The organism is Paraburkholderia sediminicola, from assembly GCF_046027355.1.
Lineage (GTDB): Bacteria > Pseudomonadota > Gammaproteobacteria > Burkholderiales > Burkholderiaceae > Paraburkholderia > Paraburkholderia sediminicola_B.
In genome coordinates this window covers 228401-286071 of record NZ_JAQQEK010000010.1, presented here as the reverse complement: position 1 = coordinate 286071, position 57671 = coordinate 228401, and the positions used below count along the sequence as shown (strand labels likewise).

Below are 57671 nucleotides of genomic sequence, written 5' to 3'. Positions count from 1 at the left end.
ATGCGGTAGTACGTGCCCACGAGCGGCAAGAACCAGGGTTTGCCGGTATGGCCGGGAATCGCGGGCCACTCCGACTCGCGCCACGGATTCCGGTCTTCATGGCCGTCCATCACGTCGGCCATCACCTGGCCCATGTGCGTCGACATCTGCGTGCCGTGGCCGCTGTAGCCCATCGAGAAATAGATGCCGTCGTGCTGCCCGGCATGCGGCAAACGGTCGGCGCTCATGTCCACCAGACCGCCCCAGCAATAGTCGATGCGCGCGCTCGCGAGCATCGGGAACATCGCGGCGAGGCCTTCCTGCAGGATGCGTCCGCTCTTCGCATCGGACGGCCGCTCGGACGCCGTGAAGCGCGCCCGGCCGCCGAACAGCAAACGCGAATCGGGCGTCACGCGGAAGTAGTTGTGCATCAAACGCGTGGTCGTGTACGCGCGCCGGTTCGGAAACACGTGCGCCAGCAACTCGGGCGCCACGGGCTCCGTCACGACGATGAACGAACCGACCGGCGCGAGACGCCGCCGATACCAGCCAAACGGACCATGCCGCGACGGGCCGGTCGCGATCAGCACCTGCTTCGCGCGCACTTCGCCGCGCGCCGTGGTGACCCTGAAACCGCCGCCCTCTTTCACGATGGCGGTGACCGCCGCGTTCTCGTACAGCTTGGCGCCGCGGCGTACCGCGGCCTCGGCGAGCCCGACTGTGAACTTGCCCATATGCATCTGGCCGCCGTGCCGTTGCAGCAATCCGCCATAAAAACTGTCGGATTGAATTTCGCTGCGGATACGGCTGCGGTCGATCAGTTCGATATCCGTATCGACTTCACGGCGAATCGCTTCCGCCGTCTTCTCCAGATGCGCGAGATGATGCGGTTTCGACGCCAGCTTCAGCTTGCCGGTCGCGATGTAATTGCAGTCGATGTTTTCCTCGCGGATCAGACGCTCGACCGTGTCGACCGCATCCGAAAACGCGCGGTAGCAGGCGCTCGCGCGCTCCACACCGAGTTGCGCGACCAGCGCGACGAAGTCCTGCGCGACGCCGGTATTGACCTGCCCGCCGTTGCGCCCGGACGCGCCGCCGCCGATGCGGCCCGCGTCAAGTACGGTCACCGCGGCGCCGCGCTTGCCCAAGGCCTGCGCCGCCGACAGTCCGGTGAAGCCGCCGCCGATCACCACCACATCGGTCTGGCCGTCGACCGGACCCTCGCACGCCGACAGCAGTGGCGGCGCGGTGTCGAGCCAGTAGGAATCGAGCTTCATCCGGTCTGTCCTTGAGATGGGCAACGAGCGTGAAAAAACCGGCGCTTACAGACCGAGTTCCGAAGCCAGATGCGGAATGTCGTTGACCTCGTAGTACTGGTAGTAAGGCGTCGACGGTTCGTGGCCGCGCTTGACGAAGACCTTGTGCTTGATGCCCAGGTCGTGCGCGGTCATCAGGTCGTAGCGCAGGCTCGACGACACGTGCAGCACGTCTTCCGGATTGCAGTTGAGCTGGTCGAACATGTATTCGAAGCCTTGCATGCGCGGCTTGTACGACTGCGCCTGCTCCGCCGTGAAGACCTTGTGGAACGGTGCGCCGAGCTTGTCGACGTTGCTCTGGATCTGGTTGTTCGAAGCGTTCGAGAGAATCACCAGCTTGTACTTCTTCGCCAGACGCGAGACGCCTTCCGGCACGTCCGGATGCGGACCCCAGGTCGGCACGGCTTCATAGATGCTTTGGGCGCCCGCTTCGTTGAATTCGACGTTCATGCGCTTGCAGGCGCGGCGCAGCGCATTGACCACCACATCGCGGTACGGCTTCCACGCACCGAGCACTTCGTCGCGACGATAGCCCGAGTAAAACGCGACGAGCTTTTCCAGGTCTTCGCCGTTCAGCAAGTGGCCGTACTGCTCGCGCGTCATGTCGGCCATGTGGAATTTCGTCAGCGTGCCGTAGCAGTCGAAGGTGATGTATTTCGGTTCGAATTCGATCATGGTGCAGTCCTATCGTGATGGTGAACTCGCTGTCGGAGCTCATTGGCGAAAACCGTGAATGCTTATTCCTGTTAAAGATTTAATCAGCGCAAAAACATAGATGTTCCTGATTAGGGCGCTGCTGGTGACACAAACCATGCGTTTTGAGGCCGCGGACAGCACAGAATGCGGCGATCGGGCTGAAAGCCTTGCCCATGCTGGGTTTGCGGTCGGCATGCCAGACGGATGGCAGACGTTCAGGCACGCAGGTCGATCAATACGCTTTTGAAACGCAGGTTGGCCTCATAGGCCTGGCGCCCCAGGTCCTTGCCGATGCCGGAACGCTTGAAGCCGCCCGTGGGGATCATGAAGTCCGAGGTGCGCCCATAGCGGTTGACCCACACCGTGCCCGCTTCGAGCCCGCGAACGAAACGCAGCGCCCGGCCCAGGTCGGCGGTATGCACACCGGCCGCGAGGCCGTACTCGGGATGCTGCGCGAGCGCGAGCGCTTCTTCTTCGGTATCGAAGGTTTGCAGCGTCAGCACCGGACCGAAGACTTCTTCACGCACCGCTTCGGAGTGAGCCGTGACGTCAGTGAGCAAGGTCGGGGCGTAGAACGCGCCGTCAGCGCCGCCGTCCGCCCTGACGCCGCCGTAACGCAGCGTCGCGCCGGCTTCCAGCGTGCGTCCCACGATGCCTTCGATGCGCGCCGCCTGCGGCGCCGAGATGATCGGCGAGAGCGTGGTGCCGGCGGCCCATGTCGCGCCGGGCTTCAACTCGGCGAAGATCTTGCCGATGCGCTCGGCCAGCGGCTCGGCGAGACTTCGCTCGACCAGCAGACGCGACCCCGCCACGCACACTTGCCCCGCGTTGCCTGTGATCGCGCCGGCGATGCGGCGCGCCACGTCGTCCAGACGCGGCGCGTCGGCGAATACGATTTGCGGGCTCTTGCCGCCCAGTTCGAGCGTGACCGGCTTGGTGCCGCTGTTGGCGCACGCGGCCATGATCGACGCACCGGTGCGCGTGGAGCCCGTGAAGGTGACCTTGCTGATCTTCGGATGACGCACCAGTTCGTCGCCGGTCACTCTGCCATCGCCCTGGATCACGTTGAAGATGCCCGCGGGCACGCCAGCCTGCACGGCCAGCTCGGCGAGCCGCAAGACCGAGAACGGCGTCATCTCCGAAGGTTTGAGCACCACCGCATTGCCCGCCGCCAGCGCGGGGGCGATCTTCCACGAGGCCATGACCAGTGGGAAATTCCACGGCGCGATCGCGCCGATCACGCCATACGGCTCGGCGATCGTCATGCCCAGATGATCGTGATCCGTGGCCGCGACGTCGCCGCCCAGCTTGTCGGCGAACTCGGCATAAAAGCGGATGCCCTCGGCGGTGAACGGCACGTCCCAGCCGATCGCCTGCGCGATCGGACGCGTCGAGCCGAGCGCTTCCAGCCGGCCGAGCGTTGGCGCATCGGCTTCGACCAGCTCGGCGAAACGGCGCAGGATCTTCGCGCGCTCACGCGGCGCCATGCGCGCCCAGCCACTGTGTTTGAAAGCCTGCCAGGCGTTCTCGACCGCGCGGTCCACCATGCCGGCATCGGCGAGCGGCACCGACGCGTACACCACGCCGTCCGATGGACGCGCCACCTCGATACGGCGCTCGCCCGCCTCGACATATTCACCGCCGATGTAATGTCCGCTGCGAATCGCGACGTCGTCCGGATTGAAGCTGTCCATGAGAAAAGTTTCCTTGTGACTGGCTGGTGGTTCCGTGCGGTGCGTTTCGTGAACGCCGCCGCCATGACAAAATCGTAGAGCCGCGGGCCTGGCATATGTCGCCGACAAAAATCGCCACGCAGCAGAACTCACCTGTAATGCCCGCCCATACCTGGCGTTTTGCATCGAATTTCAATGCGGCCCTTTCCAGGGCTCGCGATAAAAAGATCGTCCTAGTCACACCGCGCACCGGATGACACAGTGACGGCGTAAGCCTTCAGTCAATCAGGGAGTACGGCGTGTCCGATTCGATTACCTATAGACGCTTCACCCTCGACGACATCGCCGCCGCGCACGCGTTGACGGTCGAACTCAAATGGCCGCATCGCGCGGACGACTGGAGATTCGTCGCGCAGCTGGGCGTGGGTTTCGTCGCGGAAGACGCGAGCGGCGTGATCGGCACCGCCCTGTGCTGGAAATACGGCGCCGAATGCGCGTCGCTCGGCATGGTGATCGTGTCGCCGGCGCAACAAGGGCGCGGCATCGGCAGAAAGCTGATGGAACTGGTGCTCGAAGAACTGGGCGGCCGCGTCACGTTCCTGCACGCCACCACCGCGGGCCAGCCACTGTATGAAAAGCTCGGCTTTCGCGCGACCGGCACGCTCGACCAGCATCAGGGCGCGGCGTTCCAGCCACCTCTCGTGTCGCTGCCGCCGGGCGAGCGTTTGCGCCCGCTCGGTTCGAGCGACACCGCGCGGCTGGTCGAACTGGCCTCGGCGGCCAGCGGTCTGGATCGCGGCGAAGTCTTGCCCGCGCTGCTGGGCACCGCCGACGGCATCGCGCTCGACCGCGACGGCGAACTGATCGGCTTCGCATTGTTTCGCCGCTTCGGACGTGGCTTTGCGATCGGTCCGGTCGTCACGCCCGCCTCGGAGGATTCGAGCCGCGCCAAGGCGCTCATCAGCCACTGGCTGGCGCTGAATGAAGGCGTGTTCGTGCGTATCGACACCCCCGGCGAAAGCGGTCTGACCGAGTGGCTGGAGCAGTTGGGCTTGCCGCGCGTGGATACGGTCGTCAAAATGGTCCGCCCCGCCACGCCGGGCGAGCCCGCGAGCGGCGGACAGGATGCGCATTACCTGCAATACGGCATCATCAACCAGGCAATCTGCTGACCATCATGGCCTTCCTCTATAAAGCCGACCCGGCGCGCGGCGCCCAGTGGGCGAAACTCTTCGCGCAGAAAGCGCCGGATCTGCCGTTTCATATCTGGCCCGATCTCGGCGACCCGGCCGCGATCCGCTATCTCGCCGCCTGGCAGCCGCCGGAAGATCCGACGCGCACCTTCCCTAATCTGGAAGTCGTGTTCTCGGTCGGGGCGGGCATCGATCAGTTCGATCTGTCGGGCGTACCGGAGCATGTGCCCGTCGTGCGCATGATCGAGCCGGGGATCGTCGAAGGCATGGTCGAATACGTCACGCAGGCCGTGCTGACGATTCATCGCGATCTGTTCGACTATGGTCTTCAGCAACAGCAGCAGGTCTGGCGCGAGTTGCCGCTCAAGCCGGCCAGCCAGCGTCGCGTCGGTGTGCTCGGGCTCGGCGTGTTGGGCACGGCCGTGCTGGAAAGACTGCGGTTGTTCGGCTTCGACTGTGCGGGATGGAGCCGTTCGGGTCGCGAGATCGAAGGCGTGGCGTGTTATGCGGGTGAAACCGCACTGGATGCGTTTCTCGCGCGTACCGATATCCTGATCTGCCTGCTGCCGCTCACGCCGGCCACGCGCGGGCTGCTCGACGCGGCGTTGTTCGCGAAGCTGCCGCGCGGCGCGTCGCTGATTCAAACGGGTCGTGGTCCGCATCTGAATCAGCAGGACTTGCTGGCGGCGCTCGAGAGCGGCCAGTTGCAGAACGCCATTCTCGATGTCACCGATCCCGAGCCGTTGCCCGCCGGTCATGCGTTGTGGACGCATCCACGCGTGCGCATCACGCCGCATATCGCCAGCGCGACGCGGCCGGAAACCGCCGTCGACGTGGTGCTGGAGAATCTGCGCCGTCATCGCGAAGGCTTGCCCATGGTTGGCCAGATCGACCGCGCGCAAGGCTATTGAGGGCGGCACCGGATGAAACGCCCGCGTGGCGCGGCTTTTCAGCGTCCGCAGCAGAAAATGCCAAGACCGTGCATCAAAACGCGTCGCGCGCGCTTTTCGGGCAATTGTTTAGGTGAGCAGGCGATCGTCGCTGATCAGTAGTATGGAACGGTCAATAGCCCCTTCCCGCGACGAGAAACCATCATGCCGATTCAATCGCTCATCGAAGCCGACCGCAAGCATCTGATTCACCCGGTCATCAACTACCGCGCGCACGAAGCACGCGGCGTCACCATCCTCGAGTCCGCCAGCGGCGCGTTTCTGCGCGACGCGGCCGGCAACGAACTGCTCGACGCGTTTTCCGGACTCTGGTGCGTGAATGTCGGCTACGGCCAGCAGAGCATTGTCGACGCCGCCACCGCGCAGATGCAGAAGCTGCCCTACGCGACCGGCTATTTCCATTTCGGCTCCGAGCCGGCCATTGAACTCGCGCAAAAGCTGGTCGAGGTGTCGCCCGCTTCGCTGCAGCATGTGTACTTCACGCTCGGCGGGTCGGATGCGGTGGACTCGGCACTGCGTTTCATCACGCACTACTTCAACGCCACGGGGCTTGCGTCGAAGAAGCACATCATCGCGCTGCAACGCGGCTACCACGGCTCGTCGACGACCGGCGCCGGCCTCACCGCCCTGCCCGCGTTCCACCGCAACTTCGACTTGCCGCTGCCGAACCAGCATCATCTGCCGTCGCCGTACGCGTACCGCAACGATTTCGCCGACGACGCCGCGCTGATCGCCGCCTCGGTGGCCTCGCTCGAAGCGAAGGTGGCCGAGCTCGGTGCCGACAACGTCGCCGCGTTCTTCTGCGAACCGATTCAGGGCTCGGGCGGCGTGATCGTGCCGCCGGTCGGCTGGCTCAAGGCCATGCGTGAAAGTTGCCGCAAGCTGGGCATCCTGTTCGTCGCCGATGAGGTCATCACGGGATTCGGCCGCACGGGTCCGCTGTTCGCCTGCCAGGGCGAAAACGTCGAGCCGGATCTGATGACGGTGGCCAAAGGCCTGACCGCGGGCTATGCGCCGATGGGCGCCGTGCTGATGTCGGACGAAATCTATCAGGGCATTGCAAACGGCGACGCCGAAGCGGTCGTCGGCCATGGCCATACGTATTCGGCGCATCCGGTGAGCGCGGCCATTGGCCTCGAAGTACTGCGTCTGTATCACGAAGGCGGCCTGCTCGCGAACGGCGTGGCGCGCGCGCCGCGTTTCGCGCAAGGCCTCGACGCGCTGCTCGCGCATCCGCTGGTGGGCGACTCGCGCCATCGTGGCCTGCTCGGCGCGCTCGAACTCGTCGCCGACAAGGACAGCAAGGCGGGCTTCGATCCGGCGTTGAAACTGTCCGAACGGATCGCCGCCGCCGCGTACGAAAACCGCCTGATTTTCCGTGCCTTCGGCGACAACATTCTCGGCTTCGCACCGGCGCTCTCGTACACCGAGGCCGAGTTCGATCTGATGTTCGAGCGGCTTGAAAAGACCCTCGACGACGTTCTCGCACAAGCCGACGTGCGCGCCGCGTTGAAGGTCAAAACTCATGCCACCGCATGCTAGAGTAGAGGGCCACCTCAGCCCCACACACCCATCGCCGGAGCGATAACGTTACGATGAGCAGCGACTGCAAGCTAGACCGGATTGACCTGCGCATACTTTCCCAATTGCAGAAGAAAGGCCGCATAACCAACGTCGAGCTTGCCGACGCGGTCGGCCTGTCGCCCAGTCCTTGCCTGATCCGGGTCAAGCGTCTGGAGAAAGCCGGCTACATCATCGGCTACGGTGCGCAGATCCAGCTCGAAAAGCTCGGCGACGTGCAGATCGTGTTCACCGAAGTCACGCTCGCCGATCATCGGCGGGAAGACTTCATCAAGTTCGTGAATGCGATTCGCGACGTCGACGAGATTGTCGAGTGCCATCTGGCGAGCGGCGGTTATGACTACCTGCTGAAGTTCGTCACGCGCAGTGTGAGCCATTACCAGAGCATCGTGGAAGGGCTGCTCGAACGCGATATCGGGATCGAGAAGTACTTCAGCTACGTCATCATCAAGTCGCCGTTCGTGAAGAGCCATTACCCGCTCGAAACGCTGTTCTCGCAGAATCATCACTAGGCGTTGCTTTGTCTTTGATCCGCCGGATCTTGCCACTCAGGGTTCGGCGGTCAACGTTCAGCCATGTCCACGCCGGCCGCACCGTCGGCCGGCGGACTCCATTGCGCGAATTCCTCGCTCAGAAAGTCCACGCAGACCCGCACCTTCGCCGACTGCGCGAGCCGCGCCGGATACACCGCCCACAGATTCGCCGGTTGCGTGACCTCGGGCAGCACCTGCTGCAACTGGCCGCTTTCGAGCAGCGGGCGCACATCCCACATGGAACGCAGTACGATGCCGCGTCCCGCCAGCGCCCATTCCACCGCCACTTCGCCGTGATTGGTCGACAACGGTCCCGTGACCTTGATCGAGACCGTCTCACCGCGCACCGTCAAACGCCACAGACCAAACGGATGGTCGCGCTCCTTGATCGCCAGACACGCATGCGAGGACAGCTCGGCAAGCTGGCGCGGCGCGCCATGCCGCGCGAGGTAACCAGGCGACGCGCACAGCACGCGATAATTCGACGCCAGCCGCCGTGCGATCAGATGCGGCGCGATCTCGTCGCCGATGCGCACGTCCAGATCGAAGCCTTCGCCGCCGACATCGACGAGACGGTCGAACAGATCGAGCCGCACGCTCAACTGCGGATAGCGCTCGGAAAAGCGCGCGAGCGCGGGCGCGACGAAGCGCCGGCCGAAGCCGAAGCTGCTGGAAATGCGCAGCTTGCCGCCGGGAATGCGGCGCGTGGTGGAGACGTCCTCCACGAGTTGATCGACATCGTCGAGAATCTTTTCGGCCCACGTGTAGACGCGCTCACCCGCTTCCGTGATCGCGACGCGGCGCGTGGACCGGTGCAATAAACGCGTACCGAGCGTAGTCTCGAGCACGTTGATGCGTTTGCTGACATACGCCGCGGACACCGACAAGGCTTCCGCCGCCGCGCTGAAACTGGATTTGCGCGCCACTTCGCAAAACACGCGCAAATCGCCGAGATCGGGTGAGGGGACGGCGCTCATAGGTCGATGGATGGCAGCGGAGTTTGTACACGAATCGTGCACAGTGGCTTAACTAAAGCGACCATTTTAGTCTCAAACAGCAGGAATAAAATAGCCGTTATCGAATCGTCCAGAAGCCCCAACGGAGGAGCACAACATGTCGAAGAAATATCGGATCGCAGTCATTCCCGGCGACGGCATCGGCGTCGAAGTCATGCCGGAAGCCATTCGCGTGCTGGAGGCGGTGAAAACGCGCTTCGGCATCGAGCTGGAGTATCAGCACATTGAATGGGCGAGCTGCGAGTACTACGCGAAGCACGGCAAGATGATGCCGGACGACTGGAAAGCGCAACTGCAATCGGCCGACGCGATCCTGTTCGGCGCGGTGGGCTGGCCCGACACGGTGCCCGACCATATTTCCCTGTGGGGATCGCTGCTGAAGTTCCGCCGCGAATTCGACCAGTACATCAACCTGCGCCCGGCGCGCCTCTTTGCCGGCGTGCCTTCGCCGCTCGCTGGCCGCAAAGCGGGCGACATCGATTTCTGGATCGTGCGTGAAAACACCGAGGGCGAATATTCGTCGGTGGGCGGCGTGATGTTCGAAGGCACGGAACGCGAATTCGTGCTGCAGGAATCCGTCTTCACGCGGCACGGCAGCGAACGCGTGCTGAAGTTCGCGTTCGATCTCGCGCAACGGCGCGAGCGCAAGAAGATCACGGTGGCCACCAAGAGCAACGGCATCGCGATCAGCATGCCGTGGTGGGACAAAGTCGCGGCCGGCATCGCCGCGCAGTATCCGGACGTGACGTGGGACAAGCAGCACATCGACATTCTCTGCGCGCGCTTCGTGCTGAACCCGGATCGCTTCGACGTGGTGGTGGCCACAAATCTGTTCGGCGACATCCTGTCCGATCTTGGCCCTGCCTGCACGGGCACGATCGGTCTCGCGCCGTCGGGCAATCTGAACCCGGACCGCAAGTTTCCCTCGCTGTTCGAACCGGTGCACGGCTCGGCGCCGGACATCGCCGGCAAGAACATCGCCAATCCGATCGCGATGATCTGGTCGGCCGCGATGATGCTCGACTTCCTCGGCAATCACGCAGGCAAGGAACGCGAGGCGCACGACGCGATTCTCGCCGCGATCGAAGCGACGCTGGTGGAAGGCCCGCATACCGGCGACCTCGGCGGCAAGGCGAACACCACCGAAGTCGGCCAGGCGATCGCGGCAAAACTCGCCTGAGCCTTTCGCTCACTCTCTGCCAGGACAACTCGCATGAGCATGGAAGCCTACCCCATCGAAGTCGAATTTCCCGATATTTCGGGTCACGAACAATCTGCGTCCGGCATCGCCTACGTTCATACGTTCGACTCGGGCGCGCCGGGCCCGCACGTAATGATCAACGCGCTCACGCACGGCAACGAAGTGTGCGGCGCGATCGTTGTCGACGAATTGCTGCGGCGCGGGTTGCGGCCGCGGCGCGGGCGCCTCACGCTGGCGTTCGCGAACGTCGCTGCGTATCAGCGTTTCGATCCCGCCGAGCCCGATGCGGCCCGCTTCGTCGATCAGGATTTCAATCGCGTGTGGACCGCCGCGGTGCTCGACGACGCGGCGCGCACGTCCAGCGAACTCGAACGTGCGCGCGCAATGCGGCCGGTGATCGACAGCGTCGACGCCCTGCTCGATCTGCATTCCATGCACGAGAAGAGCAAGCCGCTGATCGTGGCGGGACCGCTGCAAAAAGGCATCGACCTCGCCGTGCGGCTCGGCACGCCGGCCACCGTGATCTGCGACGAAGGCCATCCGGAAGGCCGCCGCATGCGCGACTACGAAGGTTTCGGCGACCCCGCCAGCCCGAAGAACGCGCTGCTGATCGAATGCGGACAGCATTGGGAACAGAGCGCCGTTGCGGTCGCGCGCGACACCACCGCGCGTTTCCTGTTGCTCGCCGGCGTGGTCGATGAAGCGGATCTGCCGGCCGGCTGGCTCGCGCCGTTGCCGCCGGCGCAGCACATCGTCCGCGTGACGCAGCCGGTGGTGGCCACCAGCATGGATTTTCGATTCGCGGCGCCCTACACGGGCCTGGAGATCTTCACCGAGGCCGGCGCCGTGATCGGCTGGTCCAACGGCGAGGCGGTCACCACGCCCTACGACAACTGCATGCTCGTCATGCCGTCGCTGCGGCAACTGCGTCCCGGCGTGACCGTCGTACGGCTGGGCAAGATCGAGCAGACCGTGACGAACAACCAAACCAGCGGCCAATGACACGGCCTATGCACACTCAAAAGGTAACGAGAAGATGAAGGTACAGCAGCTCAAGCAAAGCGTGAATCTGCAGAATCTGGAGGACTGGGGCAAGGCCGGGCTGCCCGGCACGACGCCGATTCAGGTGTCGGGCGTGCAACGCATCATCAAGGGCAGCGAATCCGTCGATACCGGGATTTTCGAATGCACCGCCGGCACTTACCGCCGCTCGGTCAAGCAGGCCGAAGTGATGCACTTCATCGCGGGGCGCGGCCGCTTCACGCCCGATAACGAGGAGACCATTCACTTCGAGAGCGGCGACACACTCTTCTTCGAAGCCAACACCGAAGGGCTGTGGGAAGTCGACGAAACGATGCGCAAGGTCTACGTCATTTTCTGAACGCCACGTCGCGCATCGCACCGAGCGCCGCATCGCATCGCACCATGCTGTGCCTTTGACGTCGGCGCTTATCCCTCTTACCCATCCCCGCCTCATCCCGGCGCGCCGGCGCGCGCCGCGGCCTCTATGATCCTTCGCGCTGTCCAGCGCCTTTTTCCAACCGATGTGCATCCGCAACAAAGTCGGGTAATCCCGCGTTGACCCCTGCTTGTCATATTACTTACAGTTCAGCCCTGTTCGCACAAAGAATCACCGTTCTATATACGAACAAATAGACATAAGAATTTGATGACGACCGGGTCGCCGGGACTGCCGTCGCAGTCGAGGCAGGTCGAATTGGAGAACACCTCATGAATCGCAATATCACGATGACCCGGCTCGCCTGCGCGATCGCCGCTCTGGCCAGCGCACCGGTTTTCGCGCAAAGCAGCGTCACGCTGTACGGTATCGTGGACACGGGTATCGGCTATCAAAGCAGCCAGGCCCCCTCGCTCGGCTCGACGTCCGGTGGCAAGTCCAAAGTGAATATGATCAACGGCGTGTGGGCCGGCAGCCGCTTCGGCCTGAAGGGCGCGGAAGATCTCGGCGCCGGCACCAAGGCCATCTTCCAGCTGGAGTCGGGTTTCAACTCCACCACCGGCGCGCAGCAATACACGAACGCGATGTTCGGCCGCCAGGCATGGGTCGGCGTGACGAACCCGACCTACGGCACGCTGCAGGCCGGCCGCCAGTACACCGCGTACTACTCGCTGCTGTCGCCGTATAGCCCGACCACGTGGCTCACCGGCTTCTACGGCGCGCACCCGGGCGACGTCGACGCGCTCGACACGATTTACCGCGCGAACAACTCGCTGGTCTATACCTCGCCGAAACTGTACGGCTTTACGTTCAGCGGCTCGTACTCGCTCGGCGGCGTGCCGGGCAGCCTGAACCGCGGCTCGACCTGGAGCGGCGCGGTGCAGTACATCAACGGTCCGGTCGGCGTCGCGGTCGGCTTCATGCGCATCAACAACTCGACGCTCGGCGGCGGCGCCTACGGCGCGGATTCGACCGTGTCGAACAACGGCGCGCAGCCGGGCGTGTCGGCGGTGACCAACGGCTATCAGACGGCGCAGGCGCAGCAGCGCTTTGCCGTGACCGGCGGCTATAACTTCGGCAATGGCTGGGACGTGTCCGCGGCCTACTCGAATGTGCAGTACATTCCGGGTGTCGGCTCGAGCTTCCGCGATACGGCGATTTTCAACACGGGCGGCGTCGTGCTGCACTGGAAGCCGACCGTTTCGTGGGACTTCGCGACCGGCTACAGCTACACGCGCGCCACCAAGGCGAACGGCATCACGAGTTCGGCGCAGTATCAGCAGGTCAACCTGTCCGAGTACTATTCGTTGTCGAAGCGCACCGGCCTCTACGCGTTGCAGGCATTCCAGCGCACCAACGGCAATACGCTGGGCACCGCCGGTTCGGGTCACATCATCAGCGCGACGGCAACCATCGGCGACGGCTTCCAGAGCGCGCCGTCGTCGTCGCGCAGCCAGTTCGCGGCCGGCGTGGGCATCGTGCACCGCTTCTAAAACGGCGCCCGATCGTATAAAAAGAAAAGGCTCGTTCTCACGAGCCTTTCCGTATTCAGCAGTGAGGAGACCATCATGAACCGCAGCACCGCTGTGAACGTTCAGACCTTCATCAACGAACATCCGTTTTCGCCGTTTCAGTGGCTGGTGTTCTTCATGTGTTTCATCATCGTCCTGCTGGACGGTTTTGACACGGCCGCGATCGGCTTCATTGCGCCTTCGCTGATCGCCGAGTGGGGCATCACCCGGCCGGCGCTCGCGCCTGTGCTGAGCGCGGCGCTGTTCGGCCTCGCCTGCGGCGCGCTCGGCTCGGGACCGCTGTCGGACCGGCTCGGGCGACGCTCGCTGCTGCTCGGCTCGGTGCTGCTGTTCGGTGTCGCGTGCCTCGGCTCGGCCTTCTCGAGCAGCATCGAACAACTGACGACGCTGCGCTTCATCACCGGCGTCGGTCTCGGCGCGGCCATGCCGAACGCCGTGACGATGATGGGCGAATACTGCCCGGATCGCCGCCGTGCGACGGTGATCAACCTGATGTTTTGCGGCTTCCCGCTCGGCGCCGCGTTCGGCGGATTCCTCGCCGCGTGGATGATTCCGCATTTCGGCTGGCGCAGCGTGCTGCTGCTCGGCGGCATCACGCCACTTCTGCTCCTGATCGTGCTGGTGATCAAGATGCCGGAGTCGGTGCGCTACATGGTGGCCAATAGCAAGCCGGTCGAACGGATTCGCGCGGCGCTCGCGCGCATTTCGAGCGAAGCGGCGCAAGCGGGCAGCTTCATGATGACCGAAACCGCGCCGCAAACCGGCGGCAAGGGCATGGCGGTGGTGTTGTCGCGCTCGTACATCATCGGTTCGGTGATGCTGTGGGTCGCCTATTTCATGGGCCTCGTGATCTTCTACGCGTCGATCAACTGGATGCCGATCCTGCTGAAGGACGCCGGACTCACGCCGCAGCGCGCGACGCTGATTTCCGCGCTGTTCCCGCTCGGCGGCGTGGGCGCGGTGCTGTGCGGCGTGCTGATGGACCGCTTCAACGCGAACCGCATCATCGCGGCCTGCTATGCGTTGACGGCCGTGAGCGTGTATTTCATCGGCCAGGCGGTGGGCAACGTGGGCGCGCTGGTGTTCATCGTGTTCGTCGCCGGCGTGTTGATGAATACCGCGCAATCGTCGATGCCGGCGCTCGCCGCCGCGTTCTACCCGACCGAAGGCCGCGGCACGGGCGTGGCGTGGATGCTCGGCATCGGGCGCTTCGGCGGGATCGCGGGTTCGTTCCTCGTGGCCGAACTGACGCGCCGCCACTTCACGTTCGCGGGCATCTTCGCGATGGTCGCGGTGGCGGGTCTGATTTCGTGCGTGGCTTTGCTGATCAAGCAGGCGGCTCGGCCGCATGTGTCGAACGTGGGCGCGCCGAAGGCGGAGTCGTTCGGGCATTGAACTGCCGGATGATCTGATGGTTTTTCAAGCCGCCCTTCGAGGCGGCTTTTTTCATTGCGGCGTCGAGTGAAAAAACGCCGTGCGCCACTTCCCGATAAACTACGCGGTTGTTGACCCGTTCGGTTGCCGCGGTGGTGGATGCCAGCGCTTTCGCACCGTAGCTCATCCAACCACAGGATTCAGGGAATGAAACGCGTAGTCGTATCCGCGCTGCTTGCGGTGTGCCTCGCGCAAGCGGCCGTTCAGGCCGTCGCGCAAACCGTCAGCGATCAATGCTTTGCGATCGGCGACATCGCCGGGCAGGTCGCCTCGTGGCGCGCGCACAAAAAGACCAAGGCGCAAGCACTCGATCAGGCGGCCAAGTACTACAAGGATGCGGCTGACCGGCAAGCGGTCAGCGCCATCATCGAGAAGATCTACAGCCCGGACACGCCGCGCATGACCCCGGACCAGGCCAGCATGGCGTTCACGTCGGAGTGCGCGAATCATAAGGCGCAGGCGACCTCGCAATAGCGCCTGCCCTCACCGCTATCGGTTAGCAGCTAGCGTTTTCGAAACGCGTCCAGCGACGTCAGCGCGTTACCGTGGAAATCGAACAACGTGTTGTTGTCCCACTGATCGCCGGCGCCGACCTTCCATCCGACATTCGGCGTCGGAATCCATTCGGGTTCCCACCAGAACACGCCTTTGCCGTGGCCGTCCGGTATCGCCTTGACGATATCCGTCAGCGCGCCGAGAAACTGCGCCTGTCCTGCCGGCGTCTGCGGGTAAGTCGCCGTCCCCACGTTGGTCATCGCGTTCGGTTCGGAATCGCCGTCGCTGGTGGTCCACGGGTACGCCGTCTCGACCACCATCACGTCCTTGTCGTAGCGCGTCGCGAGATCGTTCGCGTTGTTCTGCAGGTCGCTCAGCGAGCCTTGCCACTGCGGGTAATAGGACAGGCCGATCACATCGAAGGTGACGCCGCGCTGGGTCGCGCTGTCGAACCACCAGCGGCTCGTCGCGTTGTTGCCGCCGCTGTCGATATGCAGCATGACCTTGATGCGTTCATCGACGGATTTGACCGCATCGTGCCCCGCCTTCAGCAATTGCGCGAGGTTGTCCCACTGATCGTACTTGCCGAGCGGCCACAGCATGCCGCCTGTGATCTCGTTGCCCACTTGCACCCACTCCGGATGCACGCCGTCGCGCTTGAGCATCTTCAGCACGCTCGACGTGTACTCCGACAGCAACGCGCAGGTCTGCACGATATCCTTGCCGGCCCAGGCGTGCGGCGGATACTGTTTGCCCGGATCGGCCCACCAGTCGCTGTAGTGGAAATCGATCAGCACGCGCATGCCGAGCGCGGTGGCGCGACGCGCGAGCAGGCGCACATGTTCGGCATTGTTGTAGCCGGCCGCGGGACTTTGATCGGCGGGAAAAAAGTTCGGATTGCCAGGATCGTTCCAGACCTTGATACGAATCGAATCGACGCCGTGGCTCCTCAGCAGCAGCAGACAGTCGTGCGGCACGCCGTGCTCATAGAACTTCGCACCGTTCGCCTCCAGTTCGAGCAGCGTCGATACGTCCGCGCCTTTCGCAAAGCGGCTGTCACGGCCTGAGGCTTGCAGTTCGGCGGCGAGCGCCGGCGCGCCGAGCGTTTCACCGACGCCGGCTGCCGCCGCCGTCGACGCGAGCCAGCCGAGCATTTGTCTTCTGTTCATCTGTCATCCTCCATCTATTGATGGGCGGCTATTCCGAAGGCCGCCTGGTCCCAGGTTGAAGCGCTTGAGTTTCACCCTCCGACAACACACTCTTTTCCGATTCGATTCCGTCTAACAGCCACCAGGTTCAGGCGCCCTTCCACGCACAAACGTCGCCCGTTTTCAACAGCGCGTTGCCGAGCACGAACGTCGCATCGGCCGGCGCCGGGGCGTGTACGGACTCCGCGCCGAAATTGAACGCAAAGGTCAGATCGCCGCGTCGCCGGATGCGCAATCCATCGGCCAATAGCTGCGTGTCGATCCCGGCGTCGCGCGCCGCCTGTTGCAATACCGTGCGATGCAACGCATGCGACAGCCAACCCGCCACATAGCGGACCTTGCCGTGCGAGAGAATTGCCGGCCACGTGTCGTCGAATTGCGCGTCGATCCGCGTGTCGCCGTTGGCCCGCACGTGCTCGCGCCAATGCATCGCCGCACCATCCGCGCCGCCGATCGACACTGCGGGCGCCAGCGTGGGCCGCAGCGTTTCGACTTCGAGCACCTGCATCGGCAGAACGCGTTGCAAGGCGCCGGGCGGCAGCGTGGAGGGAATCGCGAAGCTGTCGGTTTTCGAGCCGCTGCGCGGGCCGAAGACCCATTGCGCTGCGCTCCGCTCGATCTGATGCACGAGCGCGTCGTCGATCACGGCGATGCTCGGCACGACCACCATCCCGTATGCCGAAAGATCCGCGCGGCTCGACACGATATCCACGTCGAGCCCGAGTTCGCGCAACGACTCGTAGTAGTCGAACGCCAGCGTCTGATAGTCGAAGGTCTTGCCATGACGCTGAATCTCGAACATCCATTGCGTTTCGTAGTCGAATACGAGCGCGACAGCCGCACGCGCCGGCGCTTTGAGTTCCGACAGCGCGGCGCAAGCGGCAATCTCGCGCGCCGCCTGCTGCACTTCGAGGCCGCCCGGCGACAATTCGTTGTTCGGCAGATTGAGCCCGGAATGCATCTGCTCCTGCGCATACGGACACTGACGCCAGCGGAAATACGACACGAGTTCCGCGCCGTGCGCGAACGCCTCGTAAGCCCACAGGCGAACCATGCCTTTCGCCGGCACCGGGTTCCACGGCGCCCAGTTGACCGGCCCGGCCTGTTGTTCCATCACCCAGAAGCGTCCGCTGCCAATCGCCCGATAGCGATCGTGATCGAACGCGGAAACGTCGGGATGCGCCGTGCGCGCGTAACGCGCCTTCTGCTCGTCGGGCAGCGCGATCGATTCGGTGCGCGCGATCGGATAGCTGTCCCACGCGGCGACATCGAGCGCATTGTCGTTGGCGAAACGGTAGTGATCGAAGGTCGTGAAAAAACCCATGAAGTTGTGCAGCAAATCCGCCGTGGGCGCATGCTCGCGCAACACATCGATCTGCTCGCGATGAAAACTCGCCACTTCGTCCGACATGAAGCGGCGGAAGTCGAGCAGATGAATCGGATTGGCGTCGGTGGGCGTGAGATTCGGCAAGCCGATCGCCTCGACCGACGGATACTCCATGCTCCAGAACACGTTGCCCCACGCGTCGTTGAGCGCCTCGACGGTTTCGTAGCGCCGCCGCAGCCAGCTTTGAAAGCGCGCGAGTGCGGCCGGCGAATAGCTCGGCACGGTATCGTGACAGCCGAGTTCGTTATCGGTCTGCCACGCGACGATGGAAGGATGCTGTCCATAGCGCTGCGCCATCGCCGAGACGATACGCACGCACTCGCGCCGATAGGTTTCGCTGGATATATCGTAGTGACGGCGCGAGCCGAAATTCCAGCGCGTGCCATCGGCACGCACGGGCAGCACGTCCGGATATGCGTCGATCAGCCACTTCGGCGGCGAGGCGGTCGGCGTGCCGAGCACGAGCTTCAACCCGGCGGCCGCCAACGTGGCGACGGCTTCGTCGAGCCATTCCCACACGAATTCGCCGGCGCGCGGCTCCATCCGGCTCCACGCGAATTCGGCAATCCGCACGTGCGTGATGCCGAGTTCGACCATACGCTTCGCATCGTCGGCCCACATCGTGCGAGGCCATTGTTCCGGGTAATAACAGACACCAAGTTGCATGAGAAAGTCTCGTTGTTAGATGACGTCGAACAGGCGCTCAGCCCTTGCTTGCACCGAAGGTCAGACCGGCGACGAAATGCTTTTGCATCGCGAAGAACATGAGCACGGAAGGCAATGCGGCCAGCACCGAACCCGCGGCGACCAGATTCCACGCGGTCGTCCATTGACCCTTGAGCGCCGCGACGCCCACCGTGATCGGCGCGGCGTCGTCGCCTTGCGTGAGACACAGCGCCCAGAAGTAGTCGTTCCACACGAACGTGAACACCAGAATGCCGAGCGCGGCGAGCGCGGGCCGGATCAGCGGCAGCACGATGCGCAGGTAGATGGTCCATTCGCTCGCGCCTTCCACGCGCGCGGCCTCGATCATTTCGAACGGCAACTGCTTGATGAAATTGCGCAGAAACAGCGTGCAAAAGCCGGTCTGAAACGACACGTGGAAAATCACCAGCGCCCACACGCTGTTGAAGAGTCCGACCTTCAACGCCATGTCGCGCACTGGAATCATCAGGATCTGGATCGGCACGAAATTGCCCGCGACGAACGCGAACAACACCGCCGTATTGCCCGGAAACCGGTAGGTCGCCAAAGCAAAGCCCGCCATCGACGCCAGCACGATCGCGCCGATCACCGAAGGCACCGTGATCAGCACGCTATTGGTGAAGTAGTGCAGCATCGGCGTTTGCGTGAGCGCGGCGCCGTAGTTTTCGATCAGCGCGAAGTGTTTCGGCCAACCCCAGTAATCGCCTTGCGAAAGCTCGTCCGAAGAACGGATCGACGTGACGAGCACGGCCAGCATCGGCAGCAGCCATATCAGCAGCGCGATGGGCAGCGACGCTTTGTAGAGCGTGCGATTGAGCGGTTTCCAGCGTTCGACGGGAAGCGGATACATGACGCGTAACTCCTGGAGATCAGCGTTCTTCGCGCAACATGCGGCGCAAATGGAACACGATGTAGACGAGCATGATGGCGAACAGCACGACGGCAATCGCCGCGGAATAGCCTTCGCGGTAGTACTTGATGGCCTGGTCGTACATGTAATAGGCCAGCACGGTGGAGCTGTCGAACGGACCGCCGCCACTCATCACCGCAATCAGGTCGAAGCTGCGCAGCGCGCCGATCACCGTCAGCACGACGGCCATGAATGTTGCGGGCCGCAGTTGCGGCAGAATCACGTGCCACAGCAGCTTCATGCCCTTGGCGCCTTCCATGCGCGCCGCCTCGACCACTTCCGGATTGATGCCCGTCAGGCCTGTGAGATACAGCACCATGCAGAACGGCGTTTGCGGCCACAGCGCGGCAAAGACGATGCCGAACGTCACCGTGTGCGGATCACCGAGCACCGGAATGCCGTGGCCGACGATCAAACGCAGCAAGCCGAAGCCCGGGTCGTAAAACCAGCTGAACACGAGACCGACCACCACGCCCGAGAGCACGAACGGCGCGAAAAACAGCGACTTCACGACGCGCATGCCACGGATATGCTGGTTCAGATACAACGCGAACAGCAGGCCGAGCGGCGGCGCGAGCAGGAACAGCGCGAGCCAGATGAGGTTGTTCTTCAGGGCCGTATAAAACGTGTCGGCGTGAAACAGCTCGATGTAGTTGTCGAAACCCGCGAAGGTCTTCGGCGTCATGCCATCCCAGTGATAAAAGCTGAGCGAAATGCTGCTGATGATCGGATACACCACGCACAGGCAAAGCAACGCACAGCCCGGTAACAGGAAGAAAAACGCGGCGCGGTGCTGGTGACGGCGCGTCGTCGAGACGTGACGGTGCGAAGCCGCGGGTAAGCGGCGCGCTGCGGAATGAGACATGGATCGGGCCTCGTCAGTAAGTCGAAGGCGAATCGAAGACGAGCGCCGGCCGTTGTTACACCACCGGCGCTCCGGGACTTACTTCTGGTAGATGCGCTTGCGGGTCGCTTCGAGGCGCACGAGCACGGCGTCGAGTTGCGACGGATCGCTATAGAACTGCTGCATCGCTTTCATGCCTTCGTCGGCCATTTCCTTCTGCATGTCGCGATCGTAGAACTGGGCGATGCCGCCCTTCGTGTTGGCGAGCGTCTGGAAGCCGACCTTGGAAATTGCGTCCTCAGGTTCGGCCGACTGGCTGTTCGACGGCAGTTGGCCCCAGCCCTTCGCGAGATCGGCGTTGATCTGCGGCTGTTCCATGAAGGCGAGCAGTTTGCGCGCATCGGCCTTGTTTTTCGCTTTCGCGGGAATCAGCAGCACGTTGACCGGACCGTCCTCGGCCATCGGCACATTGACGTCGATCACCGGGAAGCGGAAGAAGCCGGTTTGCGGTTTGAGGTTCGCCGGGATGCTCGCGGAGAAGAACGTGCCCATCAGCATCATCGACGCCTTGCCGTTCACGAGAAACGGCGCGATCGAATCGAGGTCGTAAGAGAGCGCGTTGTCGATGAAGTAGTGATCGTCGATCAGCGTTTTCCACGCGGCGTACACCTTCTTGACGCGCGCATCGGTGTACGGAATTTCGCCCGCCATCAATTGCTGATGGAATGCATTGCCGTTGATGCGCAGATCGAGGTAGTCGAACCAGGCTGCGAGCGTCCAGCTATCGCGCGCGGCCACGGCAATCGGCGCCACGCCGCTGGCCTTCAGCTTCTTGCAGGCGTCGAGGAATTCGTCCCAGGTTTTCGGTTCGCTCTTGATGCCTGCTTTCTCGAACAAATCCTTGCGATAGAAGAAACCGTAGGCGTCGTAGCCGAGCGGCGCCGCGTACTGCTTGCCCTTATAGGTCGATGCTTCTTTCACCGACGCGTACTGCTGCGACCAACCATTCTTGCTCCAGTCGGAAGAAAGGTCTTCGAGCAGGCCGCGTTGCGCGTAATACGCCATGCGCTCGCCGTCGTGCCACGAGACGACGTCGGGCGGATCGGTGGCGAGCCAGCCACTCATCTGCACCTTGTACGCTTCTTCGGTGATGTAGGTCACCTTGAGATCGACATCGGGATTGGCTTTCTTGAACTTGTCGAACGCGTCCTGCCACGTCGAGCGCTGATTACCGCGCGCCGATACGTTGACGTTGAGCGTGGCGGCGTCGACGGCGGCACAGCAGAACGAGCCGGCAACCAGCGCGGCTGCGATCGACACGTGTGCAAGACGGCGAAGGCGAAGAGCAATCATCTTGTGTCTCCTTGATACCTTGTTGGCCGGCAGCGAACGGCTGCCGGCGATGTAACCCGCTCTGTGGCGGAATTCGGCTTTGATGAATCAGGTGCTGCTTCCAGCAATCGCAAACGAAAACTCAAGCGGCGGCCCGTTCTGGCTCGAACGTGCTTCGCCGCAATGCAATCCCATCCGCGTCGAACAGATGACACGCGGAAGGCGGAACGTGAATGGCGATGCGTTCGCCGGAACCGATCGGCGTATCGCCCGCGGCCTTGGCGATGAGCGTGCCTGCCGCATGATCCGCGTGAATGTAGCTGTGCTCGCCGAGCCGTTCCGATAGCACTGTCGTGCACTGAACGAATTGCCCGTCGCCGTCGAGACGCAAATGTTCCGGCCGCACGCCGAGCGTGACCGGCTGGCCGCGCTGCAGACGTTGACCATCGACCTGTGCGATCAGACGCTCGCCGCTTTGGATCAGCGTGACCGTTACGCTGCCAGGTTCGATCGAATCGACCGCGGCGTCGATGAAATTCATGCGCGGCGACCCGATAAAGCCCGCCACGAAGCGCGACTTCGGATGGTGATACAACTCGAGCGGCGCGCCGCTCTGCGCGATGCTGCCGTAGCGCTCCGCGTCCGCGCCGGCGTGCAGCAGTACGATCCGATCGGCGAGCGTCATGGCTTCGACTTGATCGTGGGTCACGTAGACCACACTCGCGTTGGCGAAGCGCTGATGCAGGCGCGCGATTTCGACTCGCGTCTGGCCACGCAGCGCAGCGTCGAGATTCGACAGCGGCTCGTCGAACAGGAACACGCCCGGCTCGCGCACAATCGCGCGGCCGATCGCGACACGCTGCCGCTGACCGCCCGAAAGCGCTTTCGGATAGCGCTCCAGATAATCGTCCAGTTGCAGAATGCGCGCGGCTTCGCGCACTTTGGTGTTAATCACGTCCTTGGGTTGCTTCGCGAGCTTCAGTCCGAATGCCATGTTGTCGAACACGGTCATGTGCGGAAACAGCGCGTAGCTTTGGAACACCATCGCCACGCCGCGCGCTGCGGCGGGCACGTCGTTCACGAGACGGCCGCCGATGTGCAACTCACCTTCGCTCAAGTCTTCGAGACCGGCGATCATTCTCAGCAGGGTCGACTTGCCGCAACCCGACGGGCCAAGAAAAACACAGAACTCGTGCTGCGCGATGTCCAGATTCACGCGCCGGATCACCGGCGGATGGTCACCGTACGACTTTTGCACATTCGTCAAACGAATCGTTGCCATGTTGCCTCCTTCGGATTTAACCGCTTAAATTTCTGTGAAAAATAAGTGGCTAGCCCTTGTGCGGCAGACATTTAATCGCTTAAATTCGAGTTCGAGGGGAAAAGTCATGGTGGGTTGTCTCCGTGTCGATCCAGAGTTGGCGCTTTAGCGCCTTACTCTGGTCCCATGCAGGGCCTGTGTTTTCCAGCAAGTTATCAACGTCGCACTCAGCTTGCAACATTTGAATCGCATTCCCTGAATATGGGATAAAACGCATATGGTCACTCTGTCCGAAGTCGCGAAGCGCGCCCACGTCACCGCCGCCACCGTCTCCAACGTGCTGCGCAACCGCGAGAAAGTGCGCCCGGAAACGGCTGAACGCGTGCTCAAGGCGATCGCGGATCTCGGCTACCGGCCCAACCTGAACGCACGCGCGCTGGCCGAGGGCCGCTCGTCGACGCTCGCCTTGATGCTGTCGAACATCTCGAACCCGTTCTACCCCGAGTTCGTGCTGGCCGCCGAGCGCGCCGCGCGCAAAGCCGGCCACTTCCTGATGGTTTGCAATACTGACGATGACGCCGAGATCGGCCGCGCCTATCTCAACCAGATCGCGGGCACGCTGGCCGACGGCGTGCTCGTCATGAACACGGACATCACGATCAACGACCTGTGCGCCTCCGCCACGCACAGCGCGCCGATCCTGCTGGCCATGTGGGAGCACCCGGAAGCGCCACCCGCACTGCCCTGCATCGCCGTGGATTTTGCTCACGCGGGCGAGCTGGCCGCGCGGCATCTGCTCGAACTCGGCCACCGCGAAATCGGTCTTTTGATCGGCGACGGTTGCGGCGGCTTGCAGGACGCGCGCTCCAACGGCTTTCGCGCCGCCATGCGCGCCGCCGGTATCGAGACCGATGCAGCCGCGGTGCTGCAGATCCGCGACTCGATCGACGCCGGCTACGCCGCCTGCATGCAATTGATGGCGAACCGGCCGCACCTCACCGCGATCTTCGCGACCAACGACCTGCTCGCGATCGGCGCGGCGCAGGCCCTGATCACGCTGGGCCGCGCGGTGCCCAATGACGTTTCGGTGATCGGTATTACCGACATTCAACTCGCCCATCAGGTGCATCCTGCTTTGACGACGGTTGCGATTCAGACCGCGGCGATCGCGGAGTTGTCGATCGAAAGTCTGATCCGGCTGATCCAGACGCCGCACCAGCAGCCGTCGATGGTGCTGGCGCCGCCGCCCACTTTAGTGGTGCGCGCGTCGACCGGTCCGCGACGGCTGAAATGAATTTGCAGGGTAATCAGCAGAAAATGCTGTCATCGCCGAAAAAAAACGGCGTGCAAACCGCCAGCGCCTCGATTGGCAATTTCATCGATCGCGGCGCAGGCGTAGCATCGATCCATCAATCGACGCGCGTACGCGGCCGCGAGCCTCGCTACGTCAAGGGCAACCTGAAGGAGCAACCGAATGTCTCTCGCATTGACACGCAGTGAACTGATCCGCCCGCAGAACCTGATCGACGGAACATGGACCGGCGCCGCCGACGGCGCCCGCTTTGCCGTCACCAACCCGGCCACCGGCGAAACGATCGTCGAAGTCGCGGACAGCGGCGCCGCGGACGCGCGCGCCGCCACCGACGCCGCAGCCCGCGCGTTCCCCGCATGGCGCGACAAGCTGCCGCGCGAGCGCGCCGAGATTCTGCGCCGCTGGCACGCGCTGATCGTCGCCAATACCGACGATCTCGCGAAGCTGATGTCGATGGAACAGGGCAAGCCGCTCGCGGAGGCTCGCGGCGAAGTCGCTTACGGCGCGTCGTACGTGGCCTGGTTCGCCGACGAAGCGACACGCATCTACGGCGATCTGATTCCGCAGCAGCAGCGCGGCAAGCGCATGAGCGCGGTGAAGGAACCGGTCGGTGTGATCGCGGCGATCACACCGTGGAATTTCCCGCTGGCGATGATCGCCCGCAAGATCGCGCCCGCGCTCGCGGCCGGCTGCACCGTGGTCGCCAAGCCCGCCGAAGACACGCCGCTCACCGCGCTCGCTCTCGCCGCGCTCGCGCAGGAAGCCGGTCTGCCGGACGGCGTGCTGAACATGCTGTCGGCGTCGCGTGAACAGGGCATTGCCGCGGTTGCCGATTGGCTCGCCGACGCACGCGTGCGCAAGATCACGTTCACCGGTTCGACGCCGGTCGGCAAGCATCTCGCTCGTGAATCCGCGGGCACGCTGAAGAAGCTCTCGCTGGAACTGGGCGGCAACGCGCCCTTCATCGTGTTCGACGACGCCGATCTCGATGCGGCCGTTACCGGCCTGATGGCGGCGAAGTTCCGCAATGGCGGCCAGACCTGCGTGTGTCCGAACCGCGTGTATGTGCAAGCCGGTGTCTATGAACGCTTTGCCGAGCTGCTCGCGCGACGCGTCGCCGCTTTGAAGGTTGCGCCTGCAACGGACCCGGACGCGCAGATCGGCCCGATGATCAACGAACGCGCGATCGACAAGATTGCCCGTCACGTGGAAGATGCCGTCAAACACGGCGCGAAAATCCTGGTGGGCGGCAAGCGCCTGACGGAACTCGGCCCGAACTACTACGCGCCGACCGTGCTGACGGACGCGCGGGACGACATGCTCGTCTGCTGCGAAGAAACCTTCGGCCCGGTCGCGCCGCTATTCCGTTTCGACGACGAAACCGAAGCGATCCGCCTCTCCAACGACACGCCGTTCGGCCTCGCCGCCTACTTCTATACGCAGGACGTGCGGCGGATCAATCGCGTGGCCGCGCAGCTCGAAGCGGGCGTGATCGGCATCAATGAAGGCGCTGTGTCGAGCGAAGCGGCGCCGTTTGGTGGCGTGAAGGAATCGGGCTATGGCCGCGAAGGGTCGAAGTATGGACTCGACGATTACATGTCGATCAAGTACATGTGCCAGGGCGGGCTTGATTGACGAGCCTCTCGTTGCCAGTGCTTTGATGCCTTGATGTAGGAACGCTCTGCCGCCAAACGCCATCGCTTCTCACTTGTGAGAGGCGCTGCGCCGAGGCGGCAGTTCTCATTCAAAGCGCTGCTTCTGCAGCAGCGCCTGCGGATGCGCTTTCACCAGATCGACCATGTCGTTGAAGCGGAAATCGCTTTTCGGCTGTGAGCCCTGATCCATCGTTGCCCCCTCCGTTGTTCCCAGGCTAAGACCACCGTGCACAGGCACACGGCCTGCACTTCGCCAAATCTCAGTTCCCCGACCCAAGTCCCGTTCCCCTCTCAAGAGAACGCATAGACGCCCTTCGCCGCAACAGCCTCGCGCGAAATACCGTAACCGTCATGCACACGATTCATGACGGCCATTTTTGGCCCGAATTTGACGGCGTTTTTTCCCGGTCCTATCGTTCGACCATGCCTGCCCGGCTCGTCTCGCCGCTCCTGCCGAACCTCATGGCGAGAACGCGCGACCCTCCACATCGTGACCCTCCACCTGCCATGACCCGCCATGAATTCTGACGCGACAGCCGCTCTGAGACCCCTGACCGCAACCCGGCCCACCAGCAAGGTTCGTCGCGCAGTGACGACCGCCGTGCTCGGGCAGGTCCTCGAATGGTATGACTTTTTTCTCTACGGTACCGCTGCCGCGCTCGTGTTCGGCAAGCTGTTCTTTCCCGTCGGCAGCGATCCGTTGACGGGCACGATCGCGGCATTCGGCGGCTTTACCGTAGGCTTCATTGCACGGCCCATCGGTGGCGTGTTGTGCGGCCATATCGGCGACCGCTATGGTCGCAAGACGGTCATGATGCTGACTCTGCTCGTCATGGGCACGGCCACCGTCTGCATGGGTCTTCTGCCGACCTATCAGCAGATCGGCCTGGCGGCACCCGTCCTGCTGGTGCTGTTGCGCATTCTGCAAGGCCTCGCCGCCGGCGGCGAATGGAGCGGCAGCATCCTGCTGATTCACGAAAGCGCGCCCGCCTCCCGGCGCGGGGGGCTCGCGGCCTGGAGTCCGTGCGGCGCGGCGTTCGGCTTCGTGCTGTCCACCGCCGCGTTTCTGCTCGTGCAAACGCTCTCGCCCACCGACTTCCACAGTTGGGGCTGGCGCGTGCCGTTCCTGTGCAGCGCCGTGCTGGTCGCGCTCGGTCTGTGGATGCGCCGCTCCGTCGATGAAAGCGCGGAGTTCGCCGAAGTCAAGGCGACGCGCCGCGATGCCCGCATGCCGATCGTCGAGGTGCTGCGCCAATGCCCGCGTCAGGTGCTGACCGTATTCGGCCTGCGCTTTGGTGAAGGCGCGGCGTCGTACATCTTCTTCGCGTTCTCGATTGCGTATGGTCAGTTCATCGGGCTCAAATCAAGTTGGGTGCTAGGCGGCCTGACTGTGTCGATGCTGCTGATGATTCCCGTGTCCCTGTTGATGGGACGTCTCACGGACCGGATCGGCCGCAAGCCGGTCTATCTCGCCGGCGCCGTGGCGATGGTGCTGGTCGCCTACCCGTATTTCACGTTGCTCGGCTCGGGCGTGCTGTGGAAAGTCATCACCGCGCTCGTGCTCGCCAACAGCATCACGCTCGGCATTCTGGAAGGCGCGCAGCCCGCTTTCATCAGCGAGTTGCTGCCCGTGCATCTGCGCTTCTCGGGGCTCGGCATCGGCCGCGAGATTTCATCGGTACTCGGCGGCGGACTTTCGCCGATAGTGGCGACCGCGCTGCTCGCGCATTACCGCAGCGCCGCGCCGGTGGCGATTTATCTCGTCGTGCTCGGTTTGATCACAGTGGCCGCCACCTGTTTCGCACCGGAAACCTTTCCAAAAGCGCTGCGGCTTCAGGCGAAAGCCAGGGAGCACGTCGAGCACGAAAGCGCATAACACCTTATCGACGCCACTTCGTCCGAACTCATTCACTCCCATTCCCAAGCCGTCATCATGCAAAGCCTTCAGATGAGCAGTCTTTCGACCTACGCCTACGAACCTCGTGCAATCGATCACGCGGATCCGTATCCCGACTACGCGGGCCCGATCACACTCGACGCATTGATCGCCGAAATCGAGCGCCGCCGCGACGAGTTCGATCAGCTCTCCCATGTCCCGCGCGACATGATCGCGAAGATGAAGCGCGCCGGCATCTTTCGCGCGAGCACGCCGCAGCGCTTCGGCGGCGATGCGCTGCCGCCGGCGCAATTCCTGCGGATGCTCGAACGCATCGCGATCGCCGATGGCTCCGCCGCCTGGGTCGCCGCGTTCGGCTCGGCGAATACCTATCTCGCCGCACTGCCGATCGAAACGCAGGAGCGGATTTACGCTACCGGCCCCGACCAGGTTTTCTCGGGCGGTCTCTATCCGCTGCAACCGGCCACCCAAGCGCCGGGCGGCTTCGTGGTCAGCGGGCAGTGGCGCTTCGCGAGCGGCTGCAAGGGTGCGGACTGGATCGGCGTCGGCATCGGCGGCACGCCCGCCAATTCCGGCGATGCCAGCGCGGGCAAGCCGTTCACCGCCGTGTTCCCCGCCCATGAAGTCGAGATCGTCGAAAACTGGAACGTGGTCGGCATGCAGGGAACCGGCAGCCACGATTTGCGGCTGCGCGAGAAATTCGTCGATACGCAATGGACTTTCGTACGCGGCGGCGCGGCGCTGATCGACGAACCGCTCTACCGCTACCCCGCCGTCGCCTACCAGGCGCAGGTGCACGCCGCCGTCAACATCGGTCTCGCGCGCGCGGCGCTCGATCTGCTGACGGGCATGTCCGGCTCGACCAAAACCACCACCGGTGCGCCGCGCCTCGCCGATCGTGGCTATTACCGCTCGGGCCTCGCGAAAGCGGAGGCCAACTGGCGCAGCGCCCGCGCGTTCTTCTACGAATCCGCCGAAGCCGCGTGGCGAACGCTTATCGACGGCGATCCCGTCTCTCAGGAACAGGCCAATCTGTTGCGTCTCAGCGCGACGCACGCCGCGCAGATCGGCGCGGAAGTGGTGATGCAGGCTTACCAGATGGCGGGCATCGCCGCGATCTATCGCGAGAACCGGTTGCAGCGTCTCGTGCGGGATTCGATCGTGGTGACGCAGCATGCGTTTCTCGGCGAAGGCACGTACGACGCATCCGGCGCGTTGTTCGCCGGCGTGCCGCCGGTCACGCCTTTTCCGTGACGTGACGCAGTGCGCCCTGCCTCATGCCATGCAAAAGGAAAAGATCGTGACGATTGAAGACACCAGAAAGCGTTTCCGCGATGCGATGGCGTGCCTGCCGGCCGCCGTCAACATCATCACCACCGACGGACCCGGCGGCCGCTGCGGCATCACTGCGAGTGCGGTGTGCTCGGTGACGGACGCGCCGCCGACCATGCTCGTCTGTATCAATCAGGCCAGCTATGTGCACGACGTACTGCATCGCAACCGCAGCGTGTGCATCAACGTGCTTGCCGCCGAGTGCCAGGAACTCGCGCGTGATTTCGCCGGCATGACAGCGTGCTCGATGGACGAGCGCTTCGGACGCCACGCATGGACGGACGGCGCGTCGTCGGCGCCGGTGCTCGCGGATGCGATCGCCAGTCTCGAAGGCGAGATCGTCGACATCAAGACGGTCGGCTCGCACTCGGTCATGTTCGCGCAGATCCGCCACATTGCGCTGCGCTCGGATGGCGATGGGCTGATCTATTTCGGCCGGCAGTTTCATCGGCTGGCACGGCCGCAAGCGGCGGCGCCGTCGGTTGCGGCGCAAGGCGCGAGGTGAACGTGGAAGTCTGCTTCTTTCTCATTGGGCACGGTGCGACTGCGCGTGAAGCGCGGTTCGAACCAACACCGCGAGACGTAGAGGGATTACGCCGTTTAATAATCCACGTACCCGCGGAATCGGACGACTGCGATCCTTTGTCGAAGTCAGACGCTTCCGTGCGACCTCGCTGCGTGCTGCAATGGTATTTCGACGACCTCGAAGTGCTAGAACAAGCGCTGCAACCTAAGGGTGCGATACACGACATCGTAAGCGAATCTTCGAGTACGGGTCTCACCTTCACGCAGCAAGCGATGGCGGTCAGGCGATTCACCACACCGAATCCACGCAACCTCAACACTCACACCGAACGCTGCACCTATCTCGTCAGCTACGAAGGCGAAGCGCGGGACTTCAACGCGTGGCTCTCGCATTACCTGGCGCATCATCCACCGCTGATGGCGCAATTGCCTGGTATTCGCGAGCTGGAAATCTACACGCGGCTCGATTACCGCTCGGGTCTCGGCATCGAACGCGCCACGGCCATGCAACGCAACAAAGTGGTCTTCGACGATCCCGCGTCGCTAGCGGCTGCGCTGGCGTCACCGATTCGCGCCAGCATGAAACAGGACTTCAACGCCTTTCCGCCCTACAGCGGCGCGACGCTGCATTTCCCTATGCGTAGCATTTACGGTAATCTGAAACCCAAATAAATGCCCGCCCTCGCCGCGCTCCGAACGTCATGACCAAGTCGCACCCCGGCATTACGGATTTGAACCTGCTGCGCGTGTTCCTGGCTATCTCCGATCTGCGCAGCCTGACCGCCGCGGGCGAGCGTCTCGGACTCACACAACCGGCGGTCAGCCATGCGCTGCGCCGGCTGCGCGTTTTATTCGACGACCCGCTGTTCGTTCGCACGCCCACCGGCATGGTTCCCACCGACGCCGCCCTGCGCCTGCACGCACCGCTCACTCAAGCGTTCGGCATCATCAACAACGCGGTCCAGCAAATCGCCAAATTCGATCCCGCCACGGCGCAGCGCGTGTTTCGGGTGTCCATGTCGGATATGTCGGAGTTCTATTTCCTGCCGCCGCTTCTCTCGATGCTCGACCGCGACGCGCGCGGCATTCGCCTGGAGATCGCGAATGTGTCCGTCGATTCGGTGAGTTCGGCCATGCGCAGCGGCAAGATCGATCTTGCGCTCGGCTATGTGCCCGGTCTCGATCCGGGTTGCGTGAGCAAGACGCTCTTCGTCGACGAACATGTTTGCGTGGTGCGGGCCGGTCATCCGCTGCGCAAACAGAAGCCGACCAAGGAGGACCTCGCGAGCCTGCGATACGTGTATGCCAGCACCAACGCGACCGGCCACCGGATGGTGGAACAGTGGCTGGAAGAACTGAATCTGCGCCGGGATATCGTGCTGCGCCTGCCGCATTTCGTGGTGGCACCGGAGATCGTTCAGCATACCGACCTCGCCGTGATTTTTCCGCGGAGTATCGCGCAGCGCTTCAATCGCAACAAAGCATTTCGCATCCTGCCCTTGCCGTTCGCGCTGCCGCCCATCGAAATTCAGGTTCACTCACACTCGCAATTTTCAGCGGATCCGGGTATTGCCTGGCTGCACGATGAGATTTACGAAATGTTCCATCAACCGCCGGTTAGCGGTAAGACGCGAGCAGGAAAACCGATATGAACATCAGAGCCCTGCAGTGCTTCGTGATTCTCGCGGAGGAGCTCAATTTCAGCCGCGCCGCCGAGCGCCTGCATATCGCGCAGCCCGCGCTGAGCCAGCAAATCCGCTCACTCGAAGAACGGCTCGGCACGCAACTGGTCGATCGCGCACGACGTCCGCTGAGTCTGACCGAGGCGGGCCATTATCTGTGCAACGAGGCGCGTCAGATACTCGGTTCGCTGGAACAGGTGACGCTCGTCGCGCAGGAAATCGGCGTCGGCCGGCGCGGCTGGCTGAGCGTCGGCTTCACCCGTTCGTCGATGTACAGCGTCCTGCCGCCCGCGCTCAAGGCATTTCACAAGGCGTATCCGCAAGTCGAACTCAAACTCTTCGAGATGCTCACCGAAGAACAAACCGATGCGCTGCGCGATATGCGCATTCACATTGGCATTGGCCGGCAGCCGCTGACGGTTGAAGGTTGCACGTCGTATCCGCTGCTGCGCGAACGCGTCGTGGCCGCGCTCGAACCCAGCCATCCGCTTGCAGCGCACAAGAAGGTGAGCATCGCCGACCTTGCCGATACGCCGTTGATTCTTTATCCGAAGCATCAGAACGCCCAGTTCAAACGCTCGGTCCAATCGCTCTATCGCGATGCGGGCATCACCCCGCTCGTCGCGCACGAGGCTTATGAAATCCAGACCGCGATTGCCCTGGTTGCGGCAGGCCTCGGCGTGACGTTCATCGGTGAATCGGTGGCGCGGCACGGACGCACCGACGTGGTTTACCGTCACCTTACGGGACCGGGCTCGTCGTACCGCTCCACGCTTGCCGCCACCTTTCGCGCCGACGACGCTTCGCCCCATCTGCGGGCCTTTCTGGCTTGCCTTCCCGCGCCGCTCACGGACGCGCACTATAAGCAAAAAATTATAGAAGCATAAGCAACCGGTCTTGGACTCCCTGCCCGCGCGTTCTTATCATTGACCTCACACACGATTAGAACGCAGCCACGGCTACGGCCGTCGCCGCAAGGTAGGAGACAGGATGACCGCGATCAACGAAGCCGTAACCATGCGAAAAGTTTACGGGCGCCTCATGCCCCTGCTCTTCGCGATGATGTTCTTCAACTATCTCGACCGGATCAATATCGGTTTCGCCGCGCTGGACATGAACAAGCAGCTCGGTTTCAGTCCGGCCGTGTTCGGCTTCGCGGGCAGCATCTTCTTCGTCGGCTACATGCTGCTGGAGGTGCCGAGCAACCTGTTGCTGCATCGCGTCGGCGCACGCCGCTGGATCGCCCGTATTCTTCTGACGTGGGGCGCGGTCGCCGCGGCCACGGCTTTCGTGTTCAACGATTCGAGCTTCTACGTGCTGCGCTTTCTGCTCGGCGTGATGGAAGCGGGTTTTCTGCCGGGCGTCGCGGTCTATCTGACGAAATGGTTTCCCGTGCGTTACCGTGCGCGTGCGGTTGGGGGCTACATCATCGCCGGTTCGTTTTCGGCGGTGCTGGGCGGCCCGATCTCCACCGCGCTGATGACCTACGCGAACGGCATTCTCGGTTTGCAGGGCTGGCAGTGGATGTTCATCCTCGAAGGCGTGCCGGCCATGCTGCTCGGCCTGTTGACCCTGCGCATCATGACCGAACGTCCCGCCGACGCCGACTGGCTGTCCGACGACGAAAAGCGCTGGCTCGAATCGACGCTCGCCGCCGAGCGCGAGGCGGTGGGCGGCAACACGCATTTTCCTTTGCTGCGCGTGGCGGGCGACATCCGCGTATGGAGCCTCGCGTGCCTATTCGGTTGCGCATTGGTCGGTATTTACGGCCTCTTCCTCTGGCTGCCGCAGATCGTCAAGAGTCTCGGCCATCTGAGCAATCTCGAAGTCGGCTTTCTGTCTGCCGCGCCGCCCTTGCTCGGCGTGTTGGGCACCTTCCTCATCAGCCGCAGTTCCGACCGCACCGGCGATCGCAAGAAGCACCTCGCATTCGTGTACGGCATGAGTGCGCTGGCCATTGCCGGTAGCGCGTACGCGCCGAACCCGGTGATCGCTTATGTGCTGCTGTGCGTGACCGGCTTGTTCATCTATGCGGGCAACCCGCTGTTCTGGAGCCTCGCGTCGTCGTTCAGAACCGGCGCGGCGGGCGCCGCGACGATCGCGCTGATCAACACCATCGCGCAGTTCGGCGGCCTGGTCGGCCCGTGGAGCATCGGCCTCGTGCGCAATGCGACCGGCAACTTCAAGCTGGCCTTGCTGACGATCGCGGCCTTTCTGATTGTCGCGACGATCATCGCGCTGGTCATGCGAGTCACGCCTGCTGAGGACGAAGCGAACTCGCTCGCCACCGGCGACGCCGCGCCGCGCGCCTGACAAGCGACACGGCCAAACAAACAGATTGAAAAAACAGCGGACTGAATCTGCGCGCGCACCACATGCACGCGCAAGGACAACTCACAGGATTTGCACACCATGATCATCGATTGTCACGGTCACTACACGACCTCACCGCGCCAGCACGAAGCCTGGCGCGCGCAGCAGATCGCCGCGCTGAAGGACGGCGGCCCGCCGCCACCGCGGCCCATCATTACCGACGACGAGATTCGTGAAAGCATCGAGGGCGGCCAGTTGCGGATTCAGCGCGAACGCGGGACCGACCTCACGATCTTCTCGCCGCGTGCGGCCGGCATGGGCCATCACCTCGCCACCGCCGAAGCCAACGCGCTCTGGTCGAGCGAATGCAACGACCTCGTGCATCGCGTGTGCGAACTGTTTCCGCGCAATTTCGTCGGTGTATGTCAGTTGCCGCAGGCGCCTGGCGTGCCGCCCGCGAACTGCATTGCCGAATTGCGGCGCTGTGTCGAGGAGCTCGGCTTTATCGGCTGCAATCTGAATCCGGATCCGTCCGGCGGCCACTGGTCCGGCTTGCCGCTCACGGACCGCTCCTGGTATCCGCTCTACGAAGCAATGGTGGAGCTCGACGTGCCAGCGATGATCCACGTCTCGTCGTCGTGCAATCCAAATTTCCATGCGACGGGCGCGCATTACATCAACGGCGACACGTCGGCGTTCATGCAGTTGCTGCAGGGCGATCTGTTCGCCGACTTTCCGACGCTGCGCTTCATCATTCCTCATGGCGGCGGCGCGGTGCCGTATCACTGGGGACGCTATCGCGGACTCGCGCAGGACATGAAGCGTCCGCTGCTCACTGAATACCTGCTGAAGAACGTGTTCTTCGACACCTGTGTGTATCACCAGCCCGGCGCCGAACTGCTCGCCAAGGTCATTCCCGTTGACAACATCCTGTTCGCGTCGGAAACCATCGGCGCGGTGCAGGGCATCGATCCGGAGACCGGCCACTATTACGACGACACACGCCGCTATATCGACGCCATCGAATGGCTCAGCGATGCGGACCGCCAGCGTATCTACGAAGACAACGCGCGCGCCGTATATCCGCGGCTCTCGCGTCAACTCGATCGACAACTCGCCGCACAAGGAACTCAAGGGGCAACGGTATGAATCCAATCGGATGGCGCGAATACGACTCCGCACCGCAGGCCGACCCGGCCACACTCGAAACACTCCGTGAACTGGCCGTCTCGCTGCTGAGCGACAACATGGCGCGCGCGAGCGGCATGGTGGGCTTGCGGCCTTATCATCAGCCGCGAGCGATGGCCGGCACCGCCGTCACGGTCCACACGCGGCCGGGCGACAACCTCGCGATTCATCGCGCGTTCGACTTTTGCCGGCCCGGCGACGTGCTCGTGATCGACGGCGCGGGCGACCTCACGCAGGCGCTGATGGGCGAGATCATGGCGAGCTTCGCGGAAAGTCTCGGCGTGCAGGGCCTCGTGATCGACGGCGCGATCCGTGACGTCGGCGCGCTGCGTCAGCGCGAGTTTCCGGTGTACGCGCGCGGCGTGACGCATCGCGGGCCGTACAAGAACGGACCGGGCGAAATCAACGTGCCGGTCACGGTCGGCGGCACGGTGGTGCATCCAGGAGATATCATTGTCGGCGACGAAGACGGCTTGCTCGCGATCGCGCCCGCCGACGTGGCAGCGGTGATCGAAGGCGCGCGTCGTCAGCACGCGAAGGAAGCGGCGGCGTTGCAGTCGATTGCCGACGGCAAGTTCGACCGCTCGTGGGTCGTCCCGCACCGGGAACGGATGATGAACAACTGACTGTGAGCCTCATGGCGCAATATCTGAACGCTGCAACACTCCTCGAACTCGCGCGCGCTGCGCAGACGCCCGCCACCGCGCCCTGCACGTGCACGAAAACGCCGCTGGAAGGCTGGCAATCGCAGCCTTTGTCGCTCGATGAAACGCAGTTCGAGGAAATCGGCACGTTGTTGCCGGAGGACGATCCGGAGCCGACGTTCAGCGAGTATCTGCCGGGCAAGACGACTTACTGGGCGGCGGACGCGCCTATCGCGCCGCGGTACTTTCCGTATAACCGCTGCGCCGTGTGGCAATGCTCGCTGTGCGGGCGGCTTTATCTGCGTTACGTGGAAGGCGGTGGGTATTTCGTCGACCGCAGGATTCGCGCGGTGCACGCGGAGTTGATTGAGGATGTGCCTTTGCCGGTGTGATGGGGCTGCCGAAACGCACGCCGCCTAATGCCCCGGTTTCAACGCCGCATACGCACCAGGCGTGATCCCATACGCCCGCTTGAACAGCCGGTTGAGATGGCTTTGATCGTAAAAGCCCACAGCCGCAGCGGCCGTCGCCGCACTCTGGCCCGAGGCAAGCATGCGCTTCGCCGCCAATAACCTCACCTGTGTCGCGTAGGCGTGCGGCGGCAACCCGAACTCCTTGCAGAACGCTCGCGTGAGGTAATAGCGGCTCAGCCCCACCAGTTCCGCCAGTTCATCGACCGAGATATCGCGCTCGTAATTGGCGGCGACGTACTCGCGCACCTGCTCCATCTTGCGCAATTCGCGCCGGGGTTCGGCCGCCTCCTCACCCGAGCGTCCATAGCGCCCGACCAACATCCCCATCGCAGCCCACCAGTTCGCCTGACGCTCCATCAGCGAGACAGCGCCCTGTTCGTCCAGGCTCGCATGTGCCTTCACCAGCAGGCCCGCAAGGTGCGGATCCTGATAGAGCCCCGGCGGAATCAATAGCGGTTTGTCGGCGCGCGCGTCGGGAGAGAAGACCGCGCTGAGCGCGCCGAGCCCTTCCATGTCGAGATAGATCGCGCGATAAATCCATTCGCGGCCTTCCCAGACCTCGCCGCTATGGTATTCGCCCGGCCCGAAGACCAGCACGCTGCCGGGCCCGGCAACCTCGCTGCCCGCGCGCGTATGACATTGGCCCGCGCCGGCCTCCGTCATGACGATGACGAGTTCGTCGTGCAGATGCCGGTCGAACTTGTGATTGCCGTAACGGGCACTTGCGAGACATGCGCCGTCGAGCGCGCCGTCGCGCCAGCAGACCACTTCCGGCTCGCTTTTATCCGATGTCTCCATAGCTCGCGCCCCCATGCCCTTCAAACCAGCTCGATTCTGACCCGGCGATTACGACGGCCCTTGTTCTCTATCTTCGCGATGCGGATGGGCCGCGACTGCGCGGTGTTGGTCAGATGCGTGCCGCCGCACGCCTGGCGGTCCAGGTCGCCGATCTCGACGATACGCACCGTGCCGTCCGGCGTCGGCGGCGGCGCCACCGAAAGGCTGCGGATCAGGCCTTGCGTCGCTTTCGCTTCATCGGCGCCGACATAGTAGGCGCGCACGTCCATCGCATTGCGGATCACCTCGTTGACGGGTTCTTCCAGCAGGCGCAGCGCGTCGTTATCCGCGTCGGGCAGATCGAAGTCCATACGCGCGGTGCCGTCGGCGTTGATCTGCGCGCCGGTCACGAGCGCGCCGGCAAAGCGCTGATACACCAGCGCGTTGAGGATATGCGTGCCGGTATGGAGCTGGGCGACCGTGGCGCGGCGCGCCGCGTCGATGGCCACGTGCACGTTGCCGGCCAGTTCGAGCGGTTCATCGAGCAGATGCCAGAGCACGTCGCCCTCTGCCGCGACGCCGGTGATGCGCACCGTGCCATGCGCGTGCGTCAGCGTGGCCGCGTCCGACACCTGGCCGCCGCCGCCCGGATGCAGGGCGGAACGGCCCAGCACGACCGCGCCGGGCCGAGCGGCGATCACGGCCGTTTCAAAGTCCAGCAGGTCCGGCTGCTCATGGCAAAGATAATGCGGCACCTTGATGTCCTCGCAGGAATTGACTGAGTATGCCTAGCATACCCAGTCCCGTGGGAGGCCGTCTTGGTTAAAAATGCCCTGCGGGGGCGGATCGAGGGCGCACCGGGCGAACTCACGTTGGAGAATGTGGCAAAGGCGCTGCAGGAACCCATCCGGGCAAGGCCCGTTCCTCAGGAAATCCAGTATCCTGAACGTCTCGCTGAACGTACCCGCCAGATCCGGCTCTTCTCCATGAATCTATCTTTTGAAGTCCTGCAGGTGCTCGATGCAATCGATCGAACCGGCACGTTTGCGAGCGCCGCCGAAACGCTTCACAAGGTGCCGTCCTCGCTGAGCTATCTGGTTCAGAAACTCGAACTCGATCTCGGCGTCAAGCTGTTCGACCGCACCGGCCGGCGCGCCACGCTGACGCACGCGGGGCGTGTGGTCGTCGAGGAAGGCCGCCGTCTGCTGGAAGCGGCCGAAGCGCTCGAATTCAAGGCGAAGCGAATCGAGCACGGCTGGGAGTCCGAGTTGCACATCGCCGTCGACGAGATCATTCCGTTCGATCTGCTCTGGCATCACGTCAGCGAGTTCTACAAGCTCAAGCTGGACACGCGGCTGCATCTGTCGAAAGAAGTGCTGGGCGGCTCGTGGGATGCGCTGCTCACTCGTCGCGCGGATCTGATCGTCGGCGCGGCCGGCGATCCGCCGCCCATTCCCAATCTGATCGCGAAACCGATCGGCTCGCTGCGGCATGTGTTCGTGGTGGCGCCGGATCATCCGCTGGCGTCGGTACCCGGACCGCTCACGCTGGATATCGTCGCGCGCCATCGCGCGGTCGCGATCGGCGATACGTCACGCAAACTCGCGCCGCGCACGATCGCGCTTGCCGTCAATCAGGAAGTGCTCACGGTGCCGACGCTCGAAGCCAAACTCGCCGCGCAGATCAAGGGGCTGGCCGCGGGCACGATTCCGGAATGCCTCGCCGTCGATGCGCTGAGCCAAGGCGAACTGGTGCAAAAGGAAGTGATCGGCATGCGCGACGTCACGCATTTCTATCTGGCATGGCGCGACAACGAATGCGGCAAGGCGCTGCAATGGTGGGTCGAGCAGTTGGACCGGCCTGACTTGATCGACGACGTGGTGCAACAACGGATGCTGCACGGTTGAGGTTCAACTACTAGCAGGCTTCGCTGATTTCGTCCGGCGGCGGTGTGTCGAACGAAGCCGCGGCGGCATCCGCATCCATGTCGATCCGGGTCTCCACGTTGGCGCAAGCACCGACCTTCGCGCACGCTTTAGCCGCGACGCGCAGCAGTTCTTGAGCGGCTTTGAAGTCGTCCCAATCGCGGCCCTCCGTGATTTGCGCGCAGGCGGACTTCATCAGTTGCACCGCCTCAACGCTCCGGCCTTGCGCATGCCAAAGCCGCCCGAGGCTGGTCGCGGCCCGCAGTTGCAACGAGCGGCAACCCTGCGCCAACGATTCCTCCAGTGCCGCGGTGAGACTCGCCTGTGCCTGCGTCGCCGCATCGCCGTACGGTGCCTGGCCGGCGTACTCCATCAGCAGCAATTCGGCGTGCACGCGTCTGAGTTCGGCGGCATACCACTGGTCGCCGGTCTCGTCGCCCTGCGCGAGCGCATCGACCACGGCGGCGATGCCCTCGTCCCGCTGTCCGGCGCGGCCGAGCGCAAGGCCGTACTGCGCGGCGAACATGGCGCGCGGCGCGGCGTATTCGAGCGCGTCGAGATCGTCCAGCGCGGCGCGAAAACTCTGAACACGCTGCGCACTGGTGTCATCCAGCGAGTGCAGGTATTCGTCGAAACAGCGGCCGCATGCATGCGACACACGCAGCCCAACGCGCGCCGACACGTCCATCAACAACGCGATGGCGCGAGCCGCCCGCTTTCGCTGGCCCGCCAGCAGCGCCAGCGGAATTTCCGCCTCGACCAGCACGTAGCACGTGACGATAGCCTGTTCATGCCTGCATGCTTCGGCAACGCATGCCTCGGCGACCCTGAGCGCCTGATCGCGCGCGCCCTGCAAGCCGAGCAGGCGGGCAAACGTCGCGCGGCCGACCACGCCCTGATCGATGGATTGCCCGAGCGGCAGCCGATATTGCAAGCGGCCGGTGTGCTGCAAGAACTGATCGAGCGAGGCGCGCGCCGCTTGCTGATCGCCCGCATAGTGCGAGGCAATGCCGAGCAGGCGATGAGCGAGAATCCCGTTGGCGGTATCGCCCGTCTGCGCGGCGAGCGACGCGAAGCGCCGCGCGAACGCCAGCCCATTGCGCGCCGCACCGGCCGACTGGCTTGCGTTCCACATGCCCCACAACGCGCGCGCTTCGAACGTCTGATCGTCTGACGCGATCGCGAGCGCCAGCACCTCGGCCCAGATGCCGAGCGTTTCGCGGTTCGGTCCGTTGACGTAGACGAGCGCCGCACCGAGCGCGGCCAGCAGTTGCATGCGCACGCGCAAATGGCGCGGCGAGCGCGAACCCTGATGGATCGCGTCCACGGCGTCGAGAGCGCGCCTTGCCCAGACGCAGCATTCGTCGACCAGCGAGAGTTCATAAAGCACCGACACGAACTTCACCGCCAGCGTTTCGCCCAGCGCAGCGTCGCCTTTGGGTGACAACGCCCAGGCCAGCGCGGCTCGCAAATCGTCGAGTTGCTCGCGCATGCGGTGATGCCAGCGGTCCGGCTCGACGCTCGCGGCGTTTGCATCATGGGCTTCATGTGCTTCACGCGCGTCGCTCGACGAATCGCGTTCGAGCAGGTCCGCAAAATAGCGCGCGTGTTTGAGCGTGACGAGGCGCCGCTCGCCGTTGTCGTCGAGCTTTTGCATTGCGTAGGCACGCGTGGTTTCCAGCAGTCGGTAGCTTGCCTTGCCGCGCTCCGCGTGCATCACCACCAGCGATTTTTCGACGAGTCCGGATAGCGCGCTGATCACGTCGGATTCTGGCATCCCGTCGTCACTTACCATGGCGATCGCCGAGTCGATCGCGAAGCTGTTCACGAAGACACCAAGCCGGCGCAACGTCGTGCGCTCCGCGTCGTCGAGCAAGGCGTGACTCCAGTCGAGCGTCGCCTTCAAGGTCTGGTGACGCGGCAGCGCAGTGCGATTGCCGCCCGTCAGCATGTTGAAGCGGTCGTCGAGATGGTCGGCGAGCGTCTCGATGCCGAGTATCGCGGCGCGCGCCGCCGCCAGTTCGATTGCCAACGGAATGCCATCCAGGCGGCGGCACACGGTGCCGGTCAGATGAATGCTTCGATCGTCGGACGAAAAACGCGCGTCGATCGCGCGGGCGCGTGACAGGAACAACTGGACGGCACTGCGTTGCAATACATGCTGGCTCTCATCGTCGCGAGCGGGCACGTCGAGTGACGCCACCCAGTACAGGTGCTCGTCCACGACACGCAGGGGCTCGCGGCTGGTCGCGAGAATCCGGATGGCCGGACTCACGTTCAATAGCGCTTCGGCCAGTTCGGCGGCGGGGCCGAGCACGTGCTCGCAGTTATCCAGCACGAACAGCACGCGCCGTTCGCCGAGTTCCTTGCTGACGCGCGCCAGCGTAAGCGGGCCGCTCGCCGCGCTCACGCCGACGCTATTGGCGAACATGGCAAGCACGCTATTCGCGTCGACGGTGGACGCAAGCGGCACCAGATAGACCCCTTCCGGAAAGTGCGCCAGCGAGCTGCGCGCGATCTCGACGGCCAAACGGGTTTTGCCGATCCCGCCGGAACCGACGAGCGTGACGTGGCGGGTCGAAGCGAGCGTCTGCGCAACGTCGCTGATTGCCTGATCCCGGCCGATCAGCGCCGAACTACTGGCAGGCAGATTGTTGGGAACGTTGCGAACAGATGGAATTTGTTCGGTAGTGTCGAGTGCGTAATCACGAATGGCGTCGCCCGGCTGTTCCGCGGACGCTTCTCTCGATACCAGCCGGTAGCCTCTTCCCGACACGGTCTGTATCAGGTTGCGGCTCTCGCCCAGCACCTTGCGCAAGGCGGACATATGCACCTGAAGATTGTTCTCTTCAACGATGGTGTCCGGCCACACCTGCTCGAGCATGGCGTTCTTCGACACCAGCGCGCCATTCGCGGCGATCAGCACGGCGAGGATGTCGAAGGCACGGCTGCCGATGCGCACAGGCTGTCCGTCGAGAAACAGCTCGCGGCTGGCGAGGTCCACATGAAGCGGGCCAATGCGGATCATTGCCTGAGTATCCAAGACACAGCGGGATGAGGAACCACTGAGGACTGACTGCTCAGCGAAGTGTCCCCGAAGTCTAGACCAGCCGCGAATACGCATGTGCGGAAAAAACTGATCGTATCGTTCAAATTTTTTGTACTGAGCAAGCGGCTGCCGGCTACGGATCGCGTGGCCGGTTTGGGCCGTTTAGCGCGAGTCGCCCGACATGACAGTGGACGGCATGCGCGCAATCACGGAAGCCAGAATCATGGCGTCCGCATTGGCAGGAGTCGCGCTGCGTATTCTCGGCTTGTAGATCGCATCGTCACGGCGAATCGTCGCGCCACTCAATGCGCAGCGTCCCTTGATGCGGGCGCGGCAGCAGATCCACACCTGGTCGACATATTGGCAACGGGTCGCATCCTGCCAGAGCACGGCTATCGAGGTGTCCGACAGACGCTCGAGTACTTCGATCTGGATATGCCGCGACGGTGCGTCCGCCGCGGCGACGCGTTTCGCCGGCGCCTTCAGATAGGCTTCCCCTTCGGTCTCATTGCAATAGCCCGCCAACAGGCGGTTGATCATGTGATTCCACACTGGAGCGCGGCCGTCGTCCGGCATCGCCGACGGGTGCTGAGCCGTCTCCGTGCGTTGCTTCAAGGGGGTTTCGACATGCATGATGCTGCTCCCGAAGTGTTTGCGGGTAAAACCGGATCCCTCTTCCGACACGCCTCGCCGATAACACGGTGCCGCCACACCGCGTTACCAGCCGAACTTGAGTTCGGCGCCTACATAGTCGGAGTTGCGCGCACCCAGCTCGCGCAGCGACGGTCCGACCTGGAAATGCACGGCTTCGAGCGCGGCGGCGAGATTCACGGTGACCGCATAGTCGGCGCGCAACTGCGTATAGAAACCGGTCCAGCGGCTGCCGTGGCCGGCGGTCCCCGGCACGACCGCCGAGCCTTGTTGATACACCGCATCGGCGGTGGTCTCGCGCCATTGCAGCCCCACGCCCGCGAGCAGCGACAGCTTGCTGCTCGGTTTGACGACGAGCGACGGCTTGACGTGAATCACGTTCGAGTAGCCCGTATAACCCGCGAGCGCGAAGTAGTAGCCGTTCGGAAAGAGCGGATTGAAGGTGCCGATGCGGCCGTCTCCCGGATGCGTGTCGCCCGAGGCCGCATCCACTTGCAGGCCGAGACGCGGCGTCCACGGCAGCGAAGCCAGCGTGTAGCCGGCGAGCGTGCCGACCGCCCATGCGCCGATCGTCTTGTTGCCGACATGGCCCGACTGATACATCGCCTCCGCGTCCCAGTCGATGTGATTGACCGAGCCCGCGTAACGCGCGTCGAACACGTCGCGATGTTCGTCGCCAGTGGCATCGAGAAAGTGTGCGTTGCTGCGGTTGTAGCGGGAGTAGTAGGCGGACAGATCACCCGGACCGACTGCCTTGCGCTCCACCCGCACGCCGCTGAACGTCAGATCGCGATTGGAGACATCGTCGAAATCCGAGTTGTCGCGGTACTGCACCGGCTGCGTCGCATAGGCGATCCAGCGCCACGGGCCGGTTTCATAGTCGGCCCAGATGGCGTCGAAGGCCTGGCGCACGTTCGGGCCGTCACGCACGGAGATGAACCGCTGCAAGTCGAACGCCATCTCCTGCCGGCCGACACGAAACTTGAAGGTGCCGGGTCCGAGCGGTTCGGTGATGGCGACAAACGCCTGGCGCAGGTCGAGCGGATTCTTGTCGACCGGCGAGACACTGTCCTTGCCGAACGGGCGCGCATCCTCGAACTGCGTGAAGATCTGCACGTGCGGGCCGAGGCGCACGTCCGCGTGGACTTCAAGACGTTGCAGCACGTACGTGTCGTCGCGGCCCGAACCGAGCCCGAAGAGCGGCGCGTCGTTCAATTCGAGCCGCTCGCGCAGCACCATGCCGAGCGAGATATACGCGTCGGGATTGCCGAACAGCGGAATGTATTTCAGCGAGTCGAAGGGCTTCTTCGGCACGCACGGATTGGCGAGCGCCGACCAGTTTTCCTGCCAGCGATTGAACATGACCGCCGGCCGCGCGCATGAAGTGCTGGCGGCCGCCGTTGTGCTGCTGGGCGTGGCGGTCGTGCTGGTATCGTCTGCGCCGCCGAGCGCGGTATCCGCCGCCGACGCCGGCAGCACGACCGCCAGTCCCGTGCTGATCAACAGCGCATGGGCGGCGCGCAGCGCCGAGCGCCGCCGCAACCGCTGGCGCGACCGCGACGTCTGCAACGCCCGCATCACGCCTGCATTACTGGCCATCGTGCACTTCGGCGACATACCCGCCCGGGAATTCGAGCACGGCGCTCTTGCCTGCTGCAGTGCTGTACGGCTGCGACAACACCTTCGCGCCGGCCGCTTGCGCGCGCTCGAGCGTCCGCGCCAGATCGTCGACGGCATAGCCGGTCGTCTCACGTCCGAACGGGAACGGCAGCTTGCCGTCCGTGACGAACACCACCATGCGGCCGAAGCCCGAATTGATCCGGATCTCGCGAATCGTCTCGCCAGGACGGCCGATCACGCCGGCATCGGCGCGCGGATCATCCGACACCACCTTGCCATGCGAAAAATGCAGCCAGCGGCGCACGAAATTGTTGGCTTCATAACGCGACACATACACACGGTTATCCGGCACGCTGTGCAGCGGCGCGTAGTTCGGCGCCTTGGTGTGCCAATAGAGCTGCATCGTCAGGCCGCCCGGCCACTGGATGATCGCGTCCTTGCCGATCGGATCGTCGAAGCTATCGACGAGCACGTCGGCGCCCGCCGCGCGCGCCGCCTTCACCGCCTGGTCGATGTTGGTGACGAGATAGCCGGTCCGCTCATTGCCGAACGGATAGGGAATCGGCGTTTCGAAGCCGAACACCGACAGCATGCCGACCGGCGTCTGCACGTATTGCGACGCGGTCTTGCTCGGCGTCGGCGTCACAGTGAACACCGCGCGCGGCGATGCCTTGCCGCCGAACGTGGCGAGAAAGCTGGTGACGAACGCGTCGAGATCCGCCGAGGCGACATACACGTGTGTCGTGTCGTACTGCGCGCCGACCGAGACGTCGGGCATGCGCGCCGCGAGCGCTGTCTTGCCGTTCGAGACTTCCGGCGGGCCGTTATCGGCGAAAGCGGACGACACCGGCGCGAGGCCGATCAGCAAGGCCGCACAGAAAGCCGCGATGGGACGAAAGCGTTGAAGCGATGTGAACATGTGATTACCCGATGTTGTTAGCAATATCTGAATGGACGGCTTGCAGGATCAGCCGCCCTCTTTCGTCGCGCCGGGCGTGGCCGGCTTTTGCGCCGAGGTGCTCTGCCGCGGGTCGGCGACCTGAACCGTGGCCGTCTGCGCGAAAAACTGCGCCTTGACGACCGGTATCGCGTGCTCGCCCAGCACCATCCCGAGCAGGCCGGCGAGCGCGATCAGCGGCGGCGCCGGCGACTGCACCTTGAGTAGCCAGTAGAGAAGTCCAATGCCGAAGCCAACGCCCAATGAAATGATGTAGCCCATTCTGATTTCCTTTCGATGCACTCTTTGCGGCGAGCCGCGTCAATTCGCCCAGTCCGAACCCAGCACCAGCCCGCAGAAATTCAGCCGGCGATAGTTCGGGTCCCACCGGTCCAGCACGTCGGCATTCACGGTGCCGAACGTCGTCTCCGGACGATGCTCCATGCCGCGCGCGTAGGCTTCGATGATCTTCTTCTTGAAGCCGGCTTCACGCGGACAGGCCTGTACGATCTCGTCGCGCTGTTGCGCGGTGAATTCGTCATAGCGGGCACCGCGAATATCCATCTGCACGCCCGCGCTCACCAACGCGACGAGCGGCGACAAATGTTCAGGAATGCCCGGCGTGGTGTGCAACGCGATCGCGGCCCAGACCTCGTCGATCGCGCCGGCGTCGACGCCGTACTGCAGCATGAAGTCGCGCGCCGCATTCGCGCTGTCCACCTCGTAGCGATAGGGGGAACGCCGGTGTTGCACATTCAAACCGACGTTGTGAAACAACGCGCTCACGTACAGCAACTCCGGGTCGAACTTCAGCTTGTCGCGCCAGCCGGTCAGCGCGCCGAACAGAAACGCCCTGAGCGCGTGATGAAACATCAAGCCGGACTCCGTGGCCCGGATCTGATCGGTTGCCGCCCGCGCCATCGGACTGTCGGGAATGTCGACTCCCGCAATGTTCTTCTTCACGTCATCTCCTCCCTATCCGACACTCCGCTGCGGACGCGCATCGCCGACCGGCCGTTCAGTGCAGCGTAACGAATTAACCTCACAAAGACTTTGGCGAATCCTTAAAAAGACTGAATCGATGCGGCGCTTCTCGCTGCGCTCACAACGTGAGTTCATGGATGCGCCGAACGCCGTCGCGAATCCATTGCAGCAGACCGCCGGAGCTTTGGTCGGCGTCGCCCTGAGACGCCAGCATCAGCTTCTCCGTTTCATGGTGTTCGGACAGCAGCCGGCACATTTCGCGCGCCACTTCGGGACGCCGCGTGAGAATCGGCGTCAACGCGGCCTTGTCGAGCCGGAACACCGTGGCGTGCGTCATCGCATGAACGATCACGCCGGTTCTGACGCCGGCGAGAATGCCCGACTGACCGATGGAGTCCCCCGGCGCGAGCCGGCGCAATTCGACCTCGCCGCTGTCCTTCGGCACGGTCACTTTCGCCACGCCGCGCGCCAGAATGTGCAACGCGTGGCCGCTTTCGTCGGCGGCGCTGTAGATGGTCTCGTCGATGTCGAACTCATGACATGTCAGTTGCGTGGCCAGCTCCGCGATCCCGCCGTCGTCGAGCGTCTGGAAGATGAGCACGTTGCGCAGCAGGCGCTGCTTTTCATCCGCGGCGTCGACCACGGGTTCGGGCACGGACAACGGGCGCAGCACCACGCCGCGCGATAACAGATGCCGGTGCGCCAGATCGAACAGTTCGTTGCGCACCTCGGTCTTCTTGCCGAGCGCATCGACGTAGCAGACGATCTCGTACTCGATCGCGTCATTGGTCGCCCGCCGCACGCTGACGATCGGCTTCGGATCCGCCAGCACATTCTCCGAACTCGCAGCGGCGTTGGCGAGCGCCTGCAACACGGTAGCGGGCCGGATCGACGGCTTGACCGGCAGCAGCACGCTGATGCCGTGCGTATGCGAAGGCTGGTTGGCGTTGACGATATTGGTGCGCGCCGCCACGCTGTTGGGAATCACGACGAGATTGCCCTGGCCGTTGAGCAGGCTGGTCGCGCGCCAGTTGGTCTCCACCACCTTGCCTTCGACCTCGCCGATGGTGATCCAGTCGCCGATCGCAAAAGGCTCCGTCGCGTTGAGCACCACGCCCGAAAACACGTCGTTGAGCGTGCTCTGAATCGCGAGACCGAGCACGATCGCGAGCGCGCCCGAAGTCGCGAGCAGGCCGCGCACCGGCAGTTCCAACACGAAGGCAATCGCGCCGACCGCCGCCGCCAGGAACACCAGCGCACCGAGCACGTCCTGAAACAGGCGCTCCTTGTGCCAGGTCTCCGGCAGCACGGTGCGATCCAGCACGATCGTGACGAGCCGCGCACCTTGCAGCCACCACACCACCTCCAGCAATTGCGCGAGCAGATGGCGCAGCGGCTCGTCCGGCCACGGCGCCGCGCGCAGTGGATTCATGCCATAACTGAACAGCACGTAAGTCGACAGGCCGAACATCAGCGCGCGCAGTGCGAGGCGCGCCTTGTCCGTTTTACGGCCCATGAAGCGCCAGACGAGGAAATCGAGAACCAGGATGCCTAGCCCATACAACACGCCATCGTTGAGGGTCGGCATGAGGGTTCTCGCTTGTCGGGTGGCACGAATCGGTGGATGTCAGAACGCGAAACAGCTACATCCCAGCGCGCCCCAGAAACCGTTCGAATCGCTGACCGGCACGTTCTTGCGCCATGCCCAGCCGTGCGCGTGGGCATGCACGCCGCACAGATTGACGCAACCGTCCACGCACGCCACCGCGCTCGGCTTGTAACGGCTGTAGCCGCCGAATTCCGTGACCGGCGACCACGACGGGCTGACCGGCAAGTCGGGCGGCGCGAGTGGCGCGAACTCGTCGTCCGCATAGACGACCTTGCCGCCCACCACCGTCATGGCCGAGGTCAGGAACTTGATGCGGCTTTCGTCGACCGTGAAGTAGTCTTCGCTGAGCACCGCGAAGTCCGCGAACTGGCCGGGCACCAGCGCGCCCTTGCGGTCTTCCTCATTCGAGAACCATGCGCTGCCCACCGTGTAGCGGCGCAACGCCTCCATCCGGTCGAGCTTGTTCTCGCTCGAATACATCGACGTGCCGCCCACCGTCTTGCCCGATACCATCCAGTACAGCGAGACGAACGGGTTGAAACTCGCGACGCGCGTTGCATCCGTGCCCGCGCCGACCGGCAGGCCGGCGTCGAGCATGTGGCGGATCGGCGGCGTGCGCTTCACCGCCTCTTCGCCGTATTGATGGATGAAGTACTCGCCTTGGTACGCCATGCGATGCTGGATCGCAATGCCGCCGCCGAGCGCGCGCACGCGGTCGATATTTTTCTGCGTGATGGTCTCGCAGTGATCGAAGAACCAGCGCAGCCCGTTGAACGGAATCTCGGCGTTCACGCGTTCGAACACGTTCAGGAAGCGTTCGATCGATTCGTCGTAGGTCGCATGCAGACGGAACGGCCAGCGGTTCGCCACCAGCAGTTTGACGACGGCTTCAAGTTCGTCTTCGAGCGTGTCCGGTAAATCCGGGCGCGGTTCCAGGAAGTCTTCGAAGTCGGCAGCGGAAAACACCAGCATTTCGCCGGCGCCGTTCACGCGCAGGAAATCGTCGCCCTCGCCGGGCTTGGTCATCTTCACCCACTTGGCGAAGTCTTCGATTTCCTTCCTGGCGTTCTGCGTGAACAGGTTGTAGGCGATCCGCACGGTCAGTTCGCTGTGCTTCGCCATGTCCATGATCACGGCGTAGTCGTCGGGATAGGCCTGATAGCCGCCGCCTGCGTCGATCGCGCTCGTCACGCCGAGGCGGTTCAACTCGCGCATGAAGTGGCGCGTGGAATTGCGCTGAACTTCGGGCGCGAGCTTCGGGCCCTTCGCCAGCGTCGCATACAACAGCCCGGCGTTCGGCCGCGCGATCAGCATGCCCGTCGGATTACCGCGCTTGTCGCGCTGGATCTCGCCGCCGGGAGGATTGGGCGTGTCTTTCGTATAGCCGACCGCGCGCAATGCCGCTGCATTCAGAAGCGCGCTGTCGTACAGATGCAGGATGAACACCGGCGTATCCGGCGCAATCGCGTTGATTTCTTCGAGCGTCGGTCCGCGGCGCTCGGCGAACTGGAATTCGTTCCAGCCGCCCACCACGCGCACCCATTGCGGCGCCGGCGTGCGGGCCACCTGCTTGCGCAACATCTCGAGCGCGTCCGCCAGCGACGGCACGCCGTCCCAGCGTAACTCCATGTTGAAATTCAGGCCACCGCGAATGATGTGCAGGTGCGAGTCGTTCAGGCCCGGAATGACGGTGCGGCCTTTCAGATCGACGTGCCGCGTGGCGTCGTTGGCGTGCCGCATCACGGCATCACGCGACCCCGCGGCGACGATGCGGCCGTTCGCCACGGCGAGCGCATCGGCGAAGGAGCGCTTGTCGTCCTGCGTGGCGATCTTGCCGTTGAAGAAGACGACCTCGGCCGGCGTCGGCGCGGAAGGTGTGGAAGTCATGGCGATCCTCATGGGAGAGCGCTCCGGTTGGCGCGCACGGAGCTACGTCCGGGCAAGCCCGGAAATCGGGAAACAGGGAAACCTGGAGGCGCACAGTCGGCGCGCCTTCCATCGGGTATTCGAACGGAGGCCGGCGCGAACGTATCGGGGATGCCGCCTGACTGTCACCGAACGGCACGGAATCCGTCGATACGTGATTGGCCGCCGTCATGCCATGTCGGTGGCGCCGAATCAGCCCATCAGCTCATCAGCCTTTCAGCCCGCTTCGCTCGCGTGCTCGCCGAGAATCGACTTGGCGTAACGCACGCCGATGCCGTATGCGCTGTGCGCCTTCAGGATGTCCATGCAGCCTTCGTACGTTTCGCTGCGTCCCCAGTCGCGTTGCAGTTCGAACATGTACTGGAGCGAGGTCATCGGCACCGCGCCGGCCTGGATGATGCGTTGCACCGCGCGTTCGTGCGCTTCCGTGGTGACGTCGCCGCAGGCATCGGTCGGCACGTAGATTTCGTAGCCTTCGTTGATCATCTGGATGGTCGGGAACGACACGCACACTTCCGTCCACAGGCCGGCGATCACGATTTTCTTGCGGCCCGTCGCCTCGATGGCCTTGCGGAAATTCACGTCCTCCCACGAGTTCATCGACGTGCGGTCGATCGGCGTGTACTCGGGAAATACCGATTGCACTTCCGGCACCATGTCGCCGCTGAACGACTTGGCGGCCACCGTGGTCAGGATCGTCGGGACCTTGAAGAGCTTCGAGGCCTTCGCGAGCGCCTGAACGTTGTGCAGGATCGTGGTGCGCTCATGCGACGTCGTTCCAAAGAACATCTGCGGCTGGTAGTCGATCAGGGCGATCGCACATGAATCGGGGGTCAAGAGTTCTTTCGGCATTACGGGCTCCGTATTGAATGGACAAAGCAGTCTGAGTGACGTGCCGTGCTCGCTCGGGCAGCGAGTAAAACTGAAACCGAGTTTATCGACCGCGCTTCGCGGAGTCCTTGTGGAAGTCCTTAATTGTTATTAAAAAAGACCGAATGAAAGCTTGCGACGCAGCGCGCGGCGTCGCTGAATACGTCGACCGGCGAGGATCCGCATTCAGAACAATTAAGGAATCTGAAGTTCTTTACAGTGCGTCGCACCGTACGATTGAACGCTGCGAGGTCGCGTCATGCATGGTCAGGACGGGACGTCCTTCAACCTCACAAGACTGGAGAGAAAACCTGGCTAGCCCATCTGGAATTGCGTCGGCGAACGACTAGGCGAGACTCGCCATTCGAAGCCCGCCCCGCGCATCTCACCTTTCCAACTCAGCAAACAACCAGTCCTGAAAGCTGCGCAGCTTCGGCAAATCAGCGCGCGACTTCAACAGATTCAACGTATAGCCATTCACGCTGAGTCCGTCCACGCCGAACGGCGCGACGAGCCGCCCGGTTTCCAGTTCGCGTTGCGCGAGCAGCAGGCTCTCCAGACACACCCCCAAACCGTCGACCGCGGCGCTCAACGCCATGAACGAGCGATCGAAGCGCGGCCCGCGTCCGATATCGATCCGAGCCTTGCGATGCAAACGCATCCAGTCCCGCCAGCCGACCAGACAACCCTCGCTGTGAATCAGCGGATGGTGCTGCAGGTCCGCGACGCTGCGCAGCGGATAGTCGCCGCTCATCAGCGCCGGCGCGCACAGCGGCACGATCGTCTCCGGCGGCAGTTCCAGCACCAGGGTGCCGGCCGGCTGCAGCTTGCGCGGACCATAGCGAATGTCGATATCGACGGCTCCCGAAATCAGGTCCGCCGCTTCTGATGACGCATTCAAACGCACGTCGATATCGGTATGCGCCGCGCTGAAGCGCGCGATGCGCGGCATCAGCCATTGGGTCGCGAAACTCGGCGTGCAGTGAATCGTGAGGATGTCGCTCTTCGCCACGCGGCCGATCTCGCGCGTGGCGGCGTCGATGCGCGCGAACGCCGAAGTGATTTCCTCTGCGTATTGCCGTCCCGAGTCCGTCAGCAGCACCGTGCGATGCAGCCGATGGAACAGACGAATGCTCAATTGCTCTTCGAGCAGCTTGATTTGATGGCTGATCGCCGAGGGCGTCACGAACAGTTCTTCTGCTGCAAGCGCGAACGACGAAAGCCGTGCGGCCGCTTCGAAGGCTTGTATCGACTTGAGAGTGACCCGATTGTGCATGGCAGCATCCACGTGAATTCAATTCATCTATCGGCCCATCTTAATTCGTTTGAGCGCTTGCTGGCGTGCGATTACGCTTGTCATCACTGGCTGCGGCATCGATGCGGCCCACGCAAAAGAGGAGACGAAACAGTGAACCTGAGAGAAACCGCACCGTATCCCGAACTCGCGGAGCACGCCTACCAGATCCGCCGCAACGCGCTGCGCATGGGCGAGGTGCAAGGGCAAGGCTATATCGGCCAGGCGCTCGACATCGCCGACGTGCTGGCGGTCGCTTACTTCCGCGCCATGCGTTATCGCGCCGATGATCCCGATTGGGAAGGCCGCGACCGTTTCCTGCTCTCCAACGGCCATTACGCGATCGCCCTGTACGCGGCGCTGATCGAAGCCCGCATCATCGCCGATGAAGAACTGGAGACCTACGGCAGCGACGACAGCCGCCTGCCGATGTCCGGCATGGCGAGCTACACGCCCGGCATGGAGATGTCCGGCGGCTCGCTCGGCCAGGGGCTGACGATTGCGGTCGGCCGCTGCCTCGGGCTAAAGCGCAAAGGTTCGGACGTTACCGTCTACACGCTGTTCTCGGACGGCGAACTCGACGAAGGCGCGGTGTGGGAAGGCCTGATGTCCGCCGCGCACTGGAAGCTCGACAACCTGATCGCGATGGTCGACGTCAACAACCAGCAGGCCGACGGGCCGTCTTCCGCGGTCATGGCGTTCGAGCCGCTGGTCGAGAAGCTGCAGGCATTCGGCTGGTTCGTGCAACGCGTGGACGGCAACGATCTCCCAGCGGTGGTCGCCGCGTTCGATGCGGCGCGCGCACATCCTGAAGCGCAGCCGCGGATCATCGTCTGCGATACGCGCATGGGCTGCGGCGTGCCGTTCCTCGAAGCACGCGAGAAGAACCACTTTATCCGCGTCGATGCGCACGAGTGGCAACTCGCGCTGCAGGCGCTCGAAGCCGGGAGAACCGTATGAGCGCCGCCGTACCGAAACCGCGTTTGAAAACCTCGGCGATGATCGCCTCGATCGCCGGTGAAGGGCAGATCACCCGCTCCGCTCCGTTCGGCCACGCGCTGGTGGAACTGGCGCGCAACCGGCCCGAAGTGGTCGGCATGACCGCCGACCTCGGCAAATACACCGACCTGCATCTGTTCGCGAAGGAATACCCCGAGCGCTTCTATCAGATGGGCATGGCCGAGCAGCTGCTGATGGGCGCGGCCGCCGGCATGGCGCACGAAGGCGCGCAGCCGTTCGTCACCACCTATGCGGTGTTCGCCGCGCGTCGCGCTTACGACTTCATCCATCAGGCGATCGCCGAGGACAACCTCGACGTCAAGCTGGTGTGCGCATTGCCCGGCCTCACGACCGGCTACGGCCCGAGCCACCAGGCAGCCGAAGACCTCGCCCTGTTCCGCGCGATGCCGAACCTCACGGTGATCGACCCGTGCGATGCGCTCGAAATCGAACAGATGGTGCCGGCGATTGCCGACCATCGCGGCCCGGTTTACGCACGGCTGCTGCGCGGCAACGTGCCAGTCGTGCTCGACGAATACGACTATCAGTTCGAACTCGGCAAAGCCAAGCTGCTGCGCGACGGCGCCGAAGTGCTGATCATCTCGTCCGGGATCATGACGATGCGCGCGCTCGAAACGGCCAAGGCGCTCGCCGCCGACCGCATCGACGTGGGCGTGCTGCACGTGCCGACCATCAAGCCGCTCGACGCCGTCACGCTGCTGCGCGAAGCGCGCCGGCCTGGGCGCCTCGTGATCGTCGCGGAGAACCATACGGTGATCGGCGGGCTCGGCGAGGCGGTGGCCACCGTGCTGCTGACCAACGGCGTTACGCCGCCCTTCCGTCAGATCGGCCTGCCCGACGCCTTTCTCGATGCCGGCGCGCTGCCGACGCTGCACGACCGCTACGGCATTTCGACCGAGGCGATGTGCGACACCATCAAAGGCTGGCTGCGCTAGACCTTGGTCAGCGCAAGCAAGCGTAGTCACCCATAGCCAACGACGTAGCAAACCATAAGCATCACATTCAGGAGATCCGCATCATGTCAGAGTCACGTCTTCTCGACGGCAAGGTCGCCGTCATTTCCGGCGGCGCATCGCCGCGCGGCATCGGCATGGCGACCGCACGCAAATTCGCCGCTCATGGCGCGCGCATCGCCATTTTCGATCTCGACGAAAAGGCCGCCATAGAAGCCGCCGCTTCGATCGGGCCGGAGCATCGCGGCTATGTGTGCAATGTCACCGACCGCGCTGCCTGTCAGGCCGCTGTCGAACGCACCGTCGCCGATTTCGGTTCGATCGATATCCTGATCAATAACGCCGGCATCACCCAGGCCGCCAAATTCCTCGACATCGACCCGGAAAGCTGGGACCGCATTCTCGACGTCAACTTGCGCGGCGTGCTGTATCTGTCGCAAGCGGTCGTGCCGCAAATGAAGAAACAGAAGAGCGGGTCGATCGGCTGCATGTCGTCGGTGTCCGCGCAGCGCGGTGGCGGCATTCTCGGCGGTCCGCACTATTCGGCGGCCAAGGCCGGCGTGCTCGGTCTCGCGAAAGCGATGGCGCGCGAACTCGGCAACGACGGCATCCGCGTGAACTGCGTGACACCGGGCCTGATCCAGACTGACATCAACGCCGGCAAGATCAGCGACGACAAACGCGTCGAGATTCTTTCGGGCATTCCGTTGAATCGCCTCGGCGTGCCCGACGATGTGGCCGGTGCGTTCCTGTTCCTTGCGTCGGACCTGTCGTCGTATATCACCGGCGCGGTGATCGACGTAAACGGCGGCATGCTGATTCACGGCTGATTTGCTCCAGCAGGACGGGCTGCACGGCGGGAGGCCGGCGGCGACGATGGAGACCCAGTAGTAGATAACAAACAGGCGCGGCGCGCGACACGTGCAGCCGCCGCGCTCGAAGTTCGAAAAACATAACGACGCGCGATCCAGGTTTGGAGGAAGACACCATGACTACCCGTTCGAACGCCCCGCAGGGCATCAGCCGCCGCACCTTTCTGAAAGCCGGTGCGACCTTGTCCGCAGCCGTGCCGTTATGGAGCGTCTCGCGGCGCGCCATGGCGGCGCCCGAGTTCTCGTACAAGCTCGCCACCGGCCAGGACCCGACTCATCCGGTCAATATCCGCGCCCAGGAGGCGATCAATCACATTCGCGAGGCGACCAACGGCCGCCTCGACATCAAGCTGTTTCCGCAGAACCAGCTCGGCTCCGACACCGATCTGCTCTCGCAAGTACGCAACGGCGGCGTGGAGTTCTTCAACCAGGCCTCGTCGATTCTCGCGACGCTCACGCCGGCTGCCGGCATCGTCAACACCGGCTTCGCGTTCAAGGACTACGACGCGGTGTGGAAAGCCATGGACGGCGACCTCGGCAATTACATCCGCGCGCAGATCGGCAAGTCCGGCATCGTGTCGGTCAGCAAGGTGTGGGACAACGGCTTCCGGCAAATCAGTTCGTCCACGCGCGCACTGCGTGTGCCGGCCGATCTGAAAGGCTTCAAGATCCGCGTGCCGCAGGCGCCGATGCTGACCTCGCTGTTCAAGGCGCTCGACGCGGGCCCCGCGCCGATCAACTTCAACGAACTGTATTCGGCCTTGCAAACCGGTGTGGTGGAAGGCCAGGAGAATCCGCTGCCGATCATCGCCACGGCCAAGCTCTACGAAGTGCAGAAGTACATCAGCCTCACCTCGCATGTGTGGGACGGTTACTGGATTCTCGGCAACCGCGCCGCGTGGGAACGGCTGCCGGCGGATATCCGCACCATCGTCACGCGCGAATTCGAGAAGGCCGCGATGCTGCAGCGCGCGGACATCGCGAAGCTGAGCAGTTCCCTGCGCGACGATCTGAAAACCAAGGGCATCACCTTCATCGACGTGGACCGCGAGTCGTTCCGCGGCGCGCTGGCCAAGACGAGCTTCTACCACGACTGGAAGAGCAAATACGGCGATGAAGCCTGGGGTCTGCTGGAGAAGTCCGTCGGAAAACTGGGGTGATGCGATGATCTCGATCTCTTATTCGCACGAGCGGCAGCACCGCTTCGCCTGCGCGCTCGATTCCGCGCTCGGGCATCTGGTGGAGATTCCCGCCGCCTTGCTGGTGCTCGCGGAAATCGTCGTGCTGCTGGCCGGCGTGACGAGCCGCTATATCCTGCACGCGCCCCTCGTCTGGTCCGACGAGCTCGCCTCCATGCTGTTCCTCTGGCTCGCCATGCTCGGCGCCGTGATCGCCTTGCGGCGCGGCGAGCATATGCGGATGACGGCGCTGGTCGGCATGGCGCCGCCGGGTGTGCGCGCGTTTCTCGACGTGGTGGCGATCGCGGCGCCGATCGCGTTTCTCGCGATGGTGATCGGCCCGGCAATCAGCTTCGCGCAGGACGAGTCGTTCATCACCACGCCCGCGCTCGAACTGTCGAACTCGTGGCGCGCCGCCGCGTTGCCGGTCGGCTCGGCGCTGATGCTGCTGGTCGCCGTGGTGCGGCTCGCGCGCATGGGCAACTGGCGCCTCGTGCTGGGCGCGCTCGCGTCGGTCGGCGCGCTGGTCGGCATCTTCATCGCGCTCGGGCCGCTGTTGCACGACCTCGGCAATCTGAACCTGCTGATCTTCTTCGTCGGCCTCGTGGCGCTCGGCGTGCTGAGCGGCGTGCCCATCGCGTTCTCGTTTGGACTCGCGACCTTCGGCTATCTCGCGTTGACCACGAACACGCCAATGCCGGTGGTGGTCGGCCGGATGGACGAAGGCATGTCGCATCTGATCCTGCTCTCCGTGCCGCTGTTCGTGTTCCTCGGCCAGTTGATCGAGATGACCGGCATGGCCGCGGCGATGATCGCGTTTCTCGCGAGCCTGCTCGGTCACGTGCGCGGCGGTCTCTCGTACGTGCTGGTCGGCGCCATGTATTTGGTATCCGGCATCTCGGGATCGAAGGCCGCCGACATGGCGGCGGTCGCGCCGGTCCTGTTTCCGGAGATGAAAGCGCGCGGCGCGAAACCCGGCGATCTGGTCGCGTTGCTCGCCGCGACCGGCGCGCAGACCGAGACGATTCCGCCTAGCCTCGTGCTGATCACGCTCGGCTCGGTGACCGGCGTGTCGATCTCGGCGCTCTTCACGGGCGGCATGCTGCCGGGCATCGTGCTGGCGATCACGCTGTGCATCGTCGTGCAATGGCGCTATCGGCGCGAAGATATGTCGGGCGTCAAGCGCGCGACCCGCGGCGAGATTCTGCGCAAGCTGGTGATCGCGTTTCCGGCGATCGCGCTGCCGTTCGTGATTCGCGCGGCGGTGGTCGAAGGCATCGCGACGGCGACCGAAGTGTCCACCATCGGCATTGCGTATGCGGTGCTGGCCGGCTTGCTGATCTACCGCCGTTTCGAGTGGACGCGGCTCAAGCCGATGCTGATCGATACGGCGACGCTCTCCGGCGCGATCCTGCTGATCATCGGCGCGGCTACCGCAATGGCGTGGGCGTTGACGCAATCCGGCTTCTCGGGGCAACTCGCGCAGACTCTGGGCGGTTTGCCTGGCGGCGCGGCGATGTTCATGGCGGCGTCGATCTGCATGTTCGTGATTCTCGGCAGCGTGCTCGAAGGCATTCCGGCCATCGTGCTGTTCGGCCCGCTGATGTTTCCGATCGCGCGAGCCATGCATATCCACGACGTGCATTACGCGATGGTCGTGATCCTCTCGATGGGCGTGGGCCTGTTCGCGCCGCCGTTCGGCGTGGGCTACTACTCCGCTTGCGCGGTGAGCCGCATCCATCCGGACGAAGGCATGAAGCCGATTCTCGGCTACATCGCCGCGTTGATGGCCGGGCTGATCATCGTGGCCGCCGTGCCGTGGATTTCGACGGGCTTCCTGCATTGAGTCCTTGATCGCTTCAAGCGCGAGGCAGGCGCCGCGCCGTCTCGCGCGATGTTCTTCCGCCCGCTTCGGGCCCGTCCGTTCGATTTGTCTGTTGCCGCCGCTGCGCGTGATGCAGCGGCGTAGAGGAGCCTTTTGCCATGTCCACCACCGAAGCCCCGTCTGCTGCGCTGAACGCTTCGTCTGTCTCGATCGCTGCGTCGCCGCAGGTTGCGTCGGTATCAGCCGCGCAAGCTGCGCGCTTGCCCCTGGCCGACGCGATCCGCTTTCTTTCCATCGATGCGATTCTGCGTGCCGGCGAAGGCCACCAGGGCGTGCCGCTCGGCATGGCGGAAATTGCCACCGCGCTATTCACCCGTCACCTGAAATTCAATCCCGCCGATCCGACCTGGCCCGACCGCGACCGCTTCGTGCTGTCGAACGGCCACGGTTCGCTG

General features: G+C 63.7%; 51 protein-coding genes (2 of these 51 running past the window's edge). 29 read left to right on the top strand and 22 right to left on the bottom strand.

The window, feature by feature from the left end:
* The 3 genes from PQR42_RS19660 to PQR42_RS19650 all read right to left on the bottom strand — a co-directional run.
* Window positions 1-1256 carry the 5' portion of an NAD(P)/FAD-dependent oxidoreductase gene (locus PQR42_RS19660; RefSeq protein ID WP_408387022.1) on the bottom strand. The gene continues 19 nt to the left of window position 1, outside the view, so only the first 1256 of its 1275 coding nucleotides appear in the window; the start codon lies at window positions 1254-1256; its stop codon lies off the left edge, out of view.
* 45 nt (window positions 1257-1301) lie between these two features.
* On the bottom strand, window positions 1302-1970 hold the full coding sequence (locus PQR42_RS19655) for a haloacid dehalogenase type II (RefSeq protein WP_408218940.1): 669 nt from the start codon (window positions 1968-1970) through the stop codon (window positions 1302-1304).
* Between the two features lie 236 nt (window positions 1971-2206).
* A complete protein-coding gene (locus PQR42_RS19650) occupies window positions 2207-3685 on the bottom strand; it encodes an aldehyde dehydrogenase family protein (RefSeq protein ID WP_408218937.1) in 1479 nt (492 codons plus the stop codon).
* 278 nt (window positions 3686-3963) lie between these two features.
* Here PQR42_RS19650 and PQR42_RS19645 point away from each other — a divergent pair, with 278 nt between their 5' ends.
* The 4 genes from PQR42_RS19645 to PQR42_RS19630 all read left to right on the top strand — a co-directional run bounded on the left by PQR42_RS19645 (window position 3964) and on the right by PQR42_RS19630 (window position 7900).
* Window positions 3964-4836: a GNAT family N-acetyltransferase gene (locus PQR42_RS19645; protein WP_408387023.1), complete on the top strand. Its 873-nt coding sequence runs from the start codon at window positions 3964-3966 to the stop codon at window positions 4834-4836.
* Between the two features lie 5 nt (window positions 4837-4841).
* Window positions 4842-5768 carry a 2-hydroxyacid dehydrogenase gene (locus PQR42_RS19640; RefSeq protein WP_408387024.1) on the top strand — a complete coding sequence of 309 codons (927 nt, stop codon included), beginning with the start codon at window positions 4842-4844 and terminating at the stop codon, window positions 5766-5768.
* Window positions 5769-5951: 183 nt separating this feature from the next.
* Entirely contained in the window at window positions 5952-7349 is a 1398-nt protein-coding gene (locus PQR42_RS19635; protein WP_408387025.1) for an aspartate aminotransferase family protein, read from the top strand.
* Window positions 7350-7402: 53 nt separating this feature from the next.
* Window positions 7403-7900, top strand: coding sequence for an Lrp/AsnC family transcriptional regulator (locus tag PQR42_RS19630; protein ID WP_011491802.1), 498 nt, complete (start codon window positions 7403-7405; stop codon window positions 7898-7900).
* A 50-nt stretch (window positions 7901-7950) separates the two neighbouring features.
* Here the strand turns inward: PQR42_RS19630 and PQR42_RS19625 are convergent, their stop codons facing one another.
* Complete coding sequence (locus PQR42_RS19625) at window positions 7951-8898, bottom strand: LysR substrate-binding domain-containing protein (RefSeq protein WP_408218925.1); 948 nt, start codon at window positions 8896-8898, stop codon at window positions 7951-7953.
* A 136-nt stretch (window positions 8899-9034) separates the two neighbouring features.
* Between PQR42_RS19625 and PQR42_RS19620 the strand changes: the two genes are divergently transcribed.
* The 6 genes from PQR42_RS19620 to PQR42_RS19595 all read left to right on the top strand — a co-directional run bounded on the left by PQR42_RS19620 (window position 9035) and on the right by PQR42_RS19595 (window position 15037).
* Entirely contained in the window at window positions 9035-10117 is a 1083-nt protein-coding gene (locus tag PQR42_RS19620; protein WP_408218922.1) for a tartrate dehydrogenase, read from the top strand.
* Window positions 10118-10150: 33 nt separating this feature from the next.
* Complete coding sequence (locus PQR42_RS19615; protein WP_408218919.1) at window positions 10151-11140, top strand: succinylglutamate desuccinylase/aspartoacylase domain-containing protein; 990 nt, start codon at window positions 10151-10153, stop codon at window positions 11138-11140.
* Between the two features lie 34 nt (window positions 11141-11174).
* Window positions 11175-11519 carry a cupin domain-containing protein gene (locus PQR42_RS19610; protein ID WP_408218916.1) on the top strand — a complete coding sequence of 115 codons (345 nt, stop codon included), beginning with the start codon at window positions 11175-11177 and terminating at the stop codon, window positions 11517-11519.
* 350 nt (window positions 11520-11869) lie between these two features.
* Window positions 11870-13090 (top strand): porin, encoded by a 1221-nt coding sequence (locus PQR42_RS19605; RefSeq protein ID WP_408218913.1) that lies wholly within the window; start codon window positions 11870-11872, stop codon window positions 13088-13090.
* Window positions 13091-13165: 75 nt separating this feature from the next.
* Complete coding sequence (locus tag PQR42_RS19600; protein WP_408387026.1) at window positions 13166-14524, top strand: MFS transporter; 1359 nt, start codon at window positions 13166-13168, stop codon at window positions 14522-14524.
* A gap of 186 nt (window positions 14525-14710) precedes the next feature.
* A complete protein-coding gene (locus tag PQR42_RS19595) occupies window positions 14711-15037 on the top strand; it encodes a hypothetical protein (RefSeq protein ID WP_408387027.1) in 327 nt (108 codons plus the stop codon).
* Window positions 15038-15066: 29 nt separating this feature from the next.
* Here the strand turns inward: PQR42_RS19595 and PQR42_RS19590 are convergent, their stop codons facing one another.
* The 6 genes from PQR42_RS19590 to PQR42_RS19565 form a co-directional block, all read right to left on the bottom strand.
* Entirely contained in the window at window positions 15067-16227 is a 1161-nt protein-coding gene (locus tag PQR42_RS19590; RefSeq protein ID WP_408387028.1) for a glycoside hydrolase family 53 protein, read from the bottom strand.
* Window positions 16228-16354: 127 nt separating this feature from the next.
* A complete protein-coding gene (locus PQR42_RS19585) occupies window positions 16355-18319 on the bottom strand; it encodes a beta-galactosidase (RefSeq protein WP_408387029.1) in 1965 nt (654 codons plus the stop codon).
* Between the two features lie 37 nt (window positions 18320-18356).
* Window positions 18357-19208, bottom strand: a complete 852-nt coding sequence (locus tag PQR42_RS19580) for a carbohydrate ABC transporter permease (RefSeq protein WP_408177843.1) — start codon at window positions 19206-19208, stop codon at window positions 18357-18359.
* A 19-nt stretch (window positions 19209-19227) separates the two neighbouring features.
* On the bottom strand, window positions 19228-20133 hold the full coding sequence (locus tag PQR42_RS19575; protein WP_408387030.1) for a carbohydrate ABC transporter permease: 906 nt from the start codon (window positions 20131-20133) through the stop codon (window positions 19228-19230).
* Between the two features lie 78 nt (window positions 20134-20211).
* Entirely contained in the window at window positions 20212-21465 is a 1254-nt protein-coding gene (locus tag PQR42_RS19570; RefSeq protein ID WP_408387031.1) for an ABC transporter substrate-binding protein, read from the bottom strand.
* A 121-nt stretch (window positions 21466-21586) separates the two neighbouring features.
* A complete protein-coding gene (locus tag PQR42_RS19565; protein WP_408493699.1) occupies window positions 21587-22726 on the bottom strand; it encodes an ABC transporter ATP-binding protein in 1140 nt (379 codons plus the stop codon).
* Between the two features lie 256 nt (window positions 22727-22982).
* Between PQR42_RS19565 and PQR42_RS19560 the strand changes: the two genes are divergently transcribed.
* The 12 genes from PQR42_RS19560 to PQR42_RS19505 all read left to right on the top strand — a co-directional run bounded on the left by PQR42_RS19560 (window position 22983) and on the right by PQR42_RS19505 (window position 35645).
* Window positions 22983-23999, top strand: coding sequence for a LacI family DNA-binding transcriptional regulator (locus tag PQR42_RS19560; RefSeq protein ID WP_408218893.1), 1017 nt, complete (start codon window positions 22983-22985; stop codon window positions 23997-23999).
* Between the two features lie 180 nt (window positions 24000-24179).
* Window positions 24180-25652, top strand: a complete 1473-nt coding sequence (locus tag PQR42_RS19555) for an NAD-dependent succinate-semialdehyde dehydrogenase (RefSeq protein ID WP_408387033.1) — start codon at window positions 24180-24182, stop codon at window positions 25650-25652.
* A 537-nt stretch (window positions 25653-26189) separates the two neighbouring features.
* Window positions 26190-27548: an MFS transporter gene (locus PQR42_RS19550; protein WP_408387034.1), complete on the top strand. Its 1359-nt coding sequence runs from the start codon at window positions 26190-26192 to the stop codon at window positions 27546-27548.
* A 57-nt stretch (window positions 27549-27605) separates the two neighbouring features.
* Entirely contained in the window at window positions 27606-28823 is a 1218-nt protein-coding gene (locus tag PQR42_RS19545) for an acyl-CoA dehydrogenase family protein (RefSeq protein WP_408387035.1), read from the top strand.
* A 28-nt stretch (window positions 28824-28851) separates the two neighbouring features.
* The gene (gene hpaC, locus PQR42_RS19540; RefSeq protein WP_408218882.1) at window positions 28852-29406 is read left to right on the top strand and encodes a 4-hydroxyphenylacetate 3-monooxygenase, reductase component; all 555 of its coding nucleotides are present in this window, start codon (window positions 28852-28854) and stop codon (window positions 29404-29406) included.
* Window positions 29407-29408: 2 nt separating this feature from the next.
* Window positions 29409-30098: an EthD family reductase gene (locus tag PQR42_RS19535; protein WP_408387036.1), complete on the top strand. Its 690-nt coding sequence runs from the start codon at window positions 29409-29411 to the stop codon at window positions 30096-30098.
* 29 nt (window positions 30099-30127) lie between these two features.
* Window positions 30128-31078 carry a LysR family transcriptional regulator gene (locus PQR42_RS19530; protein WP_408218877.1) on the top strand — a complete coding sequence of 317 codons (951 nt, stop codon included), beginning with the start codon at window positions 30128-30130 and terminating at the stop codon, window positions 31076-31078.
* On the top strand, window positions 31075-31995 hold the full coding sequence (locus tag PQR42_RS19525; protein WP_408493698.1) for a LysR family transcriptional regulator: 921 nt from the start codon (window positions 31075-31077) through the stop codon (window positions 31993-31995). The genes PQR42_RS19530 and PQR42_RS19525 overlap by 4 nt, the downstream gene beginning before the upstream one ends.
* Window positions 31996-32098: 103 nt before the next feature.
* Entirely contained in the window at window positions 32099-33421 is a 1323-nt protein-coding gene (locus PQR42_RS19520; protein WP_408218872.1) for an MFS transporter, read from the top strand.
* A 99-nt stretch (window positions 33422-33520) separates the two neighbouring features.
* Window positions 33521-34570 (top strand): amidohydrolase family protein, encoded by a 1050-nt coding sequence (locus PQR42_RS19515; protein ID WP_408387038.1) that lies wholly within the window; start codon window positions 33521-33523, stop codon window positions 34568-34570.
* Window positions 34567-35235, top strand: coding sequence for an RraA family protein (locus PQR42_RS19510; protein WP_408218866.1), 669 nt, complete (start codon window positions 34567-34569; stop codon window positions 35233-35235). Before PQR42_RS19515 ends, PQR42_RS19510 begins: the two co-directional genes overlap by 4 nt.
* Window positions 35236-35246: 11 nt before the next feature.
* Window positions 35247-35645, top strand: coding sequence for a hypothetical protein (locus PQR42_RS19505; RefSeq protein WP_408387039.1), 399 nt, complete (start codon window positions 35247-35249; stop codon window positions 35643-35645).
* Between the two features lie 24 nt (window positions 35646-35669).
* On the opposite strand, the gene PQR42_RS19500 is transcribed toward PQR42_RS19505, so the two are convergent.
* Window positions 35670-36524, bottom strand: a complete 855-nt coding sequence (locus PQR42_RS19500; RefSeq protein ID WP_408218860.1) for an AraC family transcriptional regulator — start codon at window positions 36522-36524, stop codon at window positions 35670-35672.
* 20 nt (window positions 36525-36544) lie between these two features.
* Window positions 36545-37258, bottom strand: coding sequence for an alanyl-tRNA editing protein (locus PQR42_RS19495; RefSeq protein ID WP_408387040.1), 714 nt, complete (start codon window positions 37256-37258; stop codon window positions 36545-36547).
* A 231-nt stretch (window positions 37259-37489) separates the two neighbouring features.
* On the opposite strand from PQR42_RS19495, the gene PQR42_RS19490 reads away from it, so the two are divergent.
* Complete coding sequence (locus tag PQR42_RS19490; protein WP_408218854.1) at window positions 37490-38410, top strand: LysR family transcriptional regulator; 921 nt, start codon at window positions 37490-37492, stop codon at window positions 38408-38410.
* 10 nt (window positions 38411-38420) lie between these two features.
* Here PQR42_RS19490 and PQR42_RS19485 read toward each other — a convergent pair whose 3' ends face one another.
* The 10 genes from PQR42_RS19485 to gcvA all read right to left on the bottom strand — a co-directional run bounded on the left by PQR42_RS19485 (window position 38421) and on the right by gcvA (window position 51350).
* A complete protein-coding gene (locus PQR42_RS19485) occupies window positions 38421-41456 on the bottom strand; it encodes an ATP-binding protein (RefSeq protein WP_408387041.1) in 3036 nt (1011 codons plus the stop codon).
* 183 nt (window positions 41457-41639) lie between these two features.
* The gene (locus tag PQR42_RS19480) at window positions 41640-42110 is read right to left on the bottom strand and encodes a DUF3331 domain-containing protein (protein WP_408387042.1); all 471 of its coding nucleotides are present in this window, start codon (window positions 42108-42110) and stop codon (window positions 41640-41642) included.
* A gap of 84 nt (window positions 42111-42194) precedes the next feature.
* The gene (locus tag PQR42_RS19475) at window positions 42195-43727 is read right to left on the bottom strand and encodes an alginate export family protein (RefSeq protein WP_408387043.1); all 1533 of its coding nucleotides are present in this window, start codon (window positions 43725-43727) and stop codon (window positions 42195-42197) included.
* Window positions 43717-44667 carry a VOC family protein gene (locus tag PQR42_RS19470; protein ID WP_408387044.1) on the bottom strand — a complete coding sequence of 317 codons (951 nt, stop codon included), beginning with the start codon at window positions 44665-44667 and terminating at the stop codon, window positions 43717-43719. Before PQR42_RS19470 ends, PQR42_RS19475 begins: the two co-directional genes overlap by 11 nt.
* A gap of 48 nt (window positions 44668-44715) precedes the next feature.
* A complete protein-coding gene (locus tag PQR42_RS19465; protein WP_408387045.1) occupies window positions 44716-44967 on the bottom strand; it encodes a DUF1427 family protein in 252 nt (83 codons plus the stop codon).
* A gap of 39 nt (window positions 44968-45006) precedes the next feature.
* Window positions 45007-45648: an HD domain-containing protein gene (locus PQR42_RS19460; RefSeq protein ID WP_408387046.1), complete on the bottom strand. Its 642-nt coding sequence runs from the start codon at window positions 45646-45648 to the stop codon at window positions 45007-45009.
* Between the two features lie 139 nt (window positions 45649-45787).
* A complete protein-coding gene (locus PQR42_RS19455) occupies window positions 45788-47257 on the bottom strand; it encodes a mechanosensitive ion channel domain-containing protein (protein ID WP_408493697.1) in 1470 nt (489 codons plus the stop codon).
* 39 nt (window positions 47258-47296) lie between these two features.
* The gene (locus tag PQR42_RS19450) at window positions 47297-49165 is read right to left on the bottom strand and encodes an amidohydrolase (protein ID WP_408387048.1); all 1869 of its coding nucleotides are present in this window, start codon (window positions 49163-49165) and stop codon (window positions 47297-47299) included.
* Between the two features lie 255 nt (window positions 49166-49420).
* Window positions 49421-50056: a hydrolase gene (locus PQR42_RS19445; protein WP_408218831.1), complete on the bottom strand. Its 636-nt coding sequence runs from the start codon at window positions 50054-50056 to the stop codon at window positions 49421-49423.
* Window positions 50057-50459: 403 nt separating this feature from the next.
* Window positions 50460-51350 (bottom strand): transcriptional regulator GcvA, encoded by an 891-nt coding sequence (gene gcvA / locus PQR42_RS19440; protein WP_408218828.1) that lies wholly within the window; start codon window positions 51348-51350, stop codon window positions 50460-50462.
* A gap of 132 nt (window positions 51351-51482) precedes the next feature.
* On the opposite strand from gcvA, the gene PQR42_RS19435 reads away from it, so the two are divergent.
* The 6 genes from PQR42_RS19435 to tkt form a co-directional block, all read left to right on the top strand.
* On the top strand, window positions 51483-52328 hold the full coding sequence (locus PQR42_RS19435; RefSeq protein ID WP_408387049.1) for a transketolase: 846 nt from the start codon (window positions 51483-51485) through the stop codon (window positions 52326-52328).
* Complete coding sequence (locus tag PQR42_RS19430; protein ID WP_408218823.1) at window positions 52325-53323, top strand: transketolase family protein; 999 nt, start codon at window positions 52325-52327, stop codon at window positions 53321-53323. Before PQR42_RS19435 ends, PQR42_RS19430 begins: the two co-directional genes overlap by 4 nt.
* An 83-nt stretch (window positions 53324-53406) precedes the next feature.
* Window positions 53407-54171, top strand: coding sequence for an SDR family NAD(P)-dependent oxidoreductase (locus PQR42_RS19425; protein ID WP_408218821.1), 765 nt, complete (start codon window positions 53407-53409; stop codon window positions 54169-54171).
* Between the two features lie 158 nt (window positions 54172-54329).
* Entirely contained in the window at window positions 54330-55373 is a 1044-nt protein-coding gene (locus PQR42_RS19420; protein ID WP_408218818.1) for a TRAP transporter substrate-binding protein, read from the top strand.
* 4 nt (window positions 55374-55377) lie between these two features.
* A complete protein-coding gene (locus PQR42_RS19415; RefSeq protein WP_408387050.1) occupies window positions 55378-57237 on the top strand; it encodes a TRAP transporter large permease in 1860 nt (619 codons plus the stop codon).
* Between the two features lie 137 nt (window positions 57238-57374).
* A protein-coding gene (tkt, locus tag PQR42_RS19410; RefSeq protein WP_408387051.1) for a transketolase crosses the window boundary here: on the top strand, window positions 57375-57671 show its 5' portion. Its footprint extends 1767 nt past the window's final position; 297 of the gene's 2064 nt are visible here — the first part of the coding sequence; the start codon lies at window positions 57375-57377; the stop codon falls past the right edge of the window.

Coding starts and splice junctions, on each gene's coding strand:
- PQR42_RS19655 (WP_408218940.1), bottom strand. CDS start 1,970: ATGATCGAATTCGAACCGAAATACATCACCTTCGACTGCTACGGCACG.
- PQR42_RS19650 (WP_408218937.1), bottom strand. CDS start 3,685: ATGGACAGCTTCAATCCGGACGACGTCGCGATTCGCAGCGGACATTAC.
- PQR42_RS19640 (WP_408387024.1), top strand. CDS start 4,842: ATGGCCTTCCTCTATAAAGCCGACCCGGCGCGCGGCGCCCAGTGGGCG.
- PQR42_RS19635 (WP_408387025.1), top strand. CDS start 5,952: ATGCCGATTCAATCGCTCATCGAAGCCGACCGCAAGCATCTGATTCAC.
- PQR42_RS19630 (WP_011491802.1), top strand. CDS start 7,403: ATGAGCAGCGACTGCAAGCTAGACCGGATTGACCTGCGCATACTTTCC.
- PQR42_RS19625 (WP_408218925.1), bottom strand. CDS start 8,898: ATGAGCGCCGTCCCCTCACCCGATCTCGGCGATTTGCGCGTGTTTTGC.
- PQR42_RS19620 (WP_408218922.1), top strand. CDS start 9,035: ATGTCGAAGAAATATCGGATCGCAGTCATTCCCGGCGACGGCATCGGC.
- PQR42_RS19615 (WP_408218919.1), top strand. CDS start 10,151: ATGAGCATGGAAGCCTACCCCATCGAAGTCGAATTTCCCGATATTTCG.
- PQR42_RS19610 (WP_408218916.1), top strand. CDS start 11,175: ATGAAGGTACAGCAGCTCAAGCAAAGCGTGAATCTGCAGAATCTGGAG.
- PQR42_RS19605 (WP_408218913.1), top strand. CDS start 11,870: ATGAATCGCAATATCACGATGACCCGGCTCGCCTGCGCGATCGCCGCT.
- PQR42_RS19600 (WP_408387026.1), top strand. CDS start 13,166: ATGAACCGCAGCACCGCTGTGAACGTTCAGACCTTCATCAACGAACAT.
- PQR42_RS19595 (WP_408387027.1), top strand. CDS start 14,711: ATGAAACGCGTAGTCGTATCCGCGCTGCTTGCGGTGTGCCTCGCGCAA.
- PQR42_RS19590 (WP_408387028.1), bottom strand. CDS start 16,227: ATGAACAGAAGACAAATGCTCGGCTGGCTCGCGTCGACGGCGGCGGCA.
- PQR42_RS19585 (WP_408387029.1), bottom strand. CDS start 18,319: ATGCAACTTGGTGTCTGTTATTACCCGGAACAATGGCCTCGCACGATG.
- PQR42_RS19580 (WP_408177843.1), bottom strand. CDS start 19,208: ATGTATCCGCTTCCCGTCGAACGCTGGAAACCGCTCAATCGCACGCTC.
- PQR42_RS19575 (WP_408387030.1), bottom strand. CDS start 20,133: ATGTCTCATTCCGCAGCGCGCCGCTTACCCGCGGCTTCGCACCGTCAC.
- PQR42_RS19570 (WP_408387031.1), bottom strand. CDS start 21,465: ATGATTGCTCTTCGCCTTCGCCGTCTTGCACACGTGTCGATCGCAGCC.
- PQR42_RS19565 (WP_408493699.1), bottom strand. CDS start 22,726: ATGGCAACGATTCGTTTGACGAATGTGCAAAAGTCGTACGGTGACCAT.
- PQR42_RS19560 (WP_408218893.1), top strand. CDS start 22,983: ATGGTCACTCTGTCCGAAGTCGCGAAGCGCGCCCACGTCACCGCCGCC.
- PQR42_RS19555 (WP_408387033.1), top strand. CDS start 24,180: ATGTCTCTCGCATTGACACGCAGTGAACTGATCCGCCCGCAGAACCTG.
- PQR42_RS19550 (WP_408387034.1), top strand. CDS start 26,190: ATGAATTCTGACGCGACAGCCGCTCTGAGACCCCTGACCGCAACCCGG.
- PQR42_RS19545 (WP_408387035.1), top strand. CDS start 27,606: ATGCAAAGCCTTCAGATGAGCAGTCTTTCGACCTACGCCTACGAACCT.
- hpaC (WP_408218882.1), top strand. CDS start 28,852: ATGCAAAAGGAAAAGATCGTGACGATTGAAGACACCAGAAAGCGTTTC.
- PQR42_RS19530 (WP_408218877.1), top strand. CDS start 30,128: ATGACCAAGTCGCACCCCGGCATTACGGATTTGAACCTGCTGCGCGTG.
- PQR42_RS19525 (WP_408493698.1), top strand. CDS start 31,075: ATGAACATCAGAGCCCTGCAGTGCTTCGTGATTCTCGCGGAGGAGCTC.
- PQR42_RS19520 (WP_408218872.1), top strand. CDS start 32,099: ATGACCGCGATCAACGAAGCCGTAACCATGCGAAAAGTTTACGGGCGC.
- PQR42_RS19515 (WP_408387038.1), top strand. CDS start 33,521: ATGATCATCGATTGTCACGGTCACTACACGACCTCACCGCGCCAGCAC.
- PQR42_RS19510 (WP_408218866.1), top strand. CDS start 34,567: ATGAATCCAATCGGATGGCGCGAATACGACTCCGCACCGCAGGCCGAC.
- PQR42_RS19505 (WP_408387039.1), top strand. CDS start 35,247: ATGGCGCAATATCTGAACGCTGCAACACTCCTCGAACTCGCGCGCGCT.
- PQR42_RS19500 (WP_408218860.1), bottom strand. CDS start 36,524: ATGGAGACATCGGATAAAAGCGAGCCGGAAGTGGTCTGCTGGCGCGAC.
- PQR42_RS19490 (WP_408218854.1), top strand. CDS start 37,490: ATGAATCTATCTTTTGAAGTCCTGCAGGTGCTCGATGCAATCGATCGA.
- PQR42_RS19485 (WP_408387041.1), bottom strand. CDS start 41,456: ATGATCCGCATTGGCCCGCTTCATGTGGACCTCGCCAGCCGCGAGCTG.
- PQR42_RS19480 (WP_408387042.1), bottom strand. CDS start 42,110: ATGCATGTCGAAACCCCCTTGAAGCAACGCACGGAGACGGCTCAGCAC.
- PQR42_RS19475 (WP_408387043.1), bottom strand. CDS start 43,727: ATGGCCAGTAATGCAGGCGTGATGCGGGCGTTGCAGACGTCGCGGTCG.
- PQR42_RS19470 (WP_408387044.1), bottom strand. CDS start 44,667: ATGTTCACATCGCTTCAACGCTTTCGTCCCATCGCGGCTTTCTGTGCG.
- PQR42_RS19465 (WP_408387045.1), bottom strand. CDS start 44,967: ATGGGCTACATCATTTCATTGGGCGTTGGCTTCGGCATTGGACTTCTC.
- PQR42_RS19455 (WP_408493697.1), bottom strand. CDS start 47,257: ATGCCGACCCTCAACGATGGCGTGTTGTATGGGCTAGGCATCCTGGTT.
- PQR42_RS19450 (WP_408387048.1), bottom strand. CDS start 49,165: ATGACTTCCACACCTTCCGCGCCGACGCCGGCCGAGGTCGTCTTCTTC.
- PQR42_RS19445 (WP_408218831.1), bottom strand. CDS start 50,056: ATGCCGAAAGAACTCTTGACCCCCGATTCATGTGCGATCGCCCTGATC.
- gcvA (WP_408218828.1), bottom strand. CDS start 51,350: ATGCACAATCGGGTCACTCTCAAGTCGATACAAGCCTTCGAAGCGGCC.
- PQR42_RS19430 (WP_408218823.1), top strand. CDS start 52,325: ATGAGCGCCGCCGTACCGAAACCGCGTTTGAAAACCTCGGCGATGATC.
- PQR42_RS19425 (WP_408218821.1), top strand. CDS start 53,407: ATGTCAGAGTCACGTCTTCTCGACGGCAAGGTCGCCGTCATTTCCGGC.
- PQR42_RS19420 (WP_408218818.1), top strand. CDS start 54,330: ATGACTACCCGTTCGAACGCCCCGCAGGGCATCAGCCGCCGCACCTTT.
- PQR42_RS19415 (WP_408387050.1), top strand. CDS start 55,378: ATGATCTCGATCTCTTATTCGCACGAGCGGCAGCACCGCTTCGCCTGC.